We start from the raw sequence: 57,671 nt of genomic DNA on the forward strand, positions 1-57,671 counted from the left end.
AGGAGCTGGACAAAAATCAGATATAGCTGCTGCTAAAATCATCAAAAAAGGTGGCATGCCCCTTTTAGAACAATATGCAAAAGTTCATTTTGCCAATACGCAAAAAGCCTACAATTTAATTAATCGTTAAATACAAAATTGTTTTGATTATTTCAAAACCTGTCTTCTAGTAGCGGACTTTTATAAATTATTTAAACATTTTTGACTTTTTTGCCAATAAAAGAACGACGTAAAAAAATTACGTGGTTCTTTTTTTATCGTTTTTGATTACACTTGAAGAAGTTTGTAAAAAGGAGAAAAAACATGTCGATAAAAAATCGTATAAAATTATTACTTGCCACAGCACTATTATCTGTTGGTATACATACTCATGCAGTAGACGTTCCTGTCACTACAACTAGTAGTTCAACCATCGTTACTAATACACCACAACACACGAATCTAACAACTGATGAGTACATTTCTATGAGCGCTACTGATTTAGCTAAGCTAGTAAGAGAGAAAAAAGTCACAATCGAAGAATTAATTGATTTGGCTTTTCAAGTCAATGCAATAGAAAATCCGCGAACAAATGCATTGATTACAACAAGAAAAGAACTTGCTTTAAAAGAAGCAAGTGAGATGATCGATAATGGTCAACCATTTTTTGGTGTTCCAATTGTGATGAAAGGTTTAGGTCATAGCATCGTTGGAGGAAGTAACTCGAATGGGTTAGATTTTAACAAACATATCACAACAAAATTTAACGGACGAATTGCCAAGTCATTACAAGATTTAGGCTTTGTTATCATTGGTCAAAGTAACTACCCACAATTAGGATTGAAAAACGTGACTGATTCAACTCTTTATGGTCCCACTGGAAGTCCTTGGAATCCTAATTTTCAAGCCGGTGGGTCTTCTGGCGGCTCTGGTGCTGCCGTTGCATCTGGTGTTGTTCCTGTTGCATCTGGTAGTGATGCTGGTGGCTCTATCAGAATTCCAGCATCATGGAATGGTCTTGTCGGATTAAAACCCTCTAGAGGAATCATTTTGGGAAATGCTAAAACTGGACAAGTCGTCAATTTCCCACTTGCTAAAAATATGGAAGACACAACAGCTTTGTTTGAGAATCTATTAACATCTGATATTAATCCTACACCGGCTAATCTTACTGGAATAAAAGTAGGTTATACCACTACTTCACCTGTTGGAACACCTGTCAGTGATGACGCGAAACAAGCTGTTATGAACGCTGTTAACTTTTTAAATTCAAAAGGGTTTGTCACTGAAGAAATCACAGTACCTGTAGATGGGGTTAAACTAATGCATGGTTATTATGAAATAGCAACTGCTTCTGGTAGTTTAGCCAACTTTTTAGCCAAGCAAACATTAAAAAGAAGTTTACATATAGACGATGTTGATCCAGTTACTTGGGCTCTTTACCAAGCGAGTGAATTTGTTCATAAAGAAGACTTAGAAACAGTCAATGCTTATAACGATGAGGTTAAAGAAACAATGGAAGCTTTGTATAAAGACTATCCTTTAATATTAACACCAACTACAGCTTCAACTGCTCCAGGACTAGCTGAATCTTTACTAACACCAGAATACGCTGAACAAATCAAACATATTGATGAGTTAAAAACAAAAGATGAGCGAATGAAAGTTGTCTACGATCAATGGTTAAATTCATTGGCTTACACACCTTTTACTCAGTTAGCAAATTTAACTGGCCAACCTGCTATTAGTTTACCAACTTATGTCAGCAAAGATAACTTACCTTTAGGGATACAATTTAATGCTGCGACGAATCAAGATAGACTTTTACTAGAAATAGGAAAATTATTTGAAGAAAATAATCAATTTAAGCAACTACATACTAAAAAAGAAGTAGTCGTTCCTGAAACAAGCGATACCATGATGTCCTCTACTGAATCAACAACAGAAACTGATTCTAGTTCTTCTTTAAGTAGCGAAATGGAAACAAGTCAGACAAATGATACGATGAGTCAGTCTGAAAATGAATCGACACAAGAAACAACCAGCGTAACAGATACAATACCTTCAGAAAGTAGTACTGACTCTACAACTCAAACGATAAGTGACGAATCAAAGAATTCCACCACTAGTACTTCCGAGACAACAGATGCAACAATAAGCAGTACTCAACAAGAATCAAGCTCTACGTCATCATCTTCTACTCTAATAACTGAAGATGATAATATTTTAGTCACTCCTACTCCTGAAACAACTGATAGTAAAGAAATAAGTTCTAGTAAACAATCAAGTCAATCAGCTAGTTCAGAGACTAGTGAGACAAGTAGCCAGACAGACACTAAGTCTCAGAAAACAGTTTCTAAAAATAAAAAAGTAAACAATGATAATCAAGAACTAAACTCTTTATCTCGTCTTCCTAAAACAGGAGAGGTCATCCAAAAATATCTACCATTCATAGGAATTCTAATCATTGGTTTAGTAACTATTTTTTGGTATATAAAGAAGAAAAAATAATAAAAAAAGAAAACTGACAGTTGATTTAATTACTGTCAGTTTTTGTATACCATAACTAATTCAATTTCTTTTGTGTCCTCATTAATTTGAGTTTCACTAATTTTAAATCCTTTTTTAGTATAAAAATTGATTGCCTGTTTATTTTTTTCATAAACAGTTAAGGATAATTCTTCAAAATCTACTTTTGCTCGTTCTATTAGTTTATTTCCGATACCTTGTCTTTGATAATCAGACGATACAAATAATCCCTCTATATAGCCTTCTAAAATACCTAAAAAGCCAATAATTTTTCCGTTTTCATCTGTTGCTACATATATATCTACTTTAGGTAGCCCTTTTTCTACAAACTCTATATTGTCTTCCCAATACGAATTGGCTATAAAAGAATGAGCTTTTTTATTAGTATCAAGCCAAATTGACATAATGTCTGTTAATTGATTTTCCGTTAAAACCTCTAATTTAGTAATCACCTTATCATTCCTGCCTAATATTTTTTCATTACGGTTAAAACAGGGTAAAATAGAATTCCTATTAATACTCCCAGTGCCATATCTTTGAAAACACTCCCAAAAACAATCCCGATTAATAAACTTAACAACAAAACAGTGTATCCGTCTTCATTCTTTTTCATAAATTTATCCACCTTTATTTTCCAACACCTACAAAAAAAGCTAAACTCTATTAATAAGAGTCTAGCTAGTATTTCAAATTTTAGTCTTCTTCTGCTTCGAATGCATTGAAAACTTCTTCAATCATATCCCATTCAGCTTCTGTTTCAATTTCCATTAAACGACCTTCTGCTTCGTTATCTTCTTGCTCATAAGCATAGGCTAATAATTCAACTTCTTCACCTTCTGGTGTACTTGCATCATATAATAATACATAATCTCTACCGAATTGTTCTTTACCATCAATTGTTAAGTGAATACGAAATAATACTTCATTTCCTTCATCATCAATTAACGTAATTAAATCATCTGCCTCATGTTCATGATCGTGGTTGCAGTCATCTGTGTGTACATGTTTATCTGTCATCATTTATTCCTCTTTTCTGTTCATCTTTGCTTCCTCTTCATTATACAAAAAAAAAGATAAAAAGGCTATTAAACCTTTTTATCCAAATAATTTTGAAGAATCATTACAGCAGCTAATTTATCAATCACTTTTTTTCGCTTAGCTCGAGACGTATTAGCTTGCTCAACTAACATTCTCTCAGCTGCGACAGTTGACAATCGCTCGTCTTGGTAGACGACTGGTAAATTAAAGGTTTCTTTTAATAAATCACCATAAGCCATTGCTGCTTCTGCTCTTGGACCAATGGTATTGTTCATATTTTTAGGTAATCCAACAACAAATTCTTCAACTTCATATTGTTTGACTAACTCTGCTACACGTTCAATACCAAACTCGCCTTCATCTTCGTTAATTTTTATAATTTCTAACCCTTGGGCTGTCCAACCAAGTAAGTCACTTACGGCAACACCAACAGTTCTAGATCCTACATCTAATCCCATTTTTCTCATAATAGATCGATACCATTATGCACTAAATAGTTTTTTACCAATTCTTCCATAATTTCGTCTCTCTCATGACGACGAATTAAATTACGAGCATCTTGATAACGTGGAATATAGGCTGGGTCTCCTGATAATAAGTAACCAACAATTTGATTAATAGGATTATAGCCTTTTTCTTTTAACGCCATATAAACAATCGCTAATGTTTCACTTACTTCACGTTTATTGGCATCCCCAAAATCAAATTGGACTGTTTCATCAATAAAACTCATTGCAATTCCCCCCTTTAATATGTCTCTATGTTATTTTAACTCATAGTGTTTGAAACAACAATTAATAACTCAAACTTTTACAAAGTATTAATTATTGAGGTAAATTGAAGCGACTTCCCACTTCATAGCTATCATCTAGCTCTAAAATTCCTTTTTCTTTTGGTGCGTTTGGTAAGTGTAATTCTTTTGCAGAACAAACCATACCAAAACTTTTCACACCACGTAATTCTCCAGGCCAAATAATTAAGCCATCAGGCATCATAGCACCTACTTTTGCAACGACTACCTTTAAACCAGCTTTGATGTTTGGTGCACCACATACAATTTGTAGATGCTCACCATTATCAACCTCAATGTCGTTTACCGTTAAGTGGTCAGAATCCTCATGTGGTGTACATGTATGAACATATCCTACAACAAATTTTGGCGAATTATCTACTTCAAACTCATGAGAAAATCCTGCCTCTTTTAATGTCAAGTTAAGCTCAGTAATTTGTGATGATGATAACTCGATTTGGCCATTTCCATTTAAATTTGTAATATGATGTGATGCATTAAAAATATTCCAACCTAAAATTTGATCTGTTTCATTTTCTATAATACAAGCTACATTATCTTTTTTAACAACAGATACTTCTTTACTATTTCCTTTTGCTACAACAATAATCAGCGTGTCTCCAACTGCTTCTAAATTATAACTAACAATCATTAATTTTTTCCTCACCATTCTTTTTGTTTTACTCAGGTCGAACAACTAAGACATCACATGGTGCTGTTCGTATAATATGATCACTCACACTTCCCATAACTAATCGTTCTACCGCATTTAATCCTGATTGTCCAACCATAATTAAATCTGTATCATATTTTTCTGGCAGTTCTGTTGCCATCATAACTTTAGGGGAACCAAACTCTAATGTTACTTTTACTCGGTCATAACCTAAATCTTTTGCTATCTGGATATAGCTCTCAAGCAATTCTTTTGCTTGATTGGTTTCTTCTTGAACAATATCTGGAGAAAAAGTAGAAAACGCCATAGTCCCACCGTATAATTTATTTTCGATGATATGTGCTACAACGATGTCTGCATTATTACGTTTTGCCACAGCGACAGCTTTTTCAAATGCTTGTTGGGCTTGTTCACTACCATCTGTTCCAACTAATATTGAACGATATTCTTGTGATTCTAACATACTATCTCCCCTTTTTATAGTTCACTAATAAACGTCATAATCTCTTCTTTTGTTTTTCTGTTTTTACTGACAAATCGTCCCAATTCTTTTCCATCTTCTATTGCTACAAAACTTGGAATACCTAATATTCCCCATTTCTGGCAAATATCGATAAACACATCTCTATCCACTTGTACAAACGTGTATTCAGGAAAACTCGCTTCAATTTCCGGTATATCGGGTTTAATAAAGACACAATCACCACACCAATCAGCTGTAAAAAACAGCATCGTTTTTCCTTTTTCAAGTGGTTTTGCTAATTCTTCATACGTTGTTGGGATTAACATCTCTTCACTACTTTCCGTATATTATTGTATCAACTTCTGTTTTATCTAATGTTGTGATTAATTTCAAGACCATTTCTCTTGCAGCTTCATAATCTTTAATACTAAACATGGTTTGATGAGTATGGATATAACGACCTGGCACACCAATTACCGCACTTGGAACACCATCGTTTGCTAAGTGTGCTGCACCTGCATCTGTTCCACCTTTTGAAACAAAGTATTGATAGGGAATGTTATTATCTTCTGCTAACTCAAGGATATATTCACGCATGCGACCTAACATAATCATTCCTGGATCAAAAATTCTTAATAAGAATCCTTCGTCTAATTGACCATTAGCGTCTTTTTTACCTGACATATCATCGGCTGGTGAACAGTCCACTGCAAAGAATAAATCAGGTTTAAATTTGTGAGTCGATACTTTTGCTCCACGTAACCCAACTTCTTCTTGTACGTTTGCTCCTGCAATTAAGGTATTTGGTAATTCTTGTCCATATAATTCTTCTAACACATCTAAAACAAGGGTACAACCATAGCGATTATCCCACGCTTTTGAAATAATTCGTTTACCATTTGCCGTTTTTACTGTTTCAGATTGAGGAACAATGCCATCGCCAGGGCGAACACCAAACTCTTCTGCTTCTTCTTTTGATACAAATCCAGCATCGAATAAAATATCCGCAACATCTATTCCCTGTTTCTTACTTGCCCCTCTTAATAAATGAGGTGGAACTGATGTTGAAATAATTGGATAGTCACCTTTTTTTGTTTGTAAAGTAAAACGTTGAGCCGATACGGTGTAAGGATTCCATCCACCTAATGGGACTACTCTAAATAACCCATTTTCTAAAATTTGACTCACCATAAAACCAACTTCATCCATGTGAGATGCTAACATGATACGTGGTGCCTCGTTTGATTTGTTTTTACGAATACCAAACACACCACCTAATCCATCATATTCTATTTTATCAACAAAAGGTGCCATCTCTTTAGCCATAATACGTCGCATGTTATCTTCAAGACCACTGACACTTTGAATTTCAGTTAATGTTTTTATACGATTAAATAATTTATCATCCATGATTATCTACTAATTATATAATTAGTAGTTCACCTCTCTTTCTTCTTCACTTAATTATAACATAAGCAAAGCTTAGTCAAAAACCAATCACTTGATTTTTTAACTTCTTTTTTCTTTCTATTTTATTCATTTATGCTACAATAAGAACATCAGTATTACCATAGGAGGTAACGACATGTTTCATAAAAAACAAAAAACAAAAGAAGTTTATCATCATGGCTTAACGACTGGTTTAGGTATTGGTTTAGCAGTGGGTGCCGTTGCTGGTGCTTTAGTCACAAAATGGTACAAAGATAACAAAGTTCTTTCAGCAGATGATATTTTAGAGCAAGTAAAATCTGACTTTCTACAAGATGGTCCAATCGAAGGCTCTTGGATTCACTTTAAAAAGGAACCTTTAGACAAATTTGCTATTAAAACAGATGTCTATACAGGTGGTATTTCTCGTATTGAAGAAGGACAACTTGTTCAATATGAATTTACAGCGGATGCTCACACTGGTTCAATTATTGATATCCATAAAATTGAAGATTAATAAATAAGAAAGTGTTGATTTTTTATCAGCACTCTTTTTTTCGTATAAAAAAACTCCCTCAGAAATGTTCCCGAGAGAGTTTAATTTATAACTAATATTAATGGAATTGCATTCCACCATCTACGATAATTGTTTGACCAGTAATGTAGTTTGAGTCTGGTCCTGCAAGGAATGATACTACACTTGCTACTTCTTCTGGTTCAGATAAACGTTTCATTGCAATATCTTTTGCAAAAGTTTGCATTCCCCATTCGTCATCTTTTCCAGCATTTTTACCAACTTGATGAGCAATGTCATACATCATAGGAGTTTTAACAATCCCTGGTGCATAAGCATTTACTGTGATTCCTTCTTCAGCTAAATCACGTGCCGCGATTTGAGTCATTCCGCGAACCGCAAATTTTGATGAACTATAAAGCATTAAATTAGGGTTTCCTACAACACCAGCTTGAGATGTTGCGTTAATCACTTTACCACCGTGACCAAATTTACGGAACATTTCTGTTGCGATTTGAGTTCCCCATAATACTCCACCAACATTAATGTCATAAACTTTTTTGAAAAGTTCTGGAGTAATGGTTTCGATTGGTGTTGTTGGAGCAATCCCAGCATTGTTTACCATAACATGCAAATCACCAAATGTTTCAACTATCGCTTGAATAGCTGAAGCTAATTGCTCTCTATCAGAAACATCAGCTGTTGCAGCAAAAGCATTCTCTCCTAAGTATTCAACTGCTTTTTGTGCGATGTCCTTATTATAATCAATCACTCCTACTTTAAAACCATCGTTATACAATCGTTTTGCAATAGCAAAACCAATTCCTTGTCCTGCTCCTGTAACTATCGCGACTTTACTCATAGTTCTGTCTCCCCTTTAGCTGGTTGTCTATTAAGGCAATCAACAATCATTATTTTTTCTTGTTTAGTATACAGCTAATAAATTTCAGTTACAAAATATTTTTTAATTGTTATTTAATTTTACTATTTACACTACCTTTTAAAGGAAAAGTCATTTATTTTAAATAGTATATAAACTTTTAACAAAAATTAAATTAAAAACGTTTTATGTTATTTTATGTTATTTATATAACGTATTTATACACTTTATTATCAGTCTTTATAAGTAAATGGATAACTATCTTAAAATACCATTTAGTACTTAAAACACTTATCGCTATTCTTTCTTATTTAGATAGATAGAAAAAATAATCCAAAATACTATTTGGATTCTTTTTTTATTAATGTAGAATATGTCCTTCTTTTAAATTATCTCCTACTTTTTTAAAGATTCTTTCTGCTTTCGGATATAAAATATATCCAACAATGAAGAATCCTATTGTTATACTGATTAAAATAGTGATAGCTTTAAGTGCTGACGGCCAATAAATACCACCTACTGATTCTCTTAATAAGTTCACAGCATAGGTAAAAGGAATATATGGATTAATTGCTCTAAAGAACGGTCCTGACATTTCAATTGGGAAGTTACCTCCACCAGCGGAAATAGATAGAACCAAGATAATAATGGCAATTCCTTTACCAAGATTATCAAACAAAGCTACTAGTACATATACCATCATCATAAAGGCTAAATCAATAATTAAGGCAAATATAACATTCCATACTGGATTTTTTGTATAAGTTCCAAGAAGTAATTGATTTCCAATTGTTACAATTAACGCTTGGAAGAAACCTACTACTAAGAATGTTGCCATACGGGCTAAAAACTGTTGACGTTTTGAGAAACGTCCTACTTGTTCCTCATCTAAATGGAATTTAGTTGATGCAATACTTGAGAATAAGACTGCCCCAACCCACAAACAAAGTGCTGTATAAAAAGGTGTACTTGCTGATCCATAGTTTGGAACAGGATACACATCTTTCGTTTTAAGCTTGACTGGACTAGAAATAAATTTACTTTCAGCATTAGCATCACCCTTAAGATACTTCACTGCCTCCTCTAAATCAATGTCTTTCTCGCCTTTTCTAATGGCATTTGCTGCCTTTTGAACACCTTCTTTAACATTCGGCCAGTCTTCTTTAATCATAACTTCTGCTGCATTTAAGGCTGTTTCCAATTTAGGAGCCTTTTCATTAACTTTGGACATGGTCTCTTTTACATCATTTTCAATTCCAGGTAAATCATTTTTAATAAATAATGTTGCCTTATTCATTTTACTTTGAACAACAGGAAAATCATTTTTAAAAAAATCAGCACCTTGATTAATACCATTAATAATTAAATCCATATTGCCATTTAGCATAATGTTAGCTGTATGAATCTCATCTTGAATAGCAGGCATTTCCTTTTGATAATCTTTTAAGAAATCAATTGCTTCGTTAATAATAGTTGTTGTATTTTTCAATAAACTATCCAATGTTTCCATAGTCCCATCATTAATCACTGTTCCAGTAATATGTTTTGCTGAATTAAGCATACTTTCAACATTAGATAATGTTTGATTAACTTGAGACTCAATTTCTGAGGGATTAATAGAAACAACTAATTGATTTAAAGTATTACTTATTTCTGTTAGCCTTTGTTGTAATCTATCAGGGGCTGAAGCATAATCTTCCCAGTTATCTAATATAGACTGAACATTACTTTGAGCATGACTTACGTGATTTTCCAATGTATCTAATTGAGATAAAGCATTTGAAAAATCAGGAGCATTTGGCAAGCTCGCTAACTGATTGAGTGTTTCTTTTAATGATTGGATCAGCTGTAATTGTGTTGTTAACTGATTGTTTAATTTTTCAAGTTGGGCATGAATTTGTGCCGTGTGAGTCTCCGTATCAAGTGCTGCAATATCTGCAGCTAATTTTGCCGAAACTTTTGACAAAGTATCTAATACTTCTATCCCCTGTGTCAATCCTTCTGTCACTGTTGGCAATACTTTTGCAATTTTTTCTAATTGCTTTTGTAAATCTGGAATCATTCCATCTGCTGTATTAATCAAATCTTTCACATCTGGCAACACCTTTTGTGCTGTGGCAATCACTTCTAATCCCTTAGTAGCCTCATTGATTGCTTCATTCATCATTTGAACGACTTTATCCATATCATTATCTGCTTTATTTAACTGCGTTCCAGCATTCTTAATTTTAGGGATGTTTCCCTGAACATCATAAACGATTTGACCATATTGGGCTATCTCAGGTAATTTTCCATTTAATGCCACAACTTTGTCAGTCGTTTTATTTAATTCAGGAATATAATCAACAAATTCATTAGCTAATGCTAGTTTCTGTTTAAATTCTGGCATTTTAGTTTGTAATTCAAGAACTTCTTTTGTATAACCATCTATCTCATCAAGATTTTCATCTACTTTGATAATTTTTGACGTAATTTTTTTAATAGAAGGTAAATTGGCATCAAGGTTAAATCCAATCTCATTAAATACTTCTAATAATGTTTTACTAGCTGTTTCGATAAATTCTGTTGAAATCGTATCTTGAATAGTTCCAGCACCCTTATCAGATATTTTGGGAGCAATGGCATTGATTTTCTGATTCACTTGATATTCAATTTCTGGATAATCAATTTCTCCTTTAGTAAAACTTAAAAGATTCTCAGTAAAATCTTTTGGCATATATAACCCTGCATAATATTTTCCGGTCTTAACCTTATCATCTAATTCTTTCTTTGATGAAACAAATTGCCAACCAATTGATTTATTATCTTTTAAATTTTTAACGATCTCATCACCAATATTGATTTTTTTTCCTTTTAAATCAACTGTTTGATCATCGGAATAAATTCCAATCTTGATACCACCAGTATTTGAATAAGGATCCCATAACGCTGCAATGTTAAACCATGCATATAACGATGGGATAATCATCAATGCTATCATCAATACAAACGTGAGCTTGTTATGAAAAATCCTTTTCCAATCTAGTACAAATAAATCCCATACATTTTTTATTCTATTTAACATTGAATTGACCTCTCATCCTCTATAAAATCATTCCAATTTCTATGTGGTATTTCACCATACTCACGAAAGACATCAGATAATATATCTTCTACTGTGATTCTTTCTAATTCTTTATTCCATTTTTTATCCGCTCGCGAAAAGCACTCGGCAATTTGTTCATCACCTGTTTGAGCAATTTTAGTAAAATCACTAAAAGCTCTCTCTAAAACACCCACTTTTGGGAATGAGTGAAACGGCTCTTCTATTGCTTCAACAATGTGTAATAGCGTAATATCAGATAAATCTTTTTTAATGTAAAATCCACCATTGTTTCCAGATACTCCTTCAATAATATTTGAAACCACTAACTTTCTTAGTAACTTTCTAATATAAGAAGAAGAAACAGACAGTTTTTGATAAATTGCGATTGATGACACAGGTACGTCTTTTTCCTGTGTCGATAATAATGCCATGATTGCCAACGCTTGTTCCGTTGCATTGGTTAACTTCAAGTGATATCACGTCCTCTCATTCTTACATTCGGCTATTATAGACTTTTTTTATCCACAATGCAATAGAAAGGTTTCATTATTTTATCATTTTCAATACAACATGTTTTTGGAATAAAAAAAGAACAGTTATATTCAGACTGTTCTCATATGATTTTTAAATACTAATGAACTCTCCTGGTTCTAATACTTTACCTGTATTTTCTGGTAATAAACCAATAAACTCATATGGATTTTGTTCTATAACAGGAAAGGTATTATAATGAATCGGTATAGTCAATTTTGCTTGAATAACGTTTGATGCTTTTGCAGCGTCTTCTATCCCCATTGTAAAGTTGTCACCAATTGGTAAAAAAGCGATATCTAAATCAAAATCATCTCCCAGCAAAGATAAATCACTATAAAAAGCAGTATCTCCGGCATGATAAATTGACTTATTATCAATGGTAAAGATAAATCCAGCGGGTTCTCCCATATAAATCATCTCACCATCCAACTCATATCCTGAACTGTGTTGCGCAAAAACCATTTTAACTTGACCAAACGGAAAATCGAACTTTCCACCTATATTCATAGGATGAACATTCTTAATCCCTTGACTTGTTGCAAAATGACAAATTTCTGGAATAGCAACAACTTGAGCATTGTTTTTTTTAGCTAAATAAACCAAATCCCCCACATGGTCACTATGTCCATGAGTAATAAAAATATAATCTATTTCCACTTTTTCTAGTGTTAGGTCTGTTAATTTATTTCCTGTAATAAATGGATCAATTAAAATACGAGTATGATCATCTGTTTCTATAATAATGACTGAATGGCCATGATAACTAATTTTCATATAACTTCTTCCTAATTTATTAGATAAATCAATTATACCTATTTCTATAACATAACTCAAAAAACTGAATGAAATAATACCATTCAGTCATGCTTTAGACTTGTTTTTTTAGAAACATCTTAATAAAAAATAACTAGGGGGATAGCTTATTTCTATATAAGATAAACAAGTTATTTTCTTATTTTCAAGCCTAATTATTAACATAAAAAATTATAGTAGGGTCCAATCTCTATAAAGGCATGACCACTACATCTTTACTATACAATGTTAGTGTAAAAAACAGGGGGGCTTTTTGGTAATATCAATATAAAAATCTATTATACTGATAAAGAATAACGATTAATTCCCTTGTATTTTTTGTTTTTTATGTTCTTCTTTTATTTCGTTTAATAACTTATCATCTAAAAGTAAATCCAACGCTGTTTCTGCTAACAACTGGGCAGCAATTCCTATTGAATTTAAACCTTTCTCACTTTTAGCAGCTGCTTTAAATTCTTCTGAATGACCTGCAATGTATTCATCAGAGATAGATACTGTTGGTTGAATGGTTGGAATCACTTGACTAACATTTCCAACATCGGAAGAACCGATATTTTGTCTTTCACCACTATATATTTCTTCTTCTGAAATACCGATTCTCTCAAAATGACTAACAAAAATATCATCAAATATTGGTGTCACAATAATATCATCTACCCCATTTTGAAATAACCCAAATTTGTAATCTGCTCCTGTCGCAATTGACGCACCTTTAACAATATTTTCAACTTTTTGATAGACATCGTCCAAGGTTTTTCTATTAGCTGCTCTCAAATAAAAACGTCCAGACGCATATTCAGGAACAACGTTCGCAGCAACACCCCCATTAGTAATAATGCCATGAATATTCACATCTTTGGGTAAATGAAGCCTTAGTCCATTAATACCATTAAATACTTGTATTAAAGCATCAAGCGCATTAACTCCCTTTTCAGGTGCTGCTGCAGCGTGAGAAGCCACACCAAAGAATTCAATATCTACCGGATCGTTTGCTAATCCTAAAGCCGTCTTACCATACTTGTGTGCAGGATGAACGCAGAGGGCGGCATCAACATCATCAAAAAATCCCTCTCTTACAAAACTACCTTTAGCTGATCCATTTTCCCCTCCTTCTTCTCCAGGTGTTCCATAAATGCGAATTTCACCACCAACTTCATCTATCACTTGTTTTAATGCACTAGCAGCTAAAACTGAATAGTTTCCAAATAAGTTATGTCCACATGCATGACCAATTCCAGGTAAGGCATCGTATTCAGCTAAAAATGCTAAAGTTGGTCCAGGCTTGTAAGATTTGTATCGTGCATCAAATCCTGTATGGTGACCGGCAACATTTTTTTTAACGTCAAAACCTTCTTTTTTCAATTGATTAATTAATACATCAGAAGAGTACACTTCATAATTACTAACTTCTGGATGATTATGAATGTCTAGTGCTAGTTCTTTATATACAGGTAATTGTTTTTCTATATAGTCTATAATAATTGCAGATTTATTTTCTCTTGTCATATATTCAATACTCCTTTAGATTAAATTTATTTTTTACCAAATGTATCCCACGCTGGAATACTTGATCCTTTAGAGGTTTCTTCAATCACTTTTTTAGTTTCTTCTGTTTGATAAGCATCTACTATTTTTTTATATGTTTCATTCTCTTCATCTTCTTTTCTAACCACAATAATGTTTACATATGGTTTTGATGTCTCATTTACTGGTTCTAAGAATATTGCATCTTTCTCTGGAATATACCCCGCATCTACTGCAATCCCACTATTAATAATAGCTGCTGTCACATCTTGAAGTGAACGAGGTGTTTGTGCTGCATCCAATTCTTCAATTTTTAAATTCAACTTATTTTCTGTAATATCACTCACTGTTGGTGCTTGTTTTTTGGCTGGATCAACTTTGATTAACCCTGCTGTTTGAAGAAGTAATAATGCACGCCCACCATTTGTTACATCATTGGGAATAGAAATTGTATCCCCTTCTTTTAATTCTTTAACATCTTTAATTTTCTCAGAATAAATACCTAATGGTGCATTCACTGTATTCCCAATAGAAACTAAGTTAGTTCCATGTTCTTTGTTGAAATTATCTAAAAATATTTGATGTTGAAATGAATTTAAATCAATATCGCCATTATCTAAAGCTACATTTGGTTGACTATAATCTGTAAATTTAACATATTCTAAATCAATGCCTTCATCTTTTAATCGTTTTTTTACATCATCCCATACATCTGTGTCTGATCCGACAAAACCTAATTTTACTGTCACTTCTTTTCCGTCTTTTGACTTAGATGTTGCCTCTTTATTTCCAGACCCACACCCTGTTACTAATAATAAAACTGCTATTATTGCTACAATATATCCAACAAATTTTTTCATATTTCATTCTCCTTTTTATTGTTAATGACTAATTTTTTTTATAATAAAATTGCTGATTCCTTGGCAGATAAACACTATTAATAAGATAATAATTAACGCTACCCAAGTTACATCACTTTGAAATCTATTATGACCTCTTGATATGGCTAAATTTCCTAATCCTCCTGCACCGACTGCCCCTGCCATAGCTGTTAAACCAATCACGTTAATAATCGTTAAAGCTGAAACCCTCACAATACCAGGTAGTCCTTCTTTTAAATACACTCTAAAAATAATGCCTAAAGGACTGGTTCCCATAGCCTCTGCTGCCTCAATCACTCCTGAATCAACTTCAAGTAAAGCTACTTCAATTTGTCTAGCAAAAAATGGGACAACTCCTGCTACAAGTGGAACAAGTGCTGCAGTTGCTCCAATTGTTGTTCCAGCAATCACACGTGTTACAACATTTAATAAAGCTAATAAAATAATAAATGGAATAGATCTAACTACATTCACAATTTTATCTAAAATCTGATACACATATTTTTGTTCCAATAATCCTCCTGGTCTTGTTACAACCAATATGATCCCAAATATCAAACCAAATACGCCGGCAATAATAGCTGTCCAAAATGACATGTATAATGTCTCAATGGTTGCCTGTTTAAATTCATCAGGAATTTGACTAGCGTTTGGCAAATATTTTTCAATAATTTCTTGCATAATGACTCACTCCTTCTATATCGATTGTTTCATTTGCCTGAATAATTGTAATGTTGACTCCCTCAGAGATTAAATATTGGATGGCTTCTTTACGCTTATCTAACTCACCAGTCAAACTCACAACTAAACTACCTAATGGAACATCCTGTATGATTTCAACATTCCCATATAAAATGTTAGCAGATACTTGGAAGCGACTATATAACTGTGAGATTAAGGCTTCATTTGTTTGACTGCCAATATAGGATAGTTCAATTAGCCAAACATTTTCAGATGAATCAATAAACGATTGACTCGATAAAATCGTTTCTAATGCTTGATCGATATGTGAAGCGGTTCGAATAAAGGTTTGTGTCAACTCTTGTTTTGCTTGACTAAATAGTGTCACGCTATCCCCTTTTTCTACAATCTCACCATTTTCCATTACAGCTACCTTATTACAAATCTCTTTGACCACTTGCATTTCATGTGTAATTAAGACAATCGTTAAATTTAGACGTTTATTTAACTCTTTTAATAAAGATAAAATTTGTAGCGTTGTCTTAGGATCTAAAGCACTGGTCGCTTCGTCACATAAAAGTATCTCCGGATCGTTTGCTAATGCTCTAGCAATAGCGACACGTTGTTTTTGTCCACCTGATAATTGACTTGGATACGCATCATGTTTATCCGACAAACCAACTAATTCTAATAATTCTATTACTTTTTCTTTTCTCTCTTGTTTTGATTTTCCTGAATACTTTAGTGAAAAATCAACATTATCAAAAATAGTACGACTTGCCATTAGATTAAAATGCTGAAAAATCATCCCAATGGACTGTCTCTTCCTTCTTAAATCTTTTCCCTTTAAATTCGTAATGTTTTCTCCTTTTATCAAGACATCTCCTGTAGTTGGTCGTTGTAATAAATTAATGACTCTTACTAATGTACTTTTCCCTGCTCCTGAAAAGCCCACTATGCCGTAAATATCTCCTTTTTCAATAATCAAATCAACATCTCTCACCGCATAAACGTCACGGTCAGGTTGATGAAAAGTAACAGATATATCTTTTAATTCAATCATATTTTTTCTCCTTTAATTATTAATAAAAAAAAAACCTCAATAAAACAAACCCTGTCATTTGTTTTATTGAGGACGCTTATGCGTGTTACCACCTCTAATTCGACTAATTTTCACAAATTAGCCCTTATCGGGTACTATCATACCCTAGCAAGTTAACGGTTGCGCTCGTTATATTCTTACAATTATATGCTCGAATACAAATTACTCAATGGCCATTTTCAATTAGTTTATCTTTCCTCTTCTCAGCTTCATGAGGTTCTCTGTAAAAAATAAAGTCAATCTACTTACCATGTCAATGTAGGTCTATAAAAATAAAAAAGCCCTTTTACATAGCGAACTATGTAAAAGGACGACTTATCGTGTTACCACCTTTTTTTAGAAGAATTTCTTCTTCCCTCATACCCGACAATGGATCTATCGGTGTTTCTTTTAACGGTGAAACTTTTTCCGAGAGTACCTACCTATCGATACTCTTTCCTCATAGGCCATTTTCAACTTATCATCACTTAACTCTTTTCACCAACCAGAGTCTCTCTAAAAAGCATCAAAGCTTACTTTCCTAATCAAACAGAACATTATTTATATGTTGCCATTAATTTACACGATTTTTTTAATCCTGTCAACATTTTTTTAATCTTTATTTAATGTTCACTCTATTTTTGTGATCCATCCCTTTGGCGCCTCAATATCTCCAAATTGAATGCCTACTAATTCATTATATAATTTTTTAGTCACTGGACCTACTTCCGTTTCAGAATAAAACACATGAAAATCATCTCCTACTTGAATCCCTCCAATAGGAGAAATGACTGCTGCAGTACCGCATGCGCCAGCTTCTATAAATTCATCTATTTCATTTAAATAGACATCACCTTCTCGTGTCTTTAATCCTAGTCGTTCTTTTGCAAGATAAAGTAAAGAATATTTCGTTATACTTGGTAAAATAGATGGTGAATAAGGTGTCACAAATTGGTTATCTTTTGTAATACCAAAGAAATTAGCAGAACCCACTTCTTCAATTTTTGTATGCGTTGCTGGATCAAGATAAATACAGTCCGAAAACTGTTTTTCTTTTGCTACTTTACCAGGATAAAGACTCGCAGCATAGTTTCCACCAACTTTTACAGCACCTGTCCCTTGTGGAGCTGCTCTGTCATATTCTGATACGATAAAATTAGTTGGCTTTAATCCACCTTTAAAATATGGACCTACAGGCGTACAAAAGACTGTAAATAAATATTCAGGTGCTGGTCCAACACCAATGGCATCACCAACACCAATTAATAAAGGTCTTAAATAAAGTGTCGCCCCGCTATCATAAGGGGGACAAAAATTTTCATTTGCTTTAACCACTTTTTTTACAGCGTCAATAAACATCTCTTCTGACACTTCTGGCATCATCAAACGATTTGCACTCACTTTCATTCGCTTAGCATTTTCATCTACTCTAAATAAATTAATTGAATCATCTTTACAACGATATGCTTTTAATCCTTCAAAGCACTGTTGTCCATAATGAAGTGCCATAGAGCCTTCACTAATATGTAATGTGTTATCTTCTGTTAACTCACCTTCTGACCATTTACCATCTTTATACCGTGCAATGTATCGATACGGAGTTTTGATATAATCAAAACCTAAATTATTCCAATCTAATGTCATTAAACCCATCCCCTTTTTCTAATCATTCTCATTTTTTTCTCATTTTACCACACATTCTTTCTTATCTCTATCTTTTTCAAATTTTTCATAAACAAAATAAACATTAACAAGGTATAAAAATTTTTATACCTTGTTAATGTTAGATAACACGTTTTTTCGCTGAGTTAAGGCCAACGATTAATAAAATACTTGTCATCATTAATAAAATAATCAGAGATGACTGCCAAGTTTTTGTTACATCATGTAAAAAACCAAATAAAAAAGGACCTGTTGCTGCAAGTAAGTACCCAATAGATTGAGCCATTCCTGATAATTCAGCAGCTTGCTTTGCACTAGTTGTTCGTAAATTAAAAAACATCATGGATAAACTAAAAGCAATTCCTCCAGCTATACCTATTCCCATAATAGACAGAGACACTATCTTCATATTATTTCCCATTAATCCTAAAATACCAAAAGCAAACAATAAAAAAGAAACCCAAACAAAACTTTTTTGATTTGGTCGTTTTTCAGCAATAATTGGCACAATAAATGTGATAGGCAACAACGTCATTTGCAATAATGATAACATACCACCTGCTTGTATTGTCGATAGCCCTTTGTCCACTAACATTTCTGGTAACCACGCAACTAATACATAAAAAATAAAGGACTGAATTCCCATAAATAACGTGACTGACCAAGCAAGTGTTGACGTCCAAATAGATGAATTTTCTTGAGGTGTCATCTCTTGAACCTCTTTATCTTGACGTTTCAACTGAGGTAACCAACAAACAAATGCTGTTAATGCTAAAATTGACCATAATCCCAAAGCAACATTCCAGTCCAATCCAATTTTTCTTACTAAAGGAATACTAATTCCAGATGCAATTGCACCTGTTAAATTCATACTGACAGAATAAATTCCTGTTACCAATCCGCTTTGGTGAGGAAATTCTTTTTTTACAAGTCCTGGGATAAGAACATTACAAATCGCAATAGCTGCACCTAACAACGTTGTTCCTAAAAACAAAAAAGTTAGTTGTGGGATAGCTCGTAAAAACATACCTAGTACTAAGACAATTAAAGCACCAAAAATTGTTTTTTCTATTGTCCATTTATTTGCTAGTTTAGGTGCAATTGGAGAAATAATAGCAAAAGACATCAATGGAATAGTAGTAATTAATCCCGCTTGCCCTCCTGAAAGTATTAAATCATCTGAGATAATCCCTATTAATGGTCCTACAGCAGTAATGGGCGATCGTAAATTCATCGCCACAAAAATAATTCCTAACAACAACACTTTATTTATTTTCTTTTCCATCATTAATCTCCTTAAACCAAAAAGTATATTATAATATATAAATATATATTATAATATACTTTTTAATATTTAACAACAATACTTAAAAGAGCATCCTCATCAGTTTCATTAATGTATTCATGAATAGTTCCAGAATAAAAATTAATCGTATCATATGTTTCTAAGTGATAAATGTTACCTTCGACTTTTATAGCAATTTTCCCCTTCATTACCGTTAATACTTCAACAGATTCCTTTGGCTGATATTGTGCGGTATTAATAGAATTAGCCTTTAAGCATACTCTAAACACTTCAATATTATCTTCCCGAAAAACAGGTTGCACCAGCCAGCCTTTTGTTAAATCACTCATAAAATAAGCCATGGTGCTGACTTTAGATACAGTATTTGATACATTAGAGTAACCAATTAATTGGGATAAGGTCATATTTAATGCTTGGGATAACTTCCATAAAATATTAATCGTTGGATTGGTCCGACCATTTTCAATATTACCAATTGATAAAACACTCACGCCTGATTTTTTTGATAGTTGTTCCATCGTTAGTCCGGACTCTTTTCTTATCTTTCTAATATAGACACCTAACTGATGAACAACATCTTTTTCATTGCTTTCCACCATAAACAACCTGTCCTCCTAATCTATTCTTTCAATCTAGTTTATCATAAATACAATAGTTTGTTTCTTATAAAAAATTCCCCTAAAAAATGAAAATTTGTAGTAAGATAATAAAGTAGTTTATTTACTACCCTTATTTCATTTCAATGATTGTGACAATAAATGATTTAAAAAGATATATAAACATAGCGATGGAGGAAAATCAATGGAAACAACAACTCAAAAAAATAGATGGCTTGTCTTAGTTGCGATTGGATTATTTACTTTCATGTCTACACTAGATGGAAGTATTGTTAATATCGCTCTACCAGTAATGTCAAAAGACATGCATATTCCAATGAATCAAGCAGAATGGATTGTCTCAATTTATTTAATGACAGTTTGCGCTTGTTTACCACTTTTTGGTAAGATTGGCGACAGTATTGGAAAGATTAAAATATTTCGTATTGGAACGATAACATTTGTCTTAGGTTCGTTATTATGTGGTGTCTTTCATACATTTGAACTCATCCTACTTTCTCGTGTTATCCAGGCGATTGGTGCTAGTATGACAATGTCAACAAACACAGGAATTATCACAGAAGTTTTTCCGTTAAGTGAACGTGGCCGAGCATTAGGGATGATTGGTGCTTTCGTTTCACTAGGATCGATTATGGGTCCTGGACTTGGCGGTGTCATTCTTGCCCAATTTTCTTGGGAATATATTTTTTTAATCAATGTACCTATTGGCATATTAACTATCTTACTTGGTCAAAAAGTTTTACCAAAAGATTCAACAAAATCTGGGACTAAAATTGATTTTATCGGATTTATATTATTTGCCACAATTATTTTAACTTTATTTGGTGGCATATTTATCGGTCAAGAAGTAGGTTATACACACACATTGCCTGTTTTATTAATTATTATTGCATTAATAACAATGGTGATTTTTTACCGAATTGAGACAAAAAAGAACAATCCTCTCATTCAATTTTCTTTATTTAAAAATAAAGTATTTACGTTAAGTTTGTTAACAGCTTCTATGATTTTTGTCACAAACTTTTTTACAAATGTTGTGATTCCTTTTTATTTACAAAATACAAGAGGCTATTCTGCTAGTTTTTCAGGTATCTTAATGATGGTAGTTCCTTTTACTATGATAATTGGCTCTCCTGTTAGTGGGTATATCACTGATAAAGTTGGCGCAAAATTATTAACTTTTGTGGGATTGATTTTAATCACTATTTCTCAATTACTCTATTTAATTTTAGGCGAACAAACATCTCTTATCTTTTTTATATTTGCTTCTATTTTTGTCGGTCTTGGAAATGCCTTATTTCAAGCACCAAATAACACTCTAGTTATGAGCAATGTTGAGAAAAAGGATTTAGGTGTAGCAGGTAGTTTAAATTCTCTTGCACGAAATTTAGGGATGGTGGTAGGCATTTCTCTATCAACAACTATCTTGTACGCAGCAATGAGTTATCATTATGAACAAAGGGTTACAACTTACATAGCAGGTCGTCCAGATGTTTTCATTTATGGGATGCATGCTGTTTATATCACTTCATTTGTTATTTGCTTCATTGCCACAATTTTAACTGGTATCAGATTCTTCAAAAAAGATTAAAAAAGGAGGCAATGTCTTTAACACATTGCCTCCTTTTTTGTTACTTATAAAATACCTCATCTAAAAATAAACCTTGTGCTGGCACTGTATCACCTGCTTGGCTTCTAATACCAGTCTCAAAAACATTATCGATGTCTTCTACAGTTAAACGACCTACACCAATATCAAGTAATGTTCCCATCATAATGCGAACCATTTTATGCAAAAAGCCATCCCCTACAAAGGTAAATTGCAAAATGTCACCATGACGTTGAATGGCTATATCTGATATAGTTCGAGTAGTTGATTTTTTCGTTTTTTTCAATGCAGAAAAACCTCGAAAATCATGCGTTCCTTTTAATTTTTTACATGCCTCTTCCATTTTTTCTATATTTAAGTCCTCTGGGACATACATGCTATAATTTTTATAAAAGGCTGAGGGAATACGATGATTCCAGACATTATAGCTATATTTTTTTCCCTTGGCGTTATATCTAGAGTGAAATCGTTCTGGCATATCATCAAGTTGTTTCACCACAATATCTTGAGGTAAATATTGATGAAAAAAGTCTAACATCTCATTCAAAGACATAGTTGATTCAGTTTTAAAATTGGCCACTTGTCCTTTTGCATGGGTTCCTGCATCGGTTCTGCCTGAGCCTATAATTTCTATTTTTTCACCAGTCATTTGATGAATAATATTTTCTATCTTACCTTGAATCGTTTTATCAGAATTACCTAAACGTTGCCATCCTTGATATCTTTTTCCATCGTATTCAATCGTCATTTTTATGTTTCTCATATTATCGTCAATCTCCTTTATGTTCTAACTGTCACCTTGTCTATCATGACATAATTTATTAGATTATAAAAGAACAACCAGACTTGCTTCATCTTAATTTACACATATTGTTACGCAGAATTTATTTCAAATATTAAATTTAGCCATAACCATTAACCTTAATTTATCAATAAATACATTTTACATGAATTAAATATAAGGAACTATAACTTTACTTCAATAGGTTATATCCTACTTATAGCTGTCTTTTTTTGATGTCTTTCCTCGCCAAATTTTTACTGGAAGGATATATTCTTTCTCTGTTTCTTTTTTATTTATTCGTTTCATTAAAATATCAATTGCTATCTCTGCCATCTCATCTATCGGTTGAATAATCGTCGTTAAATCGGGTAAGATACTACGTGTCATCAGTGTCCCATCATAACCTACGAGTAATAAATCTTCTGGTACGCGTATATGTTTTTCTTTTGCAACTTGTAAAATTAAGGCCGCATCCATATCATTTGATGCAAAAATTCCATCCACATCTGGGTATGTTTCAAACAAATCATAAAATATTTTTTTCTTTTCTTGATAAGGAATATTAAAATCTAATGTTATTGTATTAGGTATCAAATCATGTTCCTTCATTGTTTCTTCATAAGCTATTCGACGACGTTTAGCTGGCGTTTCTAATTCACTAGGTCCATTCGTATGGATGATATTTTTTGCTCCTTGCTCAATCAATTCCTTAGTAGCAAATCTGCCACCTTGATAATTATCTGACTCAATAACTGGAATATCTTCATTCATCACGCGATCAATAGCCACAATGGGTAGATTTTGATATTTATATTCCTGTATTCCTTGATTATGCGTTCCAACAATTAAACCATCTACTTGCTCCGATAATAATTGATTTAAATAATCTGATTCTTTTTTGGAATCATTCATTGAATTACCAATTAATACTTTATAACCTTTTTCGTATAGTTTTTTTTCTAATGCTTCAGACAACTCACCAAAAAAAGGGTTTGCTATAGTCGGAAATAGCAAGCCGATAATATTTGTTTTCTTATTATAAAGCTGTCTAGCCACAACATTCGGTTGATAATTAAGCTCCTCAATCGCCTGGTTAACCTTATCAATCGTTTTTTGACTTAAGTATCCTCGATTATTTAATACCCGTGACACCGTTGTTTTTGATACATTGGCATGTTTGGCAACATCTTCTAACTTTGGTCTCATATGCCTTCCCCTCTTATTTTTATACATATAGAATAGCATAAAAAAGGCTTTTATAACACTTGATTATAAAAGCCTTTTACTATTATTCTTGTAATTGATTTAATCCCAAAGCAAAGTTGCCCAATGTTGCTGAACCATTATTTTTAATTAATGGACGTGTAATATATTTATCTAGAGGTGGTAACTCAACATAATCATCTAATAGCTCATCAACTTGTTGACGTACTTTCTCTAGTAAGGTTTCATTAGCAACACTTCCACCAAAGACGATCTTGTCTGGTCGAATAATAAGAGTTGTTTGGATAACTGCCTGTGCTAAATAATAAGCCATAATATCCCAAACAGGATCTGTTAAAGGAACCGTTTCACCTTTTTTGCCCAAACGAGCTTCAAAAGTTGGACCAGCAACTAATCCTTCTAAACAGTCACCATGATACGGACAAATCCCTTCAAATTCTAAATCATCAGGATGACGCTTAACATATGTGTGTCCCATCTCAGGATGTCCCGCTTCACCTAGTAAGTCACCATTAATAACTGCTCCACCACCAACACCTGTTCCAACAGTATAATAAACCAGTGAATCTATTTTTTCATTTGATAAAGTCGACATAATGTATTCACCATAAGCAGAACCATTAACGTCCGTTGTCCAAGACATTGGGACATTTAATTCTTCCCGTAAATAACCTAGAACATTAACATTTTTCCATCCTGGTTTTGGTGTTGTTGTAATATAACCAGATTTTGGTGAATGTTTTCTAATCTCAATTGGCCCAAAAGATGCCACACCTAGTGCGTCAATCTCAAATTGTTTAAAATAATCCACTGCTTTTTTTAATGTTTCTTCTGGTGTAGTAGTAGGAAAAGTAATTTGATCTTTCACACGGTAATCTTCATCCCCTACAGCACAGACAAATTTTGTTCCACCTGCTTCAATACTACCAATTAACACAATAAAACCTCCTTAGTTATAAGAAACTGCATCGTTTTCAAGACGATAAACTGTATAAGAGATTGTTTGTTTTTCACTAACTGAAAGACATACTTCAGGTTTTTCCTCAGTATAAAAACGCTCAGTGAACACAAGCTCTCCATCATTAATAAAAATTTCAATCGAACTTGTATCAATAAATACTCGTAATGACAGTTTATCACATGACTGAATTGTACCATATCTTAAGTCGTCTTTGTCATTACGTTTTAAAATAAATTCATTCGTTTTATTAGAATATGTTAATAAAACCAAATCATTTTCAGACATTTTTAATGAAATAATGAGTTCTTGTTCTTCTGACTTATCTAGTGGAGCATCTATTAATAATTCATTAGATAAGGCATCTTTTATTAAACATAATTCTTTCATTACAGTTGTTGTATCATGCTTTAATTCTTCTGCGCGCAAAGTTTCTAATTCTTTAACAGGTGTCATGTAAAGATGATTATTTTTTAATCTCAATTCACGTGGAATAGTTAAAGCTCCTGCCCAACCATCTTCTTGCTCAGGCATTGGACTTTCCCACATATCCATCCACGCGATCACAATTCTTCTACCATCTGGTGCTAATGTTGTTTGTGTCGCATAAAAATCATGCCCTTTATCCAATTCATGGAACTCACCACGTGTGAATGTTGCTGTTTTGTAGTCATAATCACCAATGAAATAACCTGTTTGGAATAGATTTAAATAATCTTTTCCTTGCGCATCGATTCCTTGTGGTGATAATAATAAAATATCTTTGCCATCAAGATTGAAAAAGTCTGGACATTCCCACATAAAACCTTCAGTTTTTAAGCCATTTGCTTTAGAAATAGGTCCTTCATATTCCCATTCTAATAAATCTTTAGATGAGTAGACAATTGCTCTACCTACCCCATCTTCACCTTGGCTGCCTAAAATCATATAATAAACGCCATCTTTTTCCCAAACTTTAGGATCTCTAAAATGATGTGTATTATCCCCAGGTTCTTTTGCAATAATAGGATTGTTTTCATATTTTGTAAAATGAATACCATCTGTACTGTAAGCCATATTTTGATTTTGCCAAAAATGATCTTTATCTCCATCATCGTAATAATGATGTCCAGTATAAAACAAATAGAGTACTCCATCTTTTTCAATTGCACTACCTGAGAAGCAACCATCCTCGTCTTCTTTATCACCAGGTGTCAACGCAATTGGCAATTCTTCCCAATGAACTAAATCTTTACTTCTAGCGTGTCCCCAATGCATTGGTCCCCATTCAGCACTATGTGGATGGTGTTGGAAAAACACATGATAATAACCATCAAAGAAACAAAAGCCATTTGGATCATTAATCCATCCTGATCGTGCAGATACATGATACCCTAGTCTATAGCGTGTGTTTGTTAATTCAATCGTATCTTTGTTTGTCATAATAAATCTCCTACTTTCTCGTTTTTATTTATAGTCATTAATTTATTTATTAACCTCTAATGAATGGATCTCCTTGAACATCTTGGTCATCTTTTTTAAGAATAAAGAAGGCATAAACCCCTGCCACTAAAACAATCATTGAAATAATTCTAAATGTTGACTGGTAACCCACTTTATCTCTTAATATCCCTAATGGAGTAGATAAAATAACTTGACCTACTTGTGCTGCAATTTGAAACCCAATCATATAAAGAGTAGCTGATAATTTAGTATCAAAATGCAAAGTAAAATAACGAAACATTGGTAAAATAAACATCGGTACTTCTAAGGCATGTAGCATTTTAATACAAGAAACAGCTGTTGGTGATGAGGCAAAACCACATAGACCTATTCTCACGCACATTATAGTCACACCACATAATAGTGTGTTTCTTACACCAATTTTTCTCATGATGATTGGGACAACACCCAACATAATTGCTTCACAAAATACTTGAATCGCATTCAACGTACCATACATTTTTTCACCTGCTGCTGATGTTGAAAATAAACTAGTGTAAAAACCTGGAAACATTTGTTGATCAAATACATTATAAAATGTCCATGTAAAAACAATAAAAATAATAATTGCCCATAGTTGCGGTAATCTAAGTAATCCAAACATCTCTTTCAAAGACGGGACACTGCTTGATTCTGCCTGCTTATCTTCAAATTCTTTGCTAGCTATTTTCTCAGCTTTAGGTTTCCATAACAATAAATTAAGTAATAATAATAAGCCAAAAAATGATCCAGCCCAGAAATTTAAGTTAGGATTCTTCACAAAAAGGAAACCGGCTAATAACGCAACAATCGCATACCCAAATGATCCCCATGCTCTAGCTTGACCATACTCAAAATCAAACAAACGGCTAAATCTTTCGGTCACCGCTTCAAAAATTCCAACTGATGATAGAAAACCAGCAGATAAAACAACTGCTCCAACAAGTATTCCTAAATTAAAATTACTCTTTAATAATGGTCCATAAACCCATATGAAAAATGGACCTACAAGTGTTGCTATACACGCTGAAAAGATTAATAGTGTTCGTTTGATGTACAACTTATCTTGTAGTGTACCGTAGACAAACATAAAAATTAATGTTACTAATGAATTGGCTGAAAAAATCGTTCCGACAGCGCTACCACTTAATCCCAAACCACTAGACTCAGATGTCAACCATAATTGGAAGAATGACCACCATACTCCCCATGAAGCAAAAAATAGCAGTAATGTTAACGAACTTTGTAAATAAGATGGATTTTTAAATGATTCTTTGAATTTTGACATATCAGTTTCCCCCGATGATAATATATTCTTCCAGTTATAGCAACCGGTTAACATTTTTTGAAAAGCGCTTTCTATATTTAAGAGTATAAATTAAATCCGCTTTCATGTCAACCGGATAACATGTTGTTTTTATGATTTTTTTGTAAAAAAATGAACAATAATTATAGTCTTCTATACTTGTTAGAAAGATATTCCTTCATATTACAAAAAATATTAAATTATCTCTAATATCTATTTCATTAAAATCAACCTCTTCTGACCCAACTTCCTTCATTAATAGTTAGTTATTCATTAAATTTTGAATCATTTGATATCCTTATTTTTAAAGCATTACAATCTATCTGATTACCTAACTGAATAGTAAATAATTTCTTATTATATTCATTAGATTTTTTATCAATAATTTAATGAAGTCCACTTTTGGTTTCAAGGTTAAATGTTTACTGAACATATCGTTCATTTAATTGTTTTTATATTCTACTAACTAAAAAACTATTATTGATTAAAGAAATTGATAATTATTCTGAAAATTTAAATTATGTTTTTCAATTATTAAACAAGTATGATAAAATAGTGAGAAATCATTGATTAGGAAGTGGATTATATGAAGCAAAAAACGATTGTACCAAAAGATTACCAATCCTCATTGTCAGTTTATGACACGCAAAAGGCAATTGGCTTAACAAAACATTGGTTTGAAGAAGCTCTAACAGGTAGTTTAAAACTAAAAAGAGTCTCTGCTCCTCTATTTGTAGATGCAACATCTGGATTGAATGACAATCTAAACGGTGTTGAAAGGCCTGTACAATTTGACGTTCCTGCTTTAGATACTCCAGCAGAAGTAGTTCATTCTCTAGCAAAATGGAAACGTACAGCATTAAAACAGTATGATTTTCATGTAGGAAATGGAATCTATACTGACATGAATGCCATTAGACGTGATGAAGAGTTAGACAATTTACACTCTATTTATGTGGATCAATGGGATTGGGAGCGAGTTATTTCTAGAGATCAACGTAATTTGGATTATTTAAAACAAACTGTTCAGCAAATTGTAAATGCCATTATTGAAACATCTAGTCGTTTGCACACTAAATATCCTGCTTTATCTATTGAACTGGATAGCAACATATCGTTTATCACAACACAAGAATTAGAAAACTTATATCCTGATTTCAATGATAAAGAACGCGAACAAGCTTATGTAAAAGAGCACCCAACAACATTTATTATGCAAATCGGAGATAAATTATTGAGCGGAAAACCGCATGATGGTCGTTCTCCTGACTACGATGATTGGCAATTAAATGGAGACTTACTATTTTGGCATGAACCACTACAAACTGCTGTGGAAATATCTAGTATGGGGATTCGTGTGGACGAAACTTCATTAAAAGAACAGTTAGAAAAAGCCAATGCAACTGATCGGCTGAAATACCCGTACCATCAACAAATTTTAGCAAATGAACTACCGTTAACTATTGGTGGTGGAATTGGTCAAAGTCGTTTATGCTTATTATTACTTGAAAAAGTACATATTGGTGAAGTTCAGGTATCATTATGGGATGAAGAGACAATTGAAGCATGCCGAGGAAAAATAAACTTATTATAACAAAAAAGCACTTTAGGAAATTTTTCCCAAAGTGCTTTTATTTTTTTCTAATTAATTCAATTGATTGATAAGAAGGTTTAGGATTAAGAAATGAATTAACAGTTTGCCAATTTTTTTCATTATTTTTTGCCCAATAATCCATCACAGCTCCTATACAAATACAAATTGGAGATACTTCTTTATTTATGATTGATAGCTTATAGTAGTCCTCTTTAAATGATGTATATTTATTCATCCGCATCATTCGCTCTTTTAACGAATAAATTCGATAGGATTGTTTTCCAACATTAGCTAAAACTAACCAATTCAGCTGCTTGACTAAATAAATATCACGATTAAATGAAAATAATCTACCTAAAGAGCCAACTTTTTGTTGCCTATCATACAAATCAAAATGAGATGGAAAAGCATATGTCGTTTGTTTAACTGTTGCTAAAACATCCCCTTCCATACTATATACTGATAATACGTCTCCTTTCACACCCCAACGTCCAACCAAAATATACACTGGTTTATCTTTGGTATCCTTAATCACTGTCCGAACATTAGCGGAAAGAACATATTCTTTAATGTAGAATGTCTCCATTGCTATCAACTTCCTTTAATCAAAATCTTTTTTTCTAAAGATTTTCTTCAATTGCACGCAATATTGCTTTACCCACACCATCTTCAACATTTGTATCTGTTTGATACTTAGCAACTTCTTTTACTTTATCTTCAGCATTTCCCATGGCAAAGCTCACTCCTGCTACTTCCAACATAGGTAAATCGTTAAAATTATCACCAATTGTAAAGACTTCATCCATAGAAATGCCACGTTTTTCAGCGATATATTTTACAGCATTTCCTTTTGTTGCATCAACATGATTAATTTCTAAATTATTCACACCAGATGATGTCACATGAACATTCATTAATTTATGAAGTTTTTCTAAAGCTGGCTCAAATCTCTTAGCTCCCTCTTCATTAAACGCAATCACTTTTAAAATGTCTACTTCAGGATCATCAACTAACGTATCGTAATGTTCTGTATAGTTAACAGGTAGCATTTTTAACTGCGTTGAAGCCATAGCAATCGCCATTTTAAACGTTAAATGAGGAATATTTTCAGATAAAAGAATCGCAAACTTTTCAATTCGTTGTGCTTCATTATTCGAATACACACCTTCTGTTGTCATTAACTCATAATATAGGTCTTCTTCTTCTAAAATTTTCATAGCCTCTTTAACTGTTTCTTTTTCTAAACTAACAGTATGTAAGACATTATCAAACTCATCAAAGATTTGTGCACCATTACCAGTAATCATGCCACAATGAATACCTGCCTCATTTAAAACTGGCCGAGCTTCCGAATAACCTCTACCTGTTGCTACCATAAACTCAATACCATTTTCTGCAGCTGTTTTAATAGCTTGTTTATTTAATTCTGAAATGTCTAGATGAGATGATAAAAGCGTGCCATCCATATCAGATGCGATTAATTTAATCATAATATACCTCCTAGTTTTTTTATTATTATTAGTGTACCATTTTTTTTTGAAAGATACATTTATAATAAAAAAATTATGATAAACTAAACAATAGAGGTGAAAAAATGTTAAAAGACTTAATTCAAACAGACTGGCAAGATATATTGCATGATGAGTTACAAACCGACTATGTGAAAAATTTAGAACTTTTTTTAGAAAAAGAATACCAATCAAAAACCATTTTTCCTGATAAAAAAAATATTTTTAGTGCTTTAAATTACACTCCATTCAGTAAAACAAAAGTCGTTATTTTAGGACAAGATCCCTATCATGGAGATAATCAAGCTCACGGACTTAGTTTTTCTGTACTACCAGGAACTAAGATACCGCCTTCTTTAGTGAACATTTTTAAAGAATTAGCTGATGATTGTAAAATGGATATTCCTAGTAATGGTTACTTAGTTCCTTGGTCAAAACAAGGCGTTTTATTACTTAATACAGTCCTAACTGTTGAAAAAGGAAAAGCTCATTCGCATAAAAACAAAGGATGGGAAAACTTCACAAACTGTATAATAAAATCGTTGAACAAAAAAGAGAACCCTATCATTTTTGTCCTTTGGGGTAAACCCGCTCAACAAAAAAAACAGTTAATTGATCAAACAAAACACATCATTATCGAAGCTCCACACCCTAGTCCACTATCGGCATATAGGGGTTTCTTTGGCTCAAAGCCATTTTCTAAAATAAATAATAGTTTAAAAGAAACAAATCAACAACCGATAAATTGGACGTTATCCTAAACTGTACTAATAAAATAAAAAAATCTGTTTTATTTTTATTAAAAATTTATTTGGTGTTATTATGTTTTACCTAAGTTTTTTCGAAAAAACAGAACAAAATACTGTTCTTTTTGTTCATAAACATGATATGATAGACATGTGAAAAAAGTATAAGAAAATTGGAGGATGTTTTCGTGGAATTATTTGACCAACTTAAACATAAAATTATTAACAAAAATATACGTATGGTTTTTCCTGAGCCAACAGATGAACGCGTTTTAGGTGCTGCTGTTCGTTTAAAATCAGATAACTTAATCGAGCCTGTCTTAATTGGTAAGCCTGAAGAAATCAAAGAATTGGCTGCTTCTCGTGGTTTAAGTGTTGATAACTTAGAAATTATTAACCCTGACACTTACGAAAAATTTGATGAGATGGTTGCTTCTTTCATTGAACGCCGTAAAGGTAAAGCAACAGAAGATCAAGCACGTACTATTTTAAAAGATGAAAACTACTTTGGAACAATGTTAGTTTATATGGACTTAGCTGATGGTTTAGTAAGTGGTGCTGTTCACTCTACTGGTGACACAATTCGCCCTGCTTTACAAATCGTTAAAACTAAACCAGGTGTTAGCCGTACAAGTGGTGCGTTCTTAATGTTAGGTAACCGTGACTCAGAAAAATATATTTTCTCTGATTGTGCTATTAACATCAATCCTGATGCTCAAGCATTAGCAGAAATCGCTGTTGAAAGTGCTAAAACAGCTGAATTATTTGATATTGATCCTAAAGTTGCTTTATTGAGCTTCTCAACAAAAGGATCTGCAAAATCTGAAGAAGTAACAAAAGTCGCTGAAGCAACTCGTATCGCTAAAGAATTAGCGCCTGAAATGGCTATTGATGGTGAATTACAGTTTGACGCTTCTTACGTTCCTTCTGTTGCGAAACAAAAAGCACCTGATTCAGATGTAGCTGGACAAGCAAATGTCTTTATCTTCCCTGAAATCCAATCTGGAAATATTGGCTATAAAATTGCTCAACGTTTAGGTGGATTCCAAGCAATTGGTCCTATCTTGCAAGGGTTAAATAAACCAATTTCTGACTTATCTCGTGGATGTAATGAAGAAGATGTTTACAAATTATCCATCATCACTGCTGGACAAGCAATAATGAATAAATAGTAAACATAAAAAACCAATGCCTTTTCTGAAATAGAAAATCGCATTGGTTTTTATTTATTTGGCATTTAAAGCTGCCAATGTAATATAATTATACGGCTGATTAAAATGTGGTAAAAAGAATAAATCCAATAATTGTAATTCATCTATTGTCAATTTTTTATGAATCGCAAGAGAAAATAGGTGAGTCAGCATGGATACATCTTTTTCAGAACATATTTGTGCGCCTACAATTCGTCTTAAGTCAGTTTCATACACAATACGAAGTTTAACATTGTAATTATCAGCCATAAATGCTGGTTTTTGTAAATCTTCATAATCCGTATAAGATACTGCTAATCCTCTTTTAATAGCTGATTCAAAAGATAAACCAGTTGATGACATATTAAATCCAAATATTGAAATAGCATTAGAGCCTTGCACTCCTAATGAAGCCACTTCTCCACCGCCTATACTATGTCCAGCAACTATTCCACTTCTAACAGCATTTGTAGCTAATGCTATGTAATCCATTTTTTGTAAAGCGTTAGAAAATATGGTCGCGCAATCTCCCACTGCATAAACTGAAGGGTTGCTTGTTTGTTGGTGTTCATCGACAACATAGGCACCATTACGAAACAATTCTAACTCCTGTTTGCCTAAATCATTGTTTGGTAAAAAACCAACAGCATTGATAATCATATCAACTGCATAGTTTCCTTTATCTGTTATAAGTCGCTCTACTGATTGTTTACCTTGATATTCCGTCACTCTTTCTCCAAAGTGAAGCTCTATTCCATTATTGGACAATGTTTCATCCATCTTACTTGAAAATTCCTGGTCATAATAACCCGATAGCGAACGATTTTCTCCATCAAAAAGCAATACTTTTTTCCCTCTTCTTTTTAACGCTTCAGCTATTTCAACTCCAATATAACCTGCTCCAATTACCGCCACTCGTTGAATAGTTTCTTTTTCAGCAAATTCATTGACCTTTTTTCCGTCATTAAATGTTTTTAAACAAAAAATATTATCCAATTCTTTGCCAGGGACATTTAATAAGATGGGTTTAGAACCTGTCGCTAATATTAAGTTATTATATTCTTCAGTAAATGTTTCATGATTTAAATTCGTACAAGTAACGATTTTTTTACGAAAATCAACACGTATAACTTCTGTGCTTGTATAGATTTTAGCACCTTTCTTCTTGAAATCCGACTCATTTAAATAAAATAATCCTTCATATGAATCAATTTGTTGTCCAACCCAAAGTGCTGTTCCGCAACCTAAATAACTAAACTCTGCATTCTTTTCTATAATCACCACCTCATGATGATAATGATTTAATAAAACATTAGCAGCAGCTATTCCTGCATGATTAGAGCCTATAATGACTGTTTTTTTCATCGCTTTCTCCTTTAATATAAAAAGCGGAACATCTCATCTCTTTAAAAGGACAATTTGCACCGCTTTATAGATTATTTCATCATTAATTGATTAGATTTCTGTTGGTAAAATATTTTCTACTTCTGAATGTGGTCTTGGAATAACATGAACAGATAATAATTCTCCAACACGTTGAGCTGCTGCTGCTCCAGCATCTGTTGCTGCTTTAACTGCGCCAACATCACCACGCACCATAACTGTAACAATTCCTCCACCAACTAATTCTTTTCCTACTAAAGATACATTAGCTGCTTTAACCATTGCATCAGCAGCCTCTATTGAACCAATTAGTCCTTTTGTTTCGATCATTCCTAAAGCATCAGATTTCATTATAATTTCCTCCTAAATTTTCTTTATATTAATTTTTTTGAATCACAATAGTTGTGTTAGAACCTACTCCAAGTGCGTTAGCTTCTTCAACGTCAATATGACACTCTAGACCAGCATGGTCGTCTACTCGCACGGTGACTTCATTTAGTACGCCACCTCTGTCTCCATCAAAAGCAATTGAGACATTCTCGCCATCTATCACATCAAATCTTGTCGCATCTTTTGATGGCATATGAATATGTCGTTTAGCAACAATCGCTCCATTGACTATCATTTTAGACCCTTTTGGACCAATCAATGTCACAGATCCTGAATCTTGTAATTCTCCCGATAATCTTAATGGTGCTTTAATTCCTAATTTAAAACAATCACTTTTTAATACTTCTACTTGTGTTTGCTTTCTTTCAGGACCTAAAATTCTAACATTTTCTATCATCCCTTTAGGTCCACAAATCATCACGGTTTCTTTACAAGCATATTGACCAGGTTGAGATAAATCTTTTAATTTCGTCAGCTCATAACCTTTACCAAATAAACACTCTACGTCTTCTCTTGACAAATGAATGTGTCGATTCGATATCCCTACTGGAATACTCAGATCTGTTTGTTTGGATTCTTGTGCGATTTTTTTTAATATTTCTATTAAAAGTTCTTCATAATTTTCCATTCTATCAACTCATCTCTTGATTAATTCATCGTAGATAATATCTGACGAACAACTTTCGTTAGTGTCTCTAAGTCATTTTCTGATACATCCGTTACGTTTTTAGATGCCTCACTCATTTGGCAAACTCTTTCTTCCCCAATACAGAAATTCTCGCCATCTGGATGGAATGTTTTATCATCCTTTACCAGTGTTCGAACATCTTTCAATCCATACGCTACTTTTTTAATGTTTAATAAATGTTTTGGTCCAACATTTTCAGAAACTGAACTTCCACCAAATGTTCCACAGCCTAATGTAAATGAAATTGGTAACCCTGTTGAGATACCTGTTCCACCTTGGCTTCCTCCAGTATTAACTAAAATTCTTGAAGCTGGTTTAGCCGCAAACTTCATCACCATATCTTTATCATTGGTATGAATACTCATCGTATGTCCGATACCATTTTGTAATAACTCAATACTTAAATGACAGGCTTCTTCCCAATTATTTACCACATAAAAACCTAATACCGTTGTTAATTTTTCAAATGATAATGGGTAACCTTTTCCAACACCTTCTTGTCGACCAATCAATACTTTTGTATCGCTTGGTACAGTGATACCTGCTGCTTCTGCAATCACTGTGGCTTCTCGTCCAACAAAACCAGCATTCATCACATAACCATTTTTAAATAGTAAAGCACATACTTTTTCTGTTTCTTCTGGTGTCATGAAATAACCACCTTGTGCTTTAAATTCACGAACAACTTCTTCTTCATTTCCTTTTTCACAGATGATGGATTGTTCTGACGCACAGATAGTTCCATTATCAAATGTTTTAGATGCAATGATTTTTTCCACTGCTGTTTTAACATTAGCTGTTTTTTCAATATAGGCTGGTGAATTTCCTGCCCCAACACCTAATGCTGGTTTTCCTGAACTATAAGCAGCTTTTACCATACCAGGACCACCTGTTGCAATAATTAAACTCACTTCAGGTGCATGTAATAACTCGTTTGTTCCTGCCATAGTTGGTATAGTTGAACAACTAATAATACCATCAGGTGCCCCTGCTGATACTGCAGCGCGATTTAACATCTCAGCTGTTTTTTTCGTGCAATCTAGAGCTGATGGATGTGGTGAAAAGACAATAGCATTTCTTGATTTAATGGCTATCATTGCTTTAAAAATAACTGTAGAAGTAGGGTTAGTTGATGGAATAATCCCTAATACTAATCCCACTGGTTCTGCAACATCAAACGTTCCTTTTAATTCATCTTCTGAAACAATCCCGATTGTTTTTTCATTCTTTATTTCATCATATAAAAGAGTTGAAGCAGCATGATTCTTATACATCTTATCCATCACTTTTCCAAATCCTGTTTCTTCAACAGCTCTTTGTGCTAAATTAGATGATTGTTGACTAACCACTTGAACCATTTTTTGCAAGATATGATCGATTTGCTCTTGTGAAAAAGTCGAAATCTCATTAGCTGCTACTTTACCTTTACGCGCTAAATCTCTTGCTTCTTGTATGGATTTTAAATCTTTATCAAATATTTCCATTCAAACTCCTCTATTCATTGTTTATTAAAAACTCACTTAATGTTTCTACTAATTTTTCTTTACTTGTTTTATAAAGATCTTTTCTAACAATACTAAAATTTGTTTGATGTTTAGCTATTTTTCTCAAATCAACGACTTTCATTTGAGTCAAATGTTGCATCAATTCTTCTTTATCATGATAGGTTAAATTATTTAATTCTAAAAAATCTAAATCTAATGTTTTTTTAGTATCTTCAATTATTAAGGAATTCACCGGCTCTTCTTCTAAAGTGACTGTTTCCTTAACTTCAAGTTCTTCTATTACATCAATACTTTTTTCTATAGACTCTGTTTTATCTATAAAAAGACTGGAATCAACTGCTGGTCTTGCTATCACATGTGATGACACAACTGTATCAAAGGATAGATAAGAAAGGTTCGATTCAGCAGTACTCACAGCTGTGGTTACTGCCGAAACATCGCCTGTAATTAAAATAGAAGTTAATCCTCCACCTACTTTAGTAACACCAAGTAGATGAACGTCAGCTGACTTTAACATGGTATCTGAAGCCGCAATGGTTGCCAAAAGTCCTTTTGTTTCAATCATTCCTAGAGACTCATTCATCAGCTAACACAACCTTTCATCTTCACTTTAATTACTTTTGTTTGCTTGGTGACATCCCAATCAATTACTTCATCTTTAGGCACATATATGATATCTCCATCTGCTAAACATGTTGTACTCTCTTTTAATGTTGCCTTTAATTCTCCCTCAATGATATAAAAGAAAGTATCATCGACTTGTTGTTCAATAAAATGCATTGGATTGATAGAGACATATTCTAAACAACCTTCTCCGTTAGATGAGTGCATTAATTCTTGAGCAAAAACCCCTCGTTCTCTTTGTGGAAAACCCTTTAATTGTATCGTGTGATGTTTTATTATTTCCACACCACTCAAATCTCTTTCGAGAATAAAAGGAGATAACGCGTTATCCATTATTAAATTTTTTAGTAACGTCACTAAAGATTCTTTACTCCATTCCTGTGTTATCATTTCGGATACATTTAACTTGCCTTTTTCAACTTTAAACGTCATATCATATTCTTCAGCTAAATCATTTGCTGAAGGGGTTACAATTGTGTTTTCTGTGATAGGAATGACTCGTTTATTCTCTTCATGGAGTGACTCCACATCACTAGCACAAATCAATTTTTTCATTTTGTCACACTCTCTTTACACTGACTCACAACTTTCATCAATAATACCTATTACAGCAGCATCAATAGGAATAAGATCGTCTTCCAGCATTCGTCTTGCTGCGCTTCCTGTGGCAATAATGACCCGATCACCAATACCTGCCCCAATCACGTCACAGACAACTATAACCTCACCATCTTTTGTACCACCATTAATTTTGGCAAGCATTAACTTCAACCCATTCAATTTATCAGATTTTCGTGTTGCCCAAATATTATCTATTAACGTCGCAGTTACCATTCGTTATTCTTCTCTCTTCGCTTGATTTCTTCAATCGCTGCAACTACTGAGGCTGTATCCCCAAAAATTGCTAGTAAAATCATATTTTGTGGACAACTTCCTCGAATATCTTCAATTGTCACACCAACAGCCTTTTCTGCAACATCTGTGGCACAAATCATCTCTATTAATTTCCCTTGAACTAAGCCAATTGCATCTGGTTTATCTAACTTTTCTTTTGAACTTTTTCGTCTATTTAAAATAGCCATCGTATTTTCACCGGGTGATTTAATAATTCGACAATCCATTTTTTAGCCTCCTTACATTACTTGATTGGTACAACTTAAAGCAATTCCTATTGGTGTGACAAACATTGGATTAATTGGTTTAATCGTTTTTATCCCTGTCTCTTTTTCGATAATTGTTTCAATCCCTTTCAAGCAAGCTGTACCACCAACAAGATAAATATCATTTACCTTATATCCTTTAACTTGATTTGAAATAATTGAAGATATTTTTTGAATCACTGGCTTAACCACGAGTAATAATTCATCATGATGTTTTACATTACGTTTATATTTTTCTGCTTGTTCAAAATTAAATTTATAATTTCCAGCAATAACTAATGATAAGTGAGTACCCCCTGTTGCTTCATCTGCAACTTTCACTACTTTTCCATTTTCTAAAATAGCAATCCCTGTTGTTCCTCCACCAATATCAACCACAGCGCCATCAGTTAATCCTAATAACTGATTGGCTGCTGTTGGTTCATCTAATACATTAGTCAACTCAAACCCTGCACTTTGTACGACATTTTTTATAGCCCCACCATCTAAACCATCTGTTCCAGGTGGTAAAGAGGCTGCTGCATAAACAAGTGTAGTGCCTAATTTTTTTTCTAACTCTTCTTTTAATTCTCTAACAATATCAACGGCCCCTACATAGTCAACTACCATTCCATCTCTGACAACATTGGCGTATTGATAAGCACCTGCAACAGGTTGATAATCGCTACCTAAAACAACTAAAACAATACAAGCTGTTCCTAAATCAACTCCTGTATAAAACACGTCAGATTTACTTTTTTTAGGTGTTTTAATAACCGTTTCAAATGTTTGAATAAACTTATTACAGTGTAACGTCATCTCGTTTGTCATCTATACCTCCAACTATCGTTTCCACAATGTCAACTAACTCTGTCACTATCTTCCTAAATCCATGACAAAATTCAGGAAATTGATGAGTCATTAAACAAAGTAAACCATAGACTTTTTGTAATTTTACTAGTAGTGGTCCTTCTAAGTACGTCACATATGGGTAAATATCCACAAATAGTGGTAAATTTTCATCATTCAGATCTTTTGGTTGCTCTAAAGTTTCTCTCATAAATGATTCCAATAACAGAATTCGTTTAGAAACACGATGTTTAATCGTTTCACTCAGAAAATAAGCTTCCAATATTTCTGATGAGAGAATCTCTTTATACCCCATCCATTCGGTCAATTGCTTTTCCTTTTGTAACGTCTTTTCTTGTGTCTTTTTATATTTATGTGTTGTCACATCAATTTTTCTGTCTAATAAAAACTGCCTTGCTTCTGGTGTTAATTTTTGGTTTTTTTCTAACACAAACTGATTAAATGCCTTTTTTTTATACATCATTCTTAATTCTTTTTCTGTAAAAAAATACATTTAATACCCACCTCTCAACAACTTACGATAAATCATTTCTAAGTCTGCTTGCTGAGGTTTTCGAGGATTTGTCAACGTGCATTTATCTTGCATTGCTTTTTCAGCCATTTCTGGAATAGCTTCTAGAAATGCTTGGTGATCAATTCCAAATTCTTCAATCGATTGAGGTAAATCTAATTGTTTCATCAAACGTTTTAATTTAGAAATAAACGCATAAACAGTTGATTTAGCCGTTCCTGATTGTATACCTAGAACACCTGCAATACGTCGATATTTTTCTAAATTGTCTGTTTCTCTATCATTTTCTAATTCCGCATTATAAGAGATAACATGAGGAAGTAATAATGCATTTACTCTTCCATGAGGTAAATGGAAACGTCCTCCTAGCGCATGTGATAAGCTATGACAAATCCCCAACGATGCCTCGTTAAACGCTATTCCAGCTAAACAAGAAGCGTTATGAATACTTTCTCTAATATCTATGTTTTCACCATCGTTATAAGCTGTTACTAGTTTATCCCAGATAATCGTGATTGCTTTTTCACCATTTGCATCTGTAAAATCATTAGCTTTTGTTGAAGCTAATGCCTCAATACAATGTGTGAAAACATCTATCCCAGTATCTGCTGTAATATTTTTAGGAACAGTTAAAACCAATTTAGGATCTAATATTGCCACATCTGGAATCATTTTCTTATCAACCAATGCATATTTGCTATCAGATATTGGATCTGAAATAACTGAAAATGATGTCACTTCACTGCCTGTTCCACTTGTAGTTGGAATGCAAATAAGAGAAATAGAGATATCTTGATGCACTATTTGATAAATATAACGAATTGCCTTTGCCGCATCCATTGCCGATCCACCACCAAGAGCGATGATGCTATCTGGTTCAACCGATAAAGCAGAAACAAGTCCTTTTGTTACAATCTCAATGGTTGGATCAGGTGTGATCTCAGAAAAAATAGTACATTCAATCTCACTTTTAGCTAATAAATTCACCAACTCATCTGCTCTTCCACATTGAACCATGTATGGATCACAAACTAACAACACTTTTTTTAATGTTAATTGACTTAATTCTTCTAAAGAATCTTTTCCTGAAAAAATTTCAGTCGCCATTTGAAATTCATTTAACAAAATAACACCTCCTCTCTAACATTATGTTTTTACCACTTCAAAGTATTTATTAAATACTCTACGTCTGTTTCTTTTTCTAAATCTACTTGATACCACGTTTTAGATAATCCTATCTTTTCAATAACATTTAGTGCTTGTTTTTGATCTTTTTCCGTATATGATTTTCCATGACTCGTTATCATTCCCACAACTGGTACACGAAAAATTTTTGAAAAATTTGGTGGATAACTTACTTTAGAGGACTTAATAGGGACTAAAAATAACGCACAACTAGCTGTTTGTTGTAATGCAATAATATGTTTATGCATCCATGGACTCTCTAAATAAGTATCAGGAACAATCATTGTTTTTTCTGTATATAATACATTTGCTACTTTTCTTATTTCTGTTTGAGATTGCTCAATATATTGAGCAATCTCCCTTTTTCCACTTTGTTTAGGTCCAATGATCAGCACACGTTTTTTCATGTACGTGTCACCTTAACAACCTCGTAATTCAATGTCTGTTTTAACACATTGACAACTGTTTGAAGAGATTCTTCCACACTTTGAACATCTCCTGAAATCAATACAGAACCTGTAAATCGATCAAGAAAACCAACCTGTACATCAGCACTTTTCCCTGCAATATCCGCGGCAATAATAGCTGTTTCAAATGGAGAAATGGTTAAAATACCGATTGCACCTTCATTTTCAATACCTAGAGAGTCATAAATTTCTTCAATTGGAGAAGCAATAACATGAGCTAACGTTACTTGCTTTCCTGGAACTGACTCTTCTATTACTCGTTTAACAGTATCATCTAACAGTTTAACCACCTCTTTTTCACTATTTTAATGTCGCACCACTTTTACAAAGAAATCATATTCTTTAATCCAACTTTCAATCTGATCTAACTCTTCATCAGATAATGATGGGTCACCATCTACTGGATATTCCATACCTAATTGCCCATATTTATTCACACCCAATTTATGATAAGGCAGTAAATCAATCCCTTTAAAATTAGGGTAATCTTTATAAGGCAATAAGAAATTAACAATTTGTTCTATTTCTGGTTTGCTATCATTAATCATTTTTAACATTGGCATTCTGATGTGAACATCGTGTCCATCTTCTAGTAGTTGTTTTAGATTCTCTAAAATCCGTTCATTACTAATCCCAGTTAATTGATTATGTTTCACTGGATCCATATGTTTTAAATCATATAAGAATAAATCCACATACTCAGCGATTGCCATCAAGCGATCCATTCGTGAGTGACCACATGTTTCAATAGCTGTGTTAATACCATCTGCTTTACATGCTTGCAATAAGGCAAGAGCTGCTTCAGGTTGTGCGGTGCATTCACCACCACTTAGTGTCACCCCTCCACCAGATTGTTCATAAAACTCATCATCTTCATGAATAATCTCCATCACTTCTGAAATAGATCGTATTTCTCCTGTAATGTTTAAAGCTGACATTGGGCAAACAGCCACACATTCTTGACATCCTGTACAAGCAATATCACGATTCACTTGATGATTACCTTTTTCATCAATGTAATGAATTCCAACTGGGCAAGCATCCACACAAGCATGGCAATCACTGCAAATACTTTCTTTATACATGACTTGAAATTTTCGTTCTAACCCCTCCGGATTAGCACACCATTGGCATCTTAAGGGACAGCCTTTAAAAAATACAATCGTCCGGATACCAGGTCCATCATAAAGACTATATTTTTGGATATTAAAAACCATCACCTGTCTTTCGACTGAATCTATCAATTGATTCACCACTTTTCTAACTTATTGCTAAAATTTTGTTATCATTGTACGGCTGATAATCTCATCTTGAACGTCTTGACATAATTCAACAAAGAAAGCACTATATCCTGCAACACGAACAATCAAATCACGATATTGTTCCGGATGTTTTTGCGCATCTAAGAGTGTTTCGTTATCAAGGTAGTTAAATTGCATTTCACCATTTCCTAGTACACTAGCTGTTTTAAGTAATGTAATTAAGCTGTTTTCTCCCTCTTCTGTATCCAACATACCTGACATAATTTTAAAGTTATGAACCATTCCCATATTCATCGTATCATTAGCCATTTTAGAAACAGATTTAATAATCGCTGTAGGGCCTTTAAAATCTGCACCTTGTGTTGGACTGATACCATCTGACAACGGAATCCATGCTTTACGACCATTAGCAGATGCTCCTGTCAATTGTCCTAAAGGTGTATTGTTTGAAATAGATAACGTTCCATGACATAATTCTGAGAATAACGTTTTGTGTTTACGATGTTCTTTTTCTGTAAAGTGAATAAGATCTGCTGCAATTAAATCTGCATAGTCATCATCATTTCCATATTTTGGTGCATTTAAGCAATCTGTTCTGACTTGTTCATAGCCAACAAAGTCTGCTTTTAATGCTGTATTAAGTTCTTCAAGTGTGTATTTGTTCTCTTCAAAGACTAATTTTTTAATAGCTGCCATTGAATCTGTATACGTTGCCAATCCTGACCAAACCACACCAGGACCAAAGTTATACATCGCTCCACCACTTGATACATCTTTTCCATTTTCCATACAACCTTCATACATGATTGACATTAATGGTTTTGGTGCTAAATCTCGGTGAACACGTTGAGTGATAACCGTTGCGATGGATGATAATTCTGTCACATATTTGATTTGCTCTTTAACAGCTTCTTCAAATTGTTCATATGTTTTATATTGTGATACATCACCTAAATCTGGACAAACTTGTTTGCCATACCATAAAGGAACCCCTCTGTTTAACACTAATTCGATACAAATTGGCCATTGTGTGTAGGCTGTAGATGTCCATTGATAAAGTCTTCCTGATTTTTGTGGTTCAACACAACCCATTAAACAATAATCACGTGCATCTTCAATCGACACACCTTTAGCTAACATCATCTTGATATGTGTGTCATCAAAATGACAGGCAGGGAATCCAATTCCAGCACGAACAACATCCACAATTTTTTTCAAGTATTCACGTGGGGAACGATTATGAATTCGACAAGCTAATGATGGTTGGTACACTTTTACATGTCTCACAGCATCCATTAATAAATAAGTTAAATCATTGGTTGCGTCATAGCCTTCACGAGTTACTCCGCCCACGCACATATTGACAAATGGTTGATAACCAGCAAAGAATTTAGAACCACCTTCACTTGTTATCCACATCATTTCTGACATTTTGATTAACATACAACCCGCTAATTCAAATGCTTCAAACTCACTCATCCGACCAGTTTCGATATCATTCTTAAAGAATGGATACATGTATTGGTCGACACGACCAATTGACATACCTGTTTGATTTTCTTCAACAACAAGTAAAGATTCAATTGTCCAAACTGCTTGAATCGCTTCCCAAAATGTTTCAGGTTTATTAGCTGGTACTTTAGCATTAATTTCTGAAATCTTTTGTAATTCTTTTTTACGTTGTGGATTAGTCTCTTTTGCTGCAAGTTGAGCGGCATATTCTGACATACGACGAGCGTAAATCATCACACCTTCAGCTGTTTCGATAATTGATTTGTAGAAATAAATTTTTTCAATATCTTCAGGATTGTCATAGCTTAATTTATCTAATTGTTCTTGTGCTTCTTTTTGGACATCTAGCATGCCTTTTTTCATTAAAATGACATCATAACCAGGATTCGAATCTCCCCCACCATTTACTGCATGGTAAGAACAATCTGATACAAATGATTCACCAGAAATTTCCCAAACGCCAGCTTCTCTAAATTGATCTTCACAGTATTCATCAATTGATTTACCTTTCCAAAATGGGAATAATTCTTCTCTCATGATACGTTTGTCTTCATCAGAAATATAAAATGGATCCTGTGGTCTACTAGAAATCGTATCAATTTCTTCTTCCATCCAACGCCATGCAATATCTGGTGAAAAAGATCCAGCTCTTGGCGCGCCATTTGGAGCCCCAACAATTAATTCATTCTCTTGAATAACTAAAGGTGCTGTTTCACAACTTTTCTTAAATGATTTTGATCGTAAAATATTTTTAGGCATTCCAGGATTTTCTCTGGCTATTTCTGTCATCACCCGTGCTTTATGAGTCGTGATAGTTGGTTTTTGTTTTAAGTAATTTTCTTTCAAAGCTTCCAATCTAGGTGTTATACCATTTGGCACGCCTGATTGATTACCGCTTACAAAAGTTAAATCAACTGAATCTGTTTTTGTAATATCATCTGATACTGAAGCAAACATTTTCATCAATGCTTGTTGTTCTTCTGTACTTAACTCTTTTGTCGCTTCAGCTAATTTAGCTGAGAATTCTTTAATATCCATCTTAATTCCTCACTTTACATAATGTTTTAAGCTAAAATTTTTCGTAAAATCTCTTCTAACATTTTTTCATGAGATTCTTCATCAACATTATTAACGTGTTCAATACACTGCGTTGAATGACTAATTTCTCTAATATACGTTAAATCTGATGCTGTTATATTTTTCGCGCTTATTCCTTTACCAGTTGTTAAACCACCTAACAGACATGAAGTTGCTAGCGTTGAGTTTATCCCCATACTAGCTAAAGAAGACGGTGAATTAACTATCATTCTTCCTACCGGTTTTTTTAAGGCAAATTGATTTAATACTTCTAAATTATTTGAATGTATCGCTATTGTATGACCATTATTTTTTTCCTTTAATAACCGAATTGATTTTTCACACGCATGCATCCAATCAGGTTCTAAATAAAAAGCAATGACTGGGCATTTCATTTCATTAACAAAAGGATCTAGTTCATGCACGTAATGTTTTTCCGATACTAAAACACTGGTATTATCTTCAATAGAAAAATGAGCCAATTCAGCTAGTTCATAAGCATTTTTTCCAACACATATAGGATTAATGCCATTATCTTTAGGCTGTAACAAATTAAGTAGCTGATGCTCTTCTTCCTCAGATAAAAAGTGCGCCCCTTTTTGTTGTAGCTGTTGTTTCACTTCACTAGCGATACTTTGTTCAACTATTAAATATTGTTCTGATCCTGGCAACATCCCATTATCTAATGAGCGACTGTCTATCACTGACTGTACGGCATCTGACACATTAGCAGTGTGCTCGATAAAAGCTGGTGTCCCTCCTGTTCCTCCATAAATTATCGGCTTTTGAGTATTGGTTGTGTTGTTTATTTTTCCAGCCGAAATAATCATTGAAGTATTTTTATGTGTCACTATTTCTAATATGCCACTTTCAGAAATACTCTCAAGACATGTGATACAACCTACTGGTAACCCATATTTTTCACAAATATTTTTCACACTATTTACGACATGAATTGTTGTATGATAGGCTTCATTATCAGGGATAACAATGATACTATTACCTGATTTGATGCCGATAACGATACTATATAATGTGTTTAAAATGACATTATTTTCTGATGGAAAGACTACTATCACACCTAAAGGCACGCCCACTTTTAAAATATTCCCCGCAGAATCTTTTAAAAGCTCTCCGATACACTGTTGATTAGATAATTCTTTTTCTAGCTGTGATAAGAAATGTGTTAATAACCATTCTTTGTCTTTTATAGAACCACGTTTTGTTTCATTTACTTCCATATCTATAAAGTGTGCTAATTCCATTGTGATATTTTCTAATAATTGATTAATTATTTTATCTAAGTAACTTTGCTTATAGTCTTTAACTAAAAATTGAGCATTTCTTGCGTTTTCAACAAGAATTCTGGCTTCTTGGATTGATAACAGATCTTTATCTGCTCTACTCATCTAAACAGCAGCTCCCTCCTCTTGAAGCGGTTCATCAAGCAATTGATAATACTGAATGATTTTATTTAAATCCATATGTGGTCCAGCAATTACTACTGAGCTATAAATTTCTGCTCCTAGTTTTTCAACTGCTGATGTTCCAGCTTCTACTGCTGCTTTACATGCAGCAACGTCACCTTTTACAATGACTGAAATATACCCTGATGCAACATTTTCATAGCCGACTAACTCAACATCTGCTGCTTTGCACATTGCATCGCATGCTTCTAGCACAAATACCAAACCGAATGTTTCGATTGCGCCGATTGCTTCAAAACTTTGCATACGCATACCCTCCTCTTTATCCATCAATACTGTGAACCGATACAATTTTTCCGATTTCTTCAATAGGTCTTGGCATGACGTTATGCGCTGTTAATGTCCCGATTTCTTTTGCCGCTCTTGCTCCAGCTTCTACCGCACTTTCAACCGCTGCCACATCACCTTTCACCATAATGGTAACTAATGTCGATCCTATATTTTCATATGAAATTAATTCAACGTTTGCTGCCTTTAGCATTTCATCACATGCTTTTAATGCAGGTACTAATCCGATTGTTTCGACTAAACCTAATGCTTCTTGACCTCTGTATACCAAGTTCAATCCCCCTTATTATTCAATTCACAAGTTGTTAGAAAAAAGTTTATCTATAAGCCTTATCAACATATTTATCCACTGTTTTTCTTCCTTCTTCGGTAATGATGTAGTACATTAATAACTCATCATTTTCATCTAGATTATAGCTATCTAACTCAACTAAACCGTTGGCTTCAAGCGCCATAAGATGTTCTGAAAATAATCTTTGGTTAAATTGTTTTTCTTCACCATATTGTGATTTCAGTTGTACCATCACTTCTTGGACATTATATTTTTTTCTGCCATACATTTGATTTAAAACAGCTGTTCTTGCAGGTAAAAGCATATTACGCTTCCCCCTTTCTGAATAAATCAAATGGGTTCATTGTTACTAGAATGGCTCCCATAACAATCAATATTGATCCAATAATCATAGTTGGTGTAATTGTGTCTCCTAAAAATAAAACACTGAATATAACACCCCAAAAAGCATAAGTAACATTTAACGACATTCCAACGGCTGTTCCAACCATTGCATTTGCTTTATACCATGTTAAAAATGAAATTCCTGCACTTAGTCCTGAGAAAATCAACCAAATAACTGGTGTAACAGCTGATAATGTATTAAATAATAAGTCTACACCACCAATAACCGGTAAAATAAAAATAATTACAACAAGTCCTGAAACTAATTCACGTAAATTAACCGCTACATCTGTATCAATCATGGCACCACCAAAACTTGAAAACACACCTTCTAATCCCCAACATACTGCTGCAACTAATGCACAAATGATACCTAGTGTGAAGTTTGGTGCGCCTTCTGGAGCGACCATGTTAATTGTAATAGCACCTAATACACAAATAATCATGCCAATAACAATTCTTAATGTTGGTTTTTGTTTTAAAAAGATCCATGAGAACAAAGCACCAAACAAACTACAAGTAGCTGAAATTGGAATAGCATATGCACCCGCTAAAGCTAGTCCAACAAGATATGCACCATTTGCAATAGGCCCTCCTAATAAAAATCCAACAACCAACATTTTTCCGGGTTTGGTTTTAACCATACGAATAATTTCTTTAAGTCTGCCTTCTTTAGCGTTATAAAATAATAAAAATATTCCAGCAAAAAAATCATTTAATCCCGAACAAACGAAAGGAGCTGCTAAAATACCAACTGCACTTGTTAAAGGATCATACCCACTGGCTACTACCACAAGTGTGGAATAAATAGCATAAGTAATACCAGATATTAGTCCATTAGTAATCCCTTTCATTCTAAATTTTTTATTTACTAAGCTCATCTTTGTATCTGCGGATGAACATACCATGTTTTTTTGAGTTTCCATTAATGTTCCCCCTTAATTTAGTTGTTGTTTCTTAATGGTAAAATATTTTCCACTTCACCATGTGGTCTAGGGATTACATGTACAGAAAGAAGTTCTCCTACACGCTCTGCAGCACTTGCTCCTGCATCTGTTGCTGCTTTAACTGCTCCTACGTCACCTCTTACCATTACTGTTACAATACCGCCTCCAACAAATTCACGACCGACTAATGACACGTTTGCTGCCTTCACCATAGCATCTGCTGCCTCGATTGAACCTATTAATCCTTTTGTTTCCACCATTCCTAATGCATCGTACTTCATCTTTTTTTCCTCCTATTATAAAGCGTTTTCTTTTTTTGTTTATAGTTATAATCTAGAACATCCCCTTAAGGTGAGAGTCAAACACATTTTTATGACTGATACACCAAACTCCCTGTACTACTGAAATCTACTTTTTCAGTTAACTAGAGTAATTGAGAATACTCAATTAATTCACACACACATAAGATGATTTATATGCTTTTCTATTTTTAATCATTATTATTTATTTTTAAATAAAAAAATAAAAAACAACACAGATAATTGTGTTGTTTTTCACATTAAAAAAATAAATAACTATTTTAATTTTCTTTTATATTATTTTTCACTACAAATATTTTTATTTTTTTTTTGATGCATAACAATTTAAAATTAAAAAAATGGTCATAAACCCTTATATTACAACATATATATATTTTTATAATACATAATTTTTTAAAAATTAAACACACGATTTAAAACATTTCCCTTAGGACAACTTATGCTCAGTAACACACTAATCGATATTCATCATCATATACTACGACAAAAAAAGAAGCAATTTTTAAGCTCAAGATAATGACCTTGCGCCAAAATTGCTCCTTAAAGATGTTACTTCTTCTTGGTTACGGGTACTAATAATTCTACAACAAATGTATCCGTATTCATTGTTGACCAATAATCAATCACAAAACGCTCATATAATTCATTGGAGCATTCATAGTTATTTTCTTTTGCCCAATCTAACATTTTATTATATTGGTTACTAATCTGAGTCAAATCTCCTATATGATAGCTTGATAAAAAGAGCTTTCCTCCAAACGACATCGTGGGAACATTCGCAGATAAATTATTAACTGGTTTCTGTAACACTCGCATATTACATCTATCCTGAGACATTTTTTCTTGACCATCTTCATAGTGTAAAATCACAGGTCCACTAATTTGACAGTCAATCTTCTCTAAATAATTTACCCATGGGATATTAATCACCGCATCCATATAATTATGATGAAATTCTTGTTCTAGATAGACATAATCAAATGAATCAAAATATTTTACGTTAACATTTTGAATATTATTTTCAATTGCGATTGATCCTTCTCTTAGCAAGTCTACCCACTCTGTAATCGCTATATAACTATTTTTTATGCGTTGTTCTTCTTCTTTTAATTCTGATTGTTTCGTTAAAAATTTTGGTTCTTTATAAAAACTATCTAATGTTTTTTGTACGTTACCCATTTCTTGTAATTTAAAACCCATTTGCTTGTAATATTTAATAATAGGGATTAAATTCATCGTTTCTTCTTTGTAATACCTGTAACCATTTTTCTCGCTGACATAATCGGGAATAATTAATCCTAACTTTTCATAAAAGCGTAATGTTTTGCGGGAAACATTACACATTTTTGCTACCTCTCCAATCGAGTACATCCCCTTACAATCCCTTACATCACCCATTAAAATCTCCATTCCACACAACCAACTCTCTATAAATTTAATATACCACAAGACATTAAAAAAAGGGCATCTATTTTTAATTATGCCATATACTTTCTTTTTTATTTTTCAACTCTACGATATACTTACAGATAAAGACTATCAAAGGAGCATTCATATGACGTTTTATTTAAAAAATGATACAGATACACAATCTTTTGGAAAATTGCTATCAGAATTAGCCCAACCGGGAGATATTTTTATTTTGACTGGAGAGTTAGGTGCAGGTAAAACAACCTTTTCTAAAGGTTTTGCAAAAGGATTGGGGATTACACAAATCATAAAAAGTCCAACTTATACATTAATACGTGAATATGACAGTGGCAGAATTCCTCTATATCACATGGATGTCTATCGCCTTGAAGGCTCCAGCGATGATCTAGGTTTAGAAGAGTATCTAGATGGGGATGGTGTCTGTTTAATTGAGTGGGGAGAATTAATTAAAGACACAATGGATAACGATTTTATTGAAATTATTCTCCATAAAACGCCTGAAAACACAAGATTTGTAACCATTGAAAATTACGGAGCAGATAAACGCTATAATCAAATTAATACATTGATAACTAAACTAGAAGAGGAACAAAAAAATGACTGAATTTAATATCACTCTTCGCCAAGCCATTCCTAGTGATGCAACCCATTTAATCAATGCAATTAGCCTTCTTAATCAAGAGACACCCTATCTAGTTGTCAGTCCACATGCTTTGAACATGTCACCAGATACAATGGCTCATGAAATAGACTATATTTACAACGCGCCAAATCAATTTATCCTATTAGCATTAAATCATGATGATATTATAGGAGTGGCTACTATTGTAAGTGATGATGATTCTGCTTTTCAACATGTTGGAGAATTAGGAATTACTATAAAAAAAGAATTTTGGGGACTGGGGCTAGGAACTGCTATGATTGAAGAATTGATTCAATTATGTTTGGATTACGAAGTGACTAAACGCATCGAAATAAATGTTCAAACCCGTAATCATAGAGCCCTCCATTTATATAATAAAATGGGGTTTTACTTAGAAGGAATTAAAAGAAAGGCCTTTTTATCTGAAAATAATCAGTTTATTGATATTGCAATATTAAGCTATCTACTAATTTAAAAAAGATTCAACGACCTTACCTTTTAGTCGTTGAATCTTTTTATTTTTTAGATGATTTCTTCTTTTTACGTTTTGGCTGATTTTTTTTCTTATCATTTGATACTTTTTTTGAGGCGGAATGATGTGTTTGTTTCCTACCGTGTGTTGAATTTTTTTTAGATTGGGAACGATTTGAAGACTTCTTCTTAGAATTTTTTTTCCCTGATTTTTTTTGACTTTTGTTACTAGAATCTTTCGATGATTTTTTTTCACGTGAATGTTTCGCTTGTGATTTGTTTGATGCCTGTTTTTTCTTCCATAAAAACCACACGGCGCCTCCTGTAGCAATGACTGCTACAATAGCCAGTATCCACTTTAAAATAGAAGGTGCTTGTTTTGTCTTTGTTTTTGTACTTTTTTCAGTACTTTCTTTTTCTTTCTTGTTAGAAGAAGCTGTATTAGACGCCGCTTGTGATTGACTATCACTTTCACTCGTACTTGTTTCTTCGGTATTAGAGCTGCTTACTTTACCAGAGTCTTCTGTACTTTCTTTGGTCTTATCTTCAGACTCTTTCTTTTGTTCAGACTCTTTAGTTTCCTCTGCAGCAATGACTTTACCCTTATCAAAGTCATACCGAACATCAGTTGATTTATCTCCTTCAGCATCTAACATTCCTACCATTGCTTCTTTTGTTCCTTTAGGAATCGGTACCTCAAACTCTCCTTTATCGTTTGCTACAATAGATCCAGCAAGATTTGTCAGAAAAATATTGGCATTTGGTGTTGTTTTTCCTGTTAGAACATTTCTTTCTTTATCATAAGTTAAATCATAAAGAAGCTTATCTGAACCAGATGAATAAGCTACTGTAGAAAAACCTATGAATCCAAATACCAAGAATCCCATTATAACTAATTTTTTCCAATTTTTTAACATATTTTTTCCTTTCTAGTTCATATCAACTAATAGTTCAACTGGACAATGATCGCTTCCAAATATTGTTGATAGAATATCTGCATTTTTCAATTTATTTTTTAATTTGTTTGACACACAAAAATAGTCAATACGCCACCCTGCATTATTTTTTCGTGCATTAAAGCGATAGCTCCACCAACTATAAGCACCCTCTTTATTAGGATAAAAATAACGATAAGTATCAATAAATCCTGCATCTAATAATTGTGTAAAAGCATCTCTTTCTTGATCGGAAAAGCCAGGGTTTTTACGATTATTCTTCCAATTTTTCAAATCGATGTTTTCATGGGCAACATTTAAATCTCCACATAAAATGACCGGTTTTTCTTCATCCAGCTTTACTAAATATTTTCTAAAATGCTCCTCCCAATCCAAACGAAAATCCAATCGTTTTAATTCTGGTTGTGCATTTGGTGTATAGCAATTCACTAAGTAAAAAGTATCAAATTCAAGCGTTAATAACCGGCCCTCTGTATCAAACTCCTTAATACCCATACCTTTCTTCACAGAAATAGGTTCAATTTTAGTAAAAACAGCCACACCAGAATAACCTTTTTTTTCTGCATAATTCCAATACTGATAATAACCAGGTAACGCCATTTCAATTTGCCCTTCTTGTAATTTCGTTTCTTGCAGTGAAATAATATCTGCATCTATTTGTTTTATGTCTTCATAAAAATTCTTTTTCACCGCTGCACGTAATCCATTGACATTCCAAGAAATAAGCTTCATAGTCTTCCTCCTAAAATTATCTATAATTGTATTTTATCATAATTGTACTGAATATTGTGCTTTTTATCCGATTTATAAACAGAACGATATGATGAGCAATCATACTTTTTCAATAGATTTTATGTTAAAATGAAACCACTATAATTATTCTAACTAAGAGAGGGTATTAGCGTGACAACACAAACTATTGTTCAACAATTTCCAAATATAACTATTTTAACAAATGAGCCTTTATCACATTATACATATACTAAAACCGGTGGTCCTGCTGATTTTTTAGCATTTCCTACATCCAAAGAAGAGGTTCAATCTTTAATTAATTTTTGCCAAAAAAGTGGACTAGAATGGATTTGTCTAGGGAATGCCAGTAATTTAATCGTTCGAGACGGTGGCATTAAAGATGTTGTAATCATGTTAACTCAAATGAAACAAGTCATTGTTCAAGATACAACAATTATTGCTGAATCTGGAGCTAAACTTATTGATGTGACTTATGATGCTTTAAAACATGACTTAACTGGATTAGAATTTGCTTGTGGAATTCCTGGAAGCATTGGGGGAGCAGCATATATGAATGCTGGTGCTTATGGTGGTGAATTGGCAGATATCTTTTATTCAGCTGATGTTATATTAGAAGATGGGTCAATAAAGACCTTTTATAAAGAAGACATGGCATTTTCTTATCGTCATAGCATCATTCAAACTCTAAAAGGTATTGTTTTATCCGTGACCTTCCATTTAGAAAAAGGGAAACACACAGCAATAAAAGAAAAAATGGATGAACTAACCTATTTACGTGAATCAAAACAACCTCTTGAATACCCATCGTGCGGTAGTGTTTTTAAACGACCAGAAGGTTATTTTACTGGAAAACTAATACAAGATGCCGGTTTACAAGGACATATGATAGGTGGAGCACAAATTTCGGAAAAACATGCAGGTTTTATTGTTAATATAAATAAAGCAACAGCAACAGATTATATTACACTAATTCAATACATCCAGGACGTTATTCTAGACAAATTCAATGTTTCTCTTGAAACTGAAGTAAGAATTATTGGTAGAAAATAAAAAGTGTGACATTGTTATATAACAATGTCACACTTTTTGATTAGGGTAAATCGAGTCGTTATTATTCATTAAATAAGAAGCAATAATAACAAAAAATGCATATGGTAATAATTCAAAACCAAATATTTCTCCTGCAATAAATAATGGAGCAACTAATGTATTGGTCGCACTGGCAAAAACTGAGGCGAAACCTAATGATGCGACAAATTCAACAGGCAACCCACATAAGTGTGCCAAAAGAACACCACACGTTGCACCAATCGAAAATAGAGGTGTCACTTCCCCGCCTTGAAAACCAATAGATAAGGTAAAAACAGTAAAGATTAATTTTAACAAAAAATCATATGAATAAACTGTCCCTTGGTAAAATGCTGCTTCAACCAAATTGTTGCCAAGCCCTGAATATCTCCCCTTTCCTGCAATAATCAACCCCACCATTAAAATAACTGAAAAGAAAAACATTTTTTTATAAATGGGCCATTGTATCGATTGAATGAATAATTTTGTTTTTTCTAAACTAATTGAAAATAACCGTCCCACTAAACCAAAGATACATCCCAATAAACATAACACTAAAATCAATCTGATAGTTAATTCAGGATACGTTCTTATTGTTGTAGAAAAAGCTGTTAAACCAAGAAATTGTGATATATAGCTTGACGTAACTGCTGCAACACTGGCTGAAAGAAGAGATTCAATTGATAAATAACCTACAGCTAAAAGTTCCATTGAAAAAAAAGTTGCTGCAATCGGCGTGTGAAATAATCCTGCAAATCCTGCCGCCATTCCTGTTACTATTATCATTTGTTGTTTTTTTTCATGGCTTGGTATAAATTTTTTCCAAACGTGTCTAGAAAACCAATTAGTAAAGGTTCCACCAATCTGAATTGCCACGCCTTCCCTACCAGCACTCCCACCGACTAAATGAGTCAGCCATGTACTAAGTGTAATAATTGGTATCAATCTAACTGGTATTACATCACGATTATTCTGCCCTACTTCAAACAATAAGGTCATTCCTTTACTACTTTCTTTACCATAAAATTGATATAGCCATTTAATAAATAAACCTATAATCGGTAAAAAAAATATAAAAACCATAAAATATTGTACTCTAATATTTGTAACAAATAACAATACTTTACCAAAAATACATTCAAGTATACCTACAAAGATTCCGATAATCAATCCAAAAATCATCCACAAAATATGTCTTTTAACTTTCCCCATCTTCTCACCCTTCTTTTTACACAAAAAAAGCCACACACCAAAAATAGTATGCAGACATCACTAGCTAAACATGAATTTAGTTAATAATTCTTCAAGGAAACTATCATTTCCGCTGAACTTAACCTTATTTTAAGCATTTAAATGGAAAATATCAATAGGATATTCTTTATATGAAGAAAGCAGGTATAATACTTATAGTTTTTTAATGTTTAAAAAGTCTAATAAAATTCATATAAAATAAATAATTAAAACACATTTAATTGATAATATCCAAATGTATTCGATTTTATAATTTTTTAAGTAGGTTTAATAAATTATTCATTTTCGGTACGTTATATTCTATGTATTAGGAGGGTTCAAATGGCTTTATTATTAATCGAAATTGCTATCATGATAGCAACTATTATTTATGGTTTGATGAAAGGTGGCGCATTAGGATCTGGTGTTTCTGCAATTGTTGCCCTATTTATCATGCTGTTTATTTTTAAACTTCCACCATCTTCTCCACCTGTTACAGCTGTTTTAATCATTATGTCTATTGGTATAGCAAGTGGTGCATTACAAGCATCTGGCGGAATGGACTACATGATTCGCGTTGCAACTAAAATTATCCAGCGTTTCCCGAAAGCGATTACAATAGTTGCACCTCTTGTTTGTTTCTTATTTGTTTTCGGCATGGGAACAGCAATGATTGCTTTATCCCTTGAACCTATTATTTCTGAAACAGCTTTAAAGTCTAAGGTAAACCCAAAAGGAGCTTTAATTTCATCAGTTCTAGCATCTAATATGGCTTTACTCTGTAGCCCAGCATCATCATCCACTGCTTATGTAGTAACATTATTAGCTGCATATGGTATATCTTTAGGTACCTATTTATCCATTGCTCTACCTGCTACATTATTATCCATTATTATTTTAAGCATATTACTTACTATTGTTAATAAAAAATTGCCGTTTGATGAATCAATTCTAGAAGATATAATTATTGAAGATGAAGAAAAAGAGTTAAGTCCTGCCGCAAAAAAATCCACATTAGTATTCTTACTCTGTGTTTTAGCCATTATTATTTTGGGACTATTTCCAAGTCTCTTACCAGAGTATAATATAGATGGAGAACCAATAAAAATTGCAACAGCCGATTTAGTTCAAATGTTCATGTATTTATCTGCAGCGATTAATATTATGTTATTTAAAGTAAAATCTAAAGATATTCTTCATGCTCCTGCAACTGCTAACGCTCTTGGTGCCACTCTTATTGTATTAGGTTTAGGTTGGGTTGGATCAACTATCTTCGGTGCTCCAAAAAACCAAGCTGTTTTAGTATCTAGTGTAGGACAAGTTCTAGCAGACCATCCGTGGGTCATCATCTTTATCTGTGCATTTGTTGCTATGATTATTGGGGCTCAAACAGCTGTTGCAGCAATTATTTTTCCACTCGCCTTAACACTTGGTATTTCACCAATGCTGTTAATTGTTATTGTTCAGTGTTTAAATGTTAACTTTGTTATACCAGCCCAACCGACTTTACTATTAGCAGTTGAATTAGATCGAACTGGACGAACGAAGGTCTTTAGTTTCATCATACCAGGAATAATTGTAACAGCTCTTTCTATTGCACTCTCTTATGGTATGACACTATTTATCTAAATATTCAATATTAGGAGGATATATATTATGTATAAACAAATCGAAGAATTAATCAATCAAAAAAAAGAAAAATATTTTAACACAAGTGATAAAATTTGGGATATTGCCGAAACAAAATTCCATGAAAAAGAATCAGCAGACGTGTTGATTAATGTATTAAAAGAAGAAGGCTTTGATATTGAAACAAATATTGGAGATATTGATACAGCATTTGTTGCAAGTTTTGGAAATGAAGGTCCTGTCATTGGATTTTTAGGGGAATACGATGCACTACCTAGCATGTCTCAAAAAGCTGGCTCTA

64 protein-coding genes and 1 other annotated feature (2 of these 65 only partly in view) are annotated in these 57,671 nt (G+C 33.2%); of the genes, 12 read left to right on the plus strand and 52 right to left on the minus strand.

Going from position 1 to position 57,671, the window contains the following annotated elements; translation table 11 throughout:
- Together rnhC and G314FT_RS00645 are read left to right on the plus strand one after the other, a co-directional pair.
- A protein-coding gene (rnhC, locus tag G314FT_RS00640) for a ribonuclease HIII (RefSeq protein ID WP_257701634.1) crosses the window boundary here: on the plus strand, positions 1-130 show its 3' portion. It extends 797 nt beyond the left edge of the window; 130 of the gene's 927 nt are visible here — the last part of the coding sequence; the start codon falls outside the window, past its left edge; the stop codon is at positions 128-130.
- 173 nt (positions 131-303) lie between these two features.
- Positions 304-2,490 carry an amidase family protein gene (locus tag G314FT_RS00645; protein ID WP_257701635.1) on the plus strand — a complete coding sequence of 729 codons (2,187 nt, stop codon included), beginning with the start codon at positions 304-306 and terminating at the stop codon, positions 2,488-2,490.
- A gap of 35 nt (positions 2,491-2,525) precedes the next feature.
- On the opposite strand, the gene G314FT_RS00650 is transcribed toward G314FT_RS00645, so the two are convergent.
- From G314FT_RS00650 to pepA, 9 genes are all read right to left on the minus strand, one after another.
- Entirely contained in the window at positions 2,526-2,960 is a 435-nt protein-coding gene (locus tag G314FT_RS00650) for a GNAT family N-acetyltransferase (protein ID WP_257701636.1), read from the minus strand.
- Positions 2,961-2,974: 14 nt separating this feature from the next.
- Positions 2,975-3,121 (minus strand): hypothetical protein, encoded by a 147-nt coding sequence (locus G314FT_RS00655; protein WP_257701637.1) that lies wholly within the window; start codon positions 3,119-3,121, stop codon positions 2,975-2,977.
- An 80-nt stretch (positions 3,122-3,201) separates the two neighbouring features.
- On the minus strand, positions 3,202-3,525 hold the full coding sequence (locus G314FT_RS00660) for a DUF1292 domain-containing protein (RefSeq protein WP_117972487.1): 324 nt from the start codon (positions 3,523-3,525) through the stop codon (positions 3,202-3,204).
- Between the two features lie 68 nt (positions 3,526-3,593).
- The gene (ruvX, locus tag G314FT_RS00665) at positions 3,594-4,013 is read right to left on the minus strand and encodes a Holliday junction resolvase RuvX (protein WP_079347260.1); all 420 of its coding nucleotides are present in this window, start codon (positions 4,011-4,013) and stop codon (positions 3,594-3,596) included.
- Positions 4,010-4,279, minus strand: coding sequence for an IreB family regulatory phosphoprotein (locus tag G314FT_RS00670; protein ID WP_125956258.1), 270 nt, complete (start codon positions 4,277-4,279; stop codon positions 4,010-4,012). The genes ruvX and G314FT_RS00670 overlap by 4 nt, the downstream gene beginning before the upstream one ends.
- 91 nt (positions 4,280-4,370) lie before the next feature.
- Positions 4,371-4,988 (minus strand): YtpR family tRNA-binding protein, encoded by a 618-nt coding sequence (gene ytpR / locus G314FT_RS00675; RefSeq protein ID WP_257701638.1) that lies wholly within the window; start codon positions 4,986-4,988, stop codon positions 4,371-4,373.
- Positions 4,989-5,016: 28 nt separating this feature from the next.
- Complete coding sequence (locus tag G314FT_RS00680; RefSeq protein WP_257701639.1) at positions 5,017-5,472, minus strand: universal stress protein; 456 nt, start codon at positions 5,470-5,472, stop codon at positions 5,017-5,019.
- Positions 5,473-5,486: 14 nt separating this feature from the next.
- A complete protein-coding gene (locus G314FT_RS00685; protein ID WP_257701640.1) occupies positions 5,487-5,798 on the minus strand; it encodes a thioredoxin family protein in 312 nt (103 codons plus the stop codon).
- Between the two features lie 7 nt (positions 5,799-5,805).
- On the minus strand, positions 5,806-6,882 hold the full coding sequence (gene pepA, locus G314FT_RS00690) for a glutamyl aminopeptidase (protein ID WP_257701641.1): 1,077 nt from the start codon (positions 6,880-6,882) through the stop codon (positions 5,806-5,808).
- A gap of 175 nt (positions 6,883-7,057) precedes the next feature.
- Here pepA and G314FT_RS00695 point away from each other — a divergent pair, with 175 nt between their 5' ends.
- Positions 7,058-7,417, plus strand: coding sequence for a PepSY domain-containing protein (locus G314FT_RS00695; protein ID WP_257701642.1), 360 nt, complete (start codon positions 7,058-7,060; stop codon positions 7,415-7,417).
- A gap of 97 nt (positions 7,418-7,514) precedes the next feature.
- On the opposite strand, the gene G314FT_RS00700 is transcribed toward G314FT_RS00695, so the two are convergent.
- The 11 genes from G314FT_RS00700 to G314FT_RS00750 form a co-directional block, all read right to left on the minus strand.
- Complete coding sequence (locus tag G314FT_RS00700) at positions 7,515-8,276, minus strand: (S)-acetoin forming diacetyl reductase (RefSeq protein ID WP_257701643.1); 762 nt, start codon at positions 8,274-8,276, stop codon at positions 7,515-7,517.
- A 379-nt stretch (positions 8,277-8,655) separates the two neighbouring features.
- On the minus strand, positions 8,656-11,358 hold the full coding sequence (locus G314FT_RS00705) for a YhgE/Pip domain-containing protein (RefSeq protein WP_257701644.1): 2,703 nt from the start codon (positions 11,356-11,358) through the stop codon (positions 8,656-8,658).
- Positions 11,352-11,849 (minus strand): RrF2 family transcriptional regulator, encoded by a 498-nt coding sequence (locus G314FT_RS00710; protein ID WP_257701645.1) that lies wholly within the window; start codon positions 11,847-11,849, stop codon positions 11,352-11,354. Before G314FT_RS00710 ends, G314FT_RS00705 begins: the two co-directional genes overlap by 7 nt.
- A 154-nt stretch (positions 11,850-12,003) precedes the next feature.
- Positions 12,004-12,687, minus strand: a complete 684-nt coding sequence (locus tag G314FT_RS00715; protein WP_257701646.1) for a metal-dependent hydrolase — start codon at positions 12,685-12,687, stop codon at positions 12,004-12,006.
- A 339-nt stretch (positions 12,688-13,026) separates the two neighbouring features.
- Positions 13,027-14,232 (minus strand): M20 family metallopeptidase, encoded by a 1,206-nt coding sequence (locus G314FT_RS00720; protein WP_257701647.1) that lies wholly within the window; start codon positions 14,230-14,232, stop codon positions 13,027-13,029.
- A 26-nt stretch (positions 14,233-14,258) separates the two neighbouring features.
- The gene (locus G314FT_RS00725) at positions 14,259-15,110 is read right to left on the minus strand and encodes a MetQ/NlpA family ABC transporter substrate-binding protein (RefSeq protein WP_257701648.1); all 852 of its coding nucleotides are present in this window, start codon (positions 15,108-15,110) and stop codon (positions 14,259-14,261) included.
- Positions 15,111-15,131: 21 nt separating this feature from the next.
- Entirely contained in the window at positions 15,132-15,812 is a 681-nt protein-coding gene (locus G314FT_RS00730) for a methionine ABC transporter permease (RefSeq protein WP_257701649.1), read from the minus strand.
- Positions 15,796-16,875, minus strand: a complete 1,080-nt coding sequence (locus tag G314FT_RS00735) for a methionine ABC transporter ATP-binding protein (protein WP_257701650.1) — start codon at positions 16,873-16,875, stop codon at positions 15,796-15,798. Before G314FT_RS00735 ends, G314FT_RS00730 begins: the two co-directional genes overlap by 17 nt.
- Positions 16,876-17,217: 342 nt before the next feature.
- Positions 17,218-17,453 (minus strand) — a binding site (T-box leader).
- Positions 17,454-17,523: 70 nt separating this feature from the next.
- Complete coding sequence (locus G314FT_RS00740; RefSeq protein ID WP_257701651.1) at positions 17,524-18,537, minus strand: branched-chain amino acid aminotransferase; 1,014 nt, start codon at positions 18,535-18,537, stop codon at positions 17,524-17,526.
- 139 nt (positions 18,538-18,676) lie between these two features.
- A complete protein-coding gene (locus tag G314FT_RS00745) occupies positions 18,677-19,840 on the minus strand; it encodes a CynX/NimT family MFS transporter (protein ID WP_257701652.1) in 1,164 nt (387 codons plus the stop codon).
- Positions 19,841-19,902: 62 nt separating this feature from the next.
- Positions 19,903-20,460 carry a helix-turn-helix domain-containing protein gene (locus tag G314FT_RS00750; RefSeq protein ID WP_117972469.1) on the minus strand — a complete coding sequence of 186 codons (558 nt, stop codon included), beginning with the start codon at positions 20,458-20,460 and terminating at the stop codon, positions 19,903-19,905.
- Positions 20,461-20,662: 202 nt separating this feature from the next.
- Here G314FT_RS00750 and G314FT_RS00755 point away from each other — a divergent pair, with 202 nt between their 5' ends.
- Positions 20,663-22,069 carry an MFS transporter gene (locus tag G314FT_RS00755; protein ID WP_257701653.1) on the plus strand — a complete coding sequence of 469 codons (1,407 nt, stop codon included), beginning with the start codon at positions 20,663-20,665 and terminating at the stop codon, positions 22,067-22,069.
- A gap of 40 nt (positions 22,070-22,109) precedes the next feature.
- Here G314FT_RS00755 and truA read toward each other — a convergent pair whose 3' ends face one another.
- From truA to G314FT_RS00780, 5 genes are all read right to left on the minus strand, one after another.
- Positions 22,110-22,850, minus strand: coding sequence for a tRNA pseudouridine(38-40) synthase TruA (truA, locus tag G314FT_RS00760; RefSeq protein WP_257701654.1), 741 nt, complete (start codon positions 22,848-22,850; stop codon positions 22,110-22,112).
- Positions 22,851-23,081: 231 nt separating this feature from the next.
- On the minus strand, positions 23,082-24,077 hold the full coding sequence (locus G314FT_RS00765; protein WP_257701655.1) for a LacI family DNA-binding transcriptional regulator: 996 nt from the start codon (positions 24,075-24,077) through the stop codon (positions 23,082-23,084).
- Between the two features lie 82 nt (positions 24,078-24,159).
- The gene (gene scrK, locus G314FT_RS00770) at positions 24,160-25,032 is read right to left on the minus strand and encodes a fructokinase ScrK (protein ID WP_257701656.1); all 873 of its coding nucleotides are present in this window, start codon (positions 25,030-25,032) and stop codon (positions 24,160-24,162) included.
- A 12-nt stretch (positions 25,033-25,044) separates the two neighbouring features.
- Entirely contained in the window at positions 25,045-26,475 is a 1,431-nt protein-coding gene (locus G314FT_RS00775; protein WP_257701657.1) for a glycoside hydrolase family 32 protein, read from the minus strand.
- Between the two features lie 49 nt (positions 26,476-26,524).
- The gene (locus G314FT_RS00780; RefSeq protein WP_257701658.1) at positions 26,525-27,802 is read right to left on the minus strand and encodes an MFS transporter; all 1,278 of its coding nucleotides are present in this window, start codon (positions 27,800-27,802) and stop codon (positions 26,525-26,527) included.
- Between the two features lie 604 nt (positions 27,803-28,406).
- Here G314FT_RS00780 and asnA point away from each other — a divergent pair.
- Positions 28,407-29,414, plus strand: coding sequence for an aspartate--ammonia ligase (gene asnA / locus G314FT_RS00785; RefSeq protein ID WP_257701659.1), 1,008 nt, complete (start codon positions 28,407-28,409; stop codon positions 29,412-29,414).
- A 37-nt stretch (positions 29,415-29,451) separates the two neighbouring features.
- Here the strand turns inward: asnA and G314FT_RS00790 are convergent, their stop codons facing one another.
- Both G314FT_RS00790 and G314FT_RS00795 read right to left on the minus strand, forming a co-directional pair.
- Positions 29,452-30,000, minus strand: coding sequence for an LURP-one-related/scramblase family protein (locus tag G314FT_RS00790; RefSeq protein ID WP_257701660.1), 549 nt, complete (start codon positions 29,998-30,000; stop codon positions 29,452-29,454).
- Between the two features lie 34 nt (positions 30,001-30,034).
- Positions 30,035-30,904 carry a Cof-type HAD-IIB family hydrolase gene (locus G314FT_RS00795; protein ID WP_257701661.1) on the minus strand — a complete coding sequence of 290 codons (870 nt, stop codon included), beginning with the start codon at positions 30,902-30,904 and terminating at the stop codon, positions 30,035-30,037.
- A 104-nt stretch (positions 30,905-31,008) separates the two neighbouring features.
- Between G314FT_RS00795 and G314FT_RS00800 the strand changes: the two genes are divergently transcribed.
- Both G314FT_RS00800 and pta read left to right on the plus strand, forming a co-directional pair.
- Positions 31,009-31,683: a uracil-DNA glycosylase gene (locus G314FT_RS00800; RefSeq protein WP_257701662.1), complete on the plus strand. Its 675-nt coding sequence runs from the start codon at positions 31,009-31,011 to the stop codon at positions 31,681-31,683.
- A 173-nt stretch (positions 31,684-31,856) separates the two neighbouring features.
- Entirely contained in the window at positions 31,857-32,840 is a 984-nt protein-coding gene (gene pta, locus G314FT_RS00805; protein ID WP_257701663.1) for a phosphate acetyltransferase, read from the plus strand.
- Positions 32,841-32,894: 54 nt separating this feature from the next.
- On the opposite strand, the gene nox is transcribed toward pta, so the two are convergent.
- From nox to G314FT_RS00915, 22 genes are all read right to left on the minus strand, one after another.
- The gene (nox, locus tag G314FT_RS00810; RefSeq protein WP_257701664.1) at positions 32,895-34,223 is read right to left on the minus strand and encodes a H2O-forming NADH oxidase; all 1,329 of its coding nucleotides are present in this window, start codon (positions 34,221-34,223) and stop codon (positions 32,895-32,897) included.
- Between the two features lie 90 nt (positions 34,224-34,313).
- On the minus strand, positions 34,314-34,592 hold the full coding sequence (gene eutM, locus G314FT_RS00815) for an ethanolamine utilization microcompartment protein EutM (protein ID WP_117972452.1): 279 nt from the start codon (positions 34,590-34,592) through the stop codon (positions 34,314-34,316).
- 28 nt (positions 34,593-34,620) lie between these two features.
- A complete protein-coding gene (locus tag G314FT_RS00820; protein WP_257701665.1) occupies positions 34,621-35,259 on the minus strand; it encodes a phosphate propanoyltransferase in 639 nt (212 codons plus the stop codon).
- Positions 35,260-35,279: 20 nt separating this feature from the next.
- Positions 35,280-36,803, minus strand: a complete 1,524-nt coding sequence (locus tag G314FT_RS00825; protein WP_257701666.1) for an acetaldehyde dehydrogenase (acetylating) — start codon at positions 36,801-36,803, stop codon at positions 35,280-35,282.
- Positions 36,804-36,813: 10 nt separating this feature from the next.
- Positions 36,814-37,407 carry a BMC domain-containing protein gene (locus G314FT_RS00830; protein ID WP_257701667.1) on the minus strand — a complete coding sequence of 198 codons (594 nt, stop codon included), beginning with the start codon at positions 37,405-37,407 and terminating at the stop codon, positions 36,814-36,816.
- On the minus strand, positions 37,407-38,003 hold the full coding sequence (locus G314FT_RS00835) for a cupin domain-containing protein (protein ID WP_257701668.1): 597 nt from the start codon (positions 38,001-38,003) through the stop codon (positions 37,407-37,409). The genes G314FT_RS00830 and G314FT_RS00835 overlap by 1 nt, the downstream gene beginning before the upstream one ends.
- Before the next feature lie 15 nt (positions 38,004-38,018).
- The gene (locus G314FT_RS00840; protein ID WP_257701669.1) at positions 38,019-38,282 is read right to left on the minus strand and encodes a EutN/CcmL family microcompartment protein; all 264 of its coding nucleotides are present in this window, start codon (positions 38,280-38,282) and stop codon (positions 38,019-38,021) included.
- A complete protein-coding gene (locus tag G314FT_RS00845; protein WP_125956330.1) occupies positions 38,276-38,569 on the minus strand; it encodes a BMC domain-containing protein in 294 nt (97 codons plus the stop codon). The genes G314FT_RS00840 and G314FT_RS00845 overlap by 7 nt, the downstream gene beginning before the upstream one ends.
- Before the next feature lie 12 nt (positions 38,570-38,581).
- Positions 38,582-39,418, minus strand: a complete 837-nt coding sequence (eutJ, locus tag G314FT_RS00850) for an ethanolamine utilization protein EutJ (protein WP_257701670.1) — start codon at positions 39,416-39,418, stop codon at positions 38,582-38,584.
- A complete protein-coding gene (locus G314FT_RS00855) occupies positions 39,390-39,950 on the minus strand; it encodes a hypothetical protein (protein ID WP_257701671.1) in 561 nt (186 codons plus the stop codon). The genes eutJ and G314FT_RS00855 overlap by 29 nt, the downstream gene beginning before the upstream one ends.
- The gene (locus G314FT_RS00860) at positions 39,951-41,093 is read right to left on the minus strand and encodes a 1-propanol dehydrogenase PduQ (RefSeq protein ID WP_257701672.1); all 1,143 of its coding nucleotides are present in this window, start codon (positions 41,091-41,093) and stop codon (positions 39,951-39,953) included.
- A gap of 29 nt (positions 41,094-41,122) precedes the next feature.
- Positions 41,123-41,560, minus strand: coding sequence for a EutP/PduV family microcompartment system protein (locus tag G314FT_RS00865; RefSeq protein ID WP_257701673.1), 438 nt, complete (start codon positions 41,558-41,560; stop codon positions 41,123-41,125).
- Entirely contained in the window at positions 41,557-41,901 is a 345-nt protein-coding gene (locus tag G314FT_RS00870) for a BMC domain-containing protein (protein ID WP_125956528.1), read from the minus strand. The genes G314FT_RS00865 and G314FT_RS00870 overlap by 4 nt, the downstream gene beginning before the upstream one ends.
- 24 nt (positions 41,902-41,925) lie before the next feature.
- A complete protein-coding gene (cutD, locus tag G314FT_RS00875) occupies positions 41,926-42,837 on the minus strand; it encodes a choline TMA-lyase-activating enzyme (protein WP_257702468.1) in 912 nt (303 codons plus the stop codon).
- Positions 42,838-42,891: 54 nt separating this feature from the next.
- Positions 42,892-45,432, minus strand: a complete 2,541-nt coding sequence (gene cutC / locus G314FT_RS00880; protein ID WP_257701674.1) for a choline trimethylamine-lyase — start codon at positions 45,430-45,432, stop codon at positions 42,892-42,894.
- Between the two features lie 26 nt (positions 45,433-45,458).
- Complete coding sequence (locus G314FT_RS00885) at positions 45,459-46,880, minus strand: aldehyde dehydrogenase family protein (protein WP_257701675.1); 1,422 nt, start codon at positions 46,878-46,880, stop codon at positions 45,459-45,461.
- Positions 46,881-47,204, minus strand: a complete 324-nt coding sequence (locus G314FT_RS00890; RefSeq protein ID WP_257701676.1) for a BMC domain-containing protein — start codon at positions 47,202-47,204, stop codon at positions 46,881-46,883.
- A 16-nt stretch (positions 47,205-47,220) separates the two neighbouring features.
- Positions 47,221-47,517 carry a BMC domain-containing protein gene (locus G314FT_RS00895; RefSeq protein WP_257701677.1) on the minus strand — a complete coding sequence of 99 codons (297 nt, stop codon included), beginning with the start codon at positions 47,515-47,517 and terminating at the stop codon, positions 47,221-47,223.
- Positions 47,518-47,563: 46 nt separating this feature from the next.
- Positions 47,564-47,842 (minus strand): hypothetical protein, encoded by a 279-nt coding sequence (locus tag G314FT_RS00900; protein WP_257701678.1) that lies wholly within the window; start codon positions 47,840-47,842, stop codon positions 47,564-47,566.
- Between the two features lies 1 nt (position 47,843).
- Positions 47,844-48,848: a DMT family transporter gene (locus tag G314FT_RS00905; protein WP_257701679.1), complete on the minus strand. Its 1,005-nt coding sequence runs from the start codon at positions 48,846-48,848 to the stop codon at positions 47,844-47,846.
- A gap of 17 nt (positions 48,849-48,865) precedes the next feature.
- Positions 48,866-49,150 (minus strand): ethanolamine utilization microcompartment protein EutM, encoded by a 285-nt coding sequence (gene eutM / locus G314FT_RS00910; RefSeq protein WP_117972434.1) that lies wholly within the window; start codon positions 49,148-49,150, stop codon positions 48,866-48,868.
- Between the two features lie 588 nt (positions 49,151-49,738).
- A complete protein-coding gene (locus tag G314FT_RS00915; protein WP_257701680.1) occupies positions 49,739-50,587 on the minus strand; it encodes a MerR family transcriptional regulator in 849 nt (282 codons plus the stop codon).
- A 157-nt stretch (positions 50,588-50,744) separates the two neighbouring features.
- Here G314FT_RS00915 and tsaE point away from each other — a divergent pair, with 157 nt between their 5' ends.
- Entirely contained in the window at positions 50,745-51,224 is a 480-nt protein-coding gene (gene tsaE, locus G314FT_RS00920) for a tRNA (adenosine(37)-N6)-threonylcarbamoyltransferase complex ATPase subunit type 1 TsaE (RefSeq protein WP_257701681.1), read from the plus strand.
- Positions 51,217-51,738, plus strand: a complete 522-nt coding sequence (locus G314FT_RS00925) for a GNAT family N-acetyltransferase (RefSeq protein ID WP_257701682.1) — start codon at positions 51,217-51,219, stop codon at positions 51,736-51,738. Before tsaE ends, G314FT_RS00925 begins: the two co-directional genes overlap by 8 nt.
- 40 nt (positions 51,739-51,778) lie before the next feature.
- Here G314FT_RS00925 and G314FT_RS00930 read toward each other — a convergent pair whose 3' ends face one another.
- Together G314FT_RS00930 and G314FT_RS00935 are read right to left on the minus strand one after the other, a co-directional pair.
- Positions 51,779-52,651 (minus strand): hypothetical protein, encoded by an 873-nt coding sequence (locus G314FT_RS00930; RefSeq protein WP_257701683.1) that lies wholly within the window; start codon positions 52,649-52,651, stop codon positions 51,779-51,781.
- 12 nt (positions 52,652-52,663) lie between these two features.
- Positions 52,664-53,422: an exodeoxyribonuclease III gene (locus G314FT_RS00935; RefSeq protein ID WP_257701684.1), complete on the minus strand. Its 759-nt coding sequence runs from the start codon at positions 53,420-53,422 to the stop codon at positions 52,664-52,666.
- A gap of 171 nt (positions 53,423-53,593) precedes the next feature.
- On the opposite strand from G314FT_RS00935, the gene murB reads away from it, so the two are divergent.
- Positions 53,594-54,493 (plus strand): UDP-N-acetylmuramate dehydrogenase, encoded by a 900-nt coding sequence (murB, locus tag G314FT_RS00940; RefSeq protein ID WP_257701685.1) that lies wholly within the window; start codon positions 53,594-53,596, stop codon positions 54,491-54,493.
- Positions 54,494-54,520: 27 nt separating this feature from the next.
- Here murB and G314FT_RS00945 read toward each other — a convergent pair whose 3' ends face one another.
- A complete protein-coding gene (locus G314FT_RS00945) occupies positions 54,521-55,723 on the minus strand; it encodes a chloride channel protein (RefSeq protein WP_257701686.1) in 1,203 nt (400 codons plus the stop codon).
- Between the two features lie 360 nt (positions 55,724-56,083).
- On the opposite strand from G314FT_RS00945, the gene G314FT_RS00950 reads away from it, so the two are divergent.
- Together G314FT_RS00950 and G314FT_RS00955 are read left to right on the plus strand one after the other, a co-directional pair.
- On the plus strand, positions 56,084-57,370 hold the full coding sequence (locus tag G314FT_RS00950) for an anaerobic C4-dicarboxylate transporter family protein (protein ID WP_257701687.1): 1,287 nt from the start codon (positions 56,084-56,086) through the stop codon (positions 57,368-57,370).
- Positions 57,371-57,397: 27 nt separating this feature from the next.
- A protein-coding gene (locus G314FT_RS00955; protein ID WP_257701688.1) for a M20 family metallopeptidase crosses the window boundary here: on the plus strand, positions 57,398-57,671 show its start. It continues 1,169 nt past the right edge of the window; only the first 274 of its 1,443 coding nucleotides appear in the window; the start codon lies at positions 57,398-57,400; the stop codon falls past the right edge of the window.

Origin of the sequence: Vagococcus luciliae, from assembly GCF_024637875.1 — a bacterium.
In the GTDB taxonomy this organism is placed as follows: Bacteria; Bacillota; Bacilli; order Lactobacillales; family Vagococcaceae; genus Vagococcus; species Vagococcus luciliae.

Coding starts and splice junctions, on each gene's coding strand:
- G314FT_RS00645 (WP_257701635.1), top strand. CDS start 304: ATGTCGATAAAAAATCGTATAAAATTATTACTTGCCACAGCACTATTA.
- G314FT_RS00655 (WP_257701637.1), bottom strand. CDS start 3,121: ATGAAAAAGAATGAAGACGGATACACTGTTTTGTTGTTAAGTTTATTA.
- G314FT_RS00660 (WP_117972487.1), bottom strand. CDS start 3,525: ATGACAGATAAACATGTACACACAGATGACTGCAACCACGATCATGAA.
- ruvX (WP_079347260.1), bottom strand. CDS start 4,013: ATGAGAAAAATGGGATTAGATGTAGGATCTAGAACTGTTGGTGTTGCC.
- G314FT_RS00670 (WP_125956258.1), bottom strand. CDS start 4,279: ATGAGTTTTATTGATGAAACAGTCCAATTTGATTTTGGGGATGCCAAT.
- ytpR (WP_257701638.1), bottom strand. CDS start 4,988: ATGATTGTTAGTTATAATTTAGAAGCAGTTGGAGACACGCTGATTATT.
- G314FT_RS00680 (WP_257701639.1), bottom strand. CDS start 5,472: ATGTTAGAATCACAAGAATATCGTTCAATATTAGTTGGAACAGATGGT.
- G314FT_RS00685 (WP_257701640.1), bottom strand. CDS start 5,798: ATGTTAATCCCAACAACGTATGAAGAATTAGCAAAACCACTTGAAAAA.
- pepA (WP_257701641.1), bottom strand. CDS start 6,882: ATGGATGATAAATTATTTAATCGTATAAAAACATTAACTGAAATTCAA.
- G314FT_RS00695 (WP_257701642.1), top strand. CDS start 7,058: ATGTTTCATAAAAAACAAAAAACAAAAGAAGTTTATCATCATGGCTTA.
- G314FT_RS00700 (WP_257701643.1), bottom strand. CDS start 8,276: ATGAGTAAAGTCGCGATAGTTACAGGAGCAGGACAAGGAATTGGTTTT.
- G314FT_RS00705 (WP_257701644.1), bottom strand. CDS start 11,358: ATGTTAAATAGAATAAAAAATGTATGGGATTTATTTGTACTAGATTGG.
- G314FT_RS00715 (WP_257701646.1), bottom strand. CDS start 12,687: ATGAAAATTAGTTATCATGGCCATTCAGTCATTATTATAGAAACAGAT.
- G314FT_RS00720 (WP_257701647.1), bottom strand. CDS start 14,232: ATGACAAGAGAAAATAAATCTGCAATTATTATAGACTATATAGAAAAA.
- G314FT_RS00725 (WP_257701648.1), bottom strand. CDS start 15,110: ATGAAAAAATTTGTTGGATATATTGTAGCAATAATAGCAGTTTTATTA.
- G314FT_RS00730 (WP_257701649.1), bottom strand. CDS start 15,812: ATGCAAGAAATTATTGAAAAATATTTGCCAAACGCTAGTCAAATTCCT.
- G314FT_RS00735 (WP_257701650.1), bottom strand. CDS start 16,875: ATGATTGAATTAAAAGATATATCTGTTACTTTTCATCAACCTGACCGT.
- G314FT_RS00740 (WP_257701651.1), bottom strand. CDS start 18,537: ATGACATTAGATTGGAATAATTTAGGTTTTGATTATATCAAAACTCCG.
- G314FT_RS00745 (WP_257701652.1), bottom strand. CDS start 19,840: ATGGAAAAGAAAATAAATAAAGTGTTGTTGTTAGGAATTATTTTTGTG.
- G314FT_RS00750 (WP_117972469.1), bottom strand. CDS start 20,460: ATGGTGGAAAGCAATGAAAAAGATGTTGTTCATCAGTTAGGTGTCTAT.
- G314FT_RS00755 (WP_257701653.1), top strand. CDS start 20,663: ATGGAAACAACAACTCAAAAAAATAGATGGCTTGTCTTAGTTGCGATT.
- truA (WP_257701654.1), bottom strand. CDS start 22,850: ATGAGAAACATAAAAATGACGATTGAATACGATGGAAAAAGATATCAA.
- G314FT_RS00765 (WP_257701655.1), bottom strand. CDS start 24,077: ATGAGACCAAAGTTAGAAGATGTTGCCAAACATGCCAATGTATCAAAA.
- G314FT_RS00775 (WP_257701657.1), bottom strand. CDS start 26,475: ATGACAAACAAAGATACGATTGAATTAACAAACACACGCTATAGACTA.
- G314FT_RS00780 (WP_257701658.1), bottom strand. CDS start 27,802: ATGTCAAAATTCAAAGAATCATTTAAAAATCCATCTTATTTACAAAGT.
- asnA (WP_257701659.1), top strand. CDS start 28,407: ATGAAGCAAAAAACGATTGTACCAAAAGATTACCAATCCTCATTGTCA.
- G314FT_RS00790 (WP_257701660.1), bottom strand. CDS start 30,000: ATGGAGACATTCTACATTAAAGAATATGTTCTTTCCGCTAATGTTCGG.
- G314FT_RS00795 (WP_257701661.1), bottom strand. CDS start 30,904: ATGATTAAATTAATCGCATCTGATATGGATGGCACGCTTTTATCATCT.
- G314FT_RS00800 (WP_257701662.1), top strand. CDS start 31,009: ATGTTAAAAGACTTAATTCAAACAGACTGGCAAGATATATTGCATGAT.
- nox (WP_257701664.1), bottom strand. CDS start 34,223: ATGAAAAAAACAGTCATTATAGGCTCTAATCATGCAGGAATAGCTGCT.
- eutM (WP_117972452.1), bottom strand. CDS start 34,592: ATGAAATCTGATGCTTTAGGAATGATCGAAACAAAAGGACTAATTGGT.
- G314FT_RS00820 (WP_257701665.1), bottom strand. CDS start 35,259: ATGGAAAATTATGAAGAACTTTTAATAGAAATATTAAAAAAAATCGCA.
- G314FT_RS00825 (WP_257701666.1), bottom strand. CDS start 36,803: ATGGAAATATTTGATAAAGATTTAAAATCCATACAAGAAGCAAGAGAT.
- G314FT_RS00830 (WP_257701667.1), bottom strand. CDS start 37,407: ATGAATGAGTCTCTAGGAATGATTGAAACAAAAGGACTTTTGGCAACC.
- G314FT_RS00835 (WP_257701668.1), bottom strand. CDS start 38,003: ATGAAAAAATTGATTTGTGCTAGTGATGTGGAGTCACTCCATGAAGAG.
- G314FT_RS00840 (WP_257701669.1), bottom strand. CDS start 38,282: ATGGTAACTGCGACGTTAATAGATAATATTTGGGCAACACGAAAATCT.
- G314FT_RS00845 (WP_125956330.1), bottom strand. CDS start 38,569: ATGGATTGTCGAATTATTAAATCACCCGGTGAAAATACGATGGCTATT.
- eutJ (WP_257701670.1), bottom strand. CDS start 39,418: ATGACAAACGAGATGACGTTACACTGTAATAAGTTTATTCAAACATTT.
- G314FT_RS00855 (WP_257701671.1), bottom strand. CDS start 39,950: ATGTATTTTTTTACAGAAAAAGAATTAAGAATGATGTATAAAAAAAAG.
- G314FT_RS00865 (WP_257701673.1), bottom strand. CDS start 41,560: ATGAAAAAACGTGTGCTGATCATTGGACCTAAACAAAGTGGAAAAAGG.
- cutD (WP_257702468.1), bottom strand. CDS start 42,837: ATGGTTTTTAATATCCAAAAATATAGTCTTTATGATGGACCTGGTATC.
- cutC (WP_257701674.1), bottom strand. CDS start 45,432: ATGGATATTAAAGAATTCTCAGCTAAATTAGCTGAAGCGACAAAAGAG.
- G314FT_RS00885 (WP_257701675.1), bottom strand. CDS start 46,880: ATGAGTAGAGCAGATAAAGATCTGTTATCAATCCAAGAAGCCAGAATT.
- G314FT_RS00890 (WP_257701676.1), bottom strand. CDS start 47,204: ATGCAAAGTTTTGAAGCAATCGGCGCAATCGAAACATTCGGTTTGGTA.
- G314FT_RS00900 (WP_257701678.1), bottom strand. CDS start 47,842: ATGCTTTTACCTGCAAGAACAGCTGTTTTAAATCAAATGTATGGCAGA.
- G314FT_RS00905 (WP_257701679.1), bottom strand. CDS start 48,848: ATGGAAACTCAAAAAAACATGGTATGTTCATCCGCAGATACAAAGATG.
- eutM (WP_117972434.1), bottom strand. CDS start 49,150: ATGAAGTACGATGCATTAGGAATGGTGGAAACAAAAGGATTAATAGGT.
- G314FT_RS00915 (WP_257701680.1), bottom strand. CDS start 50,587: ATGGGTGATGTAAGGGATTGTAAGGGGATGTACTCGATTGGAGAGGTA.
- tsaE (WP_257701681.1), top strand. CDS start 50,745: ATGACGTTTTATTTAAAAAATGATACAGATACACAATCTTTTGGAAAA.
- G314FT_RS00925 (WP_257701682.1), top strand. CDS start 51,217: ATGACTGAATTTAATATCACTCTTCGCCAAGCCATTCCTAGTGATGCA.
- G314FT_RS00930 (WP_257701683.1), bottom strand. CDS start 52,651: ATGTTAAAAAATTGGAAAAAATTAGTTATAATGGGATTCTTGGTATTT.
- G314FT_RS00935 (WP_257701684.1), bottom strand. CDS start 53,422: ATGAAGCTTATTTCTTGGAATGTCAATGGATTACGTGCAGCGGTGAAA.
- G314FT_RS00945 (WP_257701686.1), bottom strand. CDS start 55,723: ATGGGGAAAGTTAAAAGACATATTTTGTGGATGATTTTTGGATTGATT.
- G314FT_RS00950 (WP_257701687.1), top strand. CDS start 56,084: ATGGCTTTATTATTAATCGAAATTGCTATCATGATAGCAACTATTATT.